Annotated in this window: 62 protein-coding genes and 1 pseudogene (1 of these 63 only partly in view); 45 read left to right on the forward strand and 18 right to left on the reverse strand. The window is 40.2% G+C overall.

Going from position 1 to position 56,214, the window contains the following annotated elements:
• Positions 1-70: 70 nt before the first annotated feature.
• The 4 genes and pseudogenes from I6E85_RS16890 to I6E85_RS16905 all read left to right on the forward strand — a co-directional run.
• A pseudogene (locus I6E85_RS16890) lies at positions 71-2,146 on the forward strand (methyl-accepting chemotaxis protein); the annotation flags it as partial.
• Positions 2,147-2,225: 79 nt separating this feature from the next.
• Positions 2,226-3,056 (forward strand): protein-glutamate O-methyltransferase CheR, encoded by an 831-nt coding sequence (locus I6E85_RS16895; protein ID WP_024608681.1) that lies wholly within the window; start codon positions 2,226-2,228, stop codon positions 3,054-3,056.
• Entirely contained in the window at positions 3,040-3,657 is a 618-nt protein-coding gene (gene cheD, locus I6E85_RS16900; RefSeq protein ID WP_039489124.1) for a chemoreceptor glutamine deamidase CheD, read from the forward strand. Before I6E85_RS16895 ends, cheD begins: the two co-directional genes overlap by 17 nt.
• An 8-nt stretch (positions 3,658-3,665) precedes the next feature.
• The gene (locus I6E85_RS16905) at positions 3,666-4,697 is read left to right on the forward strand and encodes a chemotaxis response regulator protein-glutamate methylesterase (RefSeq protein WP_101216093.1); all 1,032 of its coding nucleotides are present in this window, start codon (positions 3,666-3,668) and stop codon (positions 4,695-4,697) included.
• Here I6E85_RS16905 and I6E85_RS16910 read toward each other — a convergent pair.
• The gene (locus tag I6E85_RS16910) at positions 4,687-5,724 is read right to left on the reverse strand and encodes a polysaccharide deacetylase family protein (RefSeq protein ID WP_101216103.1); all 1,038 of its coding nucleotides are present in this window, start codon (positions 5,722-5,724) and stop codon (positions 4,687-4,689) included. The two genes, I6E85_RS16905 and I6E85_RS16910, sit on opposite strands and share 11 nt — an antisense overlap.
• On the opposite strand from I6E85_RS16910, the gene I6E85_RS16915 reads away from it, so the two are divergent.
• Complete coding sequence (locus tag I6E85_RS16915) at positions 5,704-7,038, forward strand: MATE family efflux transporter (RefSeq protein WP_269435604.1); 1,335 nt, start codon at positions 5,704-5,706, stop codon at positions 7,036-7,038. The genes I6E85_RS16910 and I6E85_RS16915 overlap by 21 nt on opposite strands.
• 14 nt (positions 7,039-7,052) lie before the next feature.
• On the opposite strand, the gene I6E85_RS16920 is transcribed toward I6E85_RS16915, so the two are convergent.
• Positions 7,053-7,322 carry a hypothetical protein gene (locus I6E85_RS16920; RefSeq protein ID WP_197237174.1) on the reverse strand — a complete coding sequence of 90 codons (270 nt, stop codon included), beginning with the start codon at positions 7,320-7,322 and terminating at the stop codon, positions 7,053-7,055.
• 9 nt (positions 7,323-7,331) lie between these two features.
• A complete protein-coding gene (gene nfuA, locus I6E85_RS16925; protein WP_007584966.1) occupies positions 7,332-7,907 on the reverse strand; it encodes a Fe-S biogenesis protein NfuA in 576 nt (191 codons plus the stop codon).
• Positions 7,908-8,053: 146 nt separating this feature from the next.
• Here nfuA and I6E85_RS16930 point away from each other — a divergent pair, with 146 nt between their 5' ends.
• Positions 8,054-10,603: a M14 family zinc carboxypeptidase gene (locus I6E85_RS16930; protein ID WP_197237175.1), complete on the forward strand. Its 2,550-nt coding sequence runs from the start codon at positions 8,054-8,056 to the stop codon at positions 10,601-10,603.
• 223 nt (positions 10,604-10,826) lie between these two features.
• Here I6E85_RS16930 and I6E85_RS16935 read toward each other — a convergent pair whose 3' ends face one another.
• Positions 10,827-11,504, reverse strand: a complete 678-nt coding sequence (locus I6E85_RS16935) for a ComF family protein (protein WP_010554946.1) — start codon at positions 11,502-11,504, stop codon at positions 10,827-10,829.
• 74 nt (positions 11,505-11,578) lie between these two features.
• Between I6E85_RS16935 and bioH the strand changes: the two genes are divergently transcribed.
• The 3 genes from bioH (at position 11,579) to I6E85_RS16950 (ending at position 13,574) form a co-directional block, all read left to right on the forward strand.
• Positions 11,579-12,316 carry a pimeloyl-ACP methyl ester esterase BioH gene (gene bioH / locus I6E85_RS16940; RefSeq protein ID WP_010554945.1) on the forward strand — a complete coding sequence of 246 codons (738 nt, stop codon included), beginning with the start codon at positions 11,579-11,581 and terminating at the stop codon, positions 12,314-12,316.
• A 90-nt stretch (positions 12,317-12,406) separates the two neighbouring features.
• On the forward strand, positions 12,407-12,715 hold the full coding sequence (locus I6E85_RS16945; protein WP_007584971.1) for a hypothetical protein: 309 nt from the start codon (positions 12,407-12,409) through the stop codon (positions 12,713-12,715).
• A gap of 4 nt (positions 12,716-12,719) precedes the next feature.
• Positions 12,720-13,574 (forward strand): putative metalloprotease CJM1_0395 family protein, encoded by an 855-nt coding sequence (locus tag I6E85_RS16950; protein ID WP_024591681.1) that lies wholly within the window; start codon positions 12,720-12,722, stop codon positions 13,572-13,574.
• Positions 13,575-13,646: 72 nt separating this feature from the next.
• Here I6E85_RS16950 and I6E85_RS16955 read toward each other — a convergent pair whose 3' ends face one another.
• From I6E85_RS16955 to greB, 4 genes are all read right to left on the reverse strand, one after another.
• Positions 13,647-15,974: a Tex family protein gene (locus I6E85_RS16955; RefSeq protein WP_024591680.1), complete on the reverse strand. Its 2,328-nt coding sequence runs from the start codon at positions 15,972-15,974 to the stop codon at positions 13,647-13,649.
• 168 nt (positions 15,975-16,142) lie between these two features.
• Positions 16,143-16,724: a CBS domain-containing protein gene (locus I6E85_RS16960; protein ID WP_007584976.1), complete on the reverse strand. Its 582-nt coding sequence runs from the start codon at positions 16,722-16,724 to the stop codon at positions 16,143-16,145.
• Between the two features lie 50 nt (positions 16,725-16,774).
• Positions 16,775-17,086 carry a hypothetical protein gene (locus tag I6E85_RS16965; protein WP_007584977.1) on the reverse strand — a complete coding sequence of 104 codons (312 nt, stop codon included), beginning with the start codon at positions 17,084-17,086 and terminating at the stop codon, positions 16,775-16,777.
• 116 nt (positions 17,087-17,202) lie between these two features.
• Entirely contained in the window at positions 17,203-17,682 is a 480-nt protein-coding gene (gene greB / locus I6E85_RS16970) for a transcription elongation factor GreB (protein WP_007584978.1), read from the reverse strand.
• Positions 17,683-17,877: 195 nt separating this feature from the next.
• Here greB and ompR point away from each other — a divergent pair, with 195 nt between their 5' ends.
• Both ompR and envZ read left to right on the forward strand, forming a co-directional pair.
• The gene (gene ompR, locus I6E85_RS16975) at positions 17,878-18,597 is read left to right on the forward strand and encodes a two-component system response regulator OmpR (protein ID WP_002959552.1); all 720 of its coding nucleotides are present in this window, start codon (positions 17,878-17,880) and stop codon (positions 18,595-18,597) included.
• A 5-nt stretch (positions 18,598-18,602) separates the two neighbouring features.
• Positions 18,603-19,916, forward strand: a complete 1,314-nt coding sequence (envZ, locus tag I6E85_RS16980; RefSeq protein ID WP_007584979.1) for a two-component system sensor histidine kinase EnvZ — start codon at positions 18,603-18,605, stop codon at positions 19,914-19,916.
• A 22-nt stretch (positions 19,917-19,938) separates the two neighbouring features.
• Here the strand turns inward: envZ and I6E85_RS16985 are convergent, their stop codons facing one another.
• Positions 19,939-21,981, reverse strand: a complete 2,043-nt coding sequence (locus I6E85_RS16985) for a glycoside hydrolase family 97 protein (protein ID WP_024591382.1) — start codon at positions 21,979-21,981, stop codon at positions 19,939-19,941.
• Between the two features lie 158 nt (positions 21,982-22,139).
• Here I6E85_RS16985 and I6E85_RS16990 point away from each other — a divergent pair, with 158 nt between their 5' ends.
• Complete coding sequence (locus I6E85_RS16990) at positions 22,140-22,763, forward strand: plastocyanin (protein WP_024591381.1); 624 nt, start codon at positions 22,140-22,142, stop codon at positions 22,761-22,763.
• Positions 22,753-23,985, forward strand: coding sequence for a hypothetical protein (locus I6E85_RS16995; RefSeq protein WP_024591380.1), 1,233 nt, complete (start codon positions 22,753-22,755; stop codon positions 23,983-23,985). The genes I6E85_RS16990 and I6E85_RS16995 overlap by 11 nt, the downstream gene beginning before the upstream one ends.
• A gap of 221 nt (positions 23,986-24,206) precedes the next feature.
• Here I6E85_RS16995 and speE read toward each other — a convergent pair whose 3' ends face one another.
• Complete coding sequence (gene speE, locus I6E85_RS17000; protein WP_197237176.1) at positions 24,207-25,070, reverse strand: polyamine aminopropyltransferase; 864 nt, start codon at positions 25,068-25,070, stop codon at positions 24,207-24,209.
• Positions 25,071-25,268: 198 nt separating this feature from the next.
• On the opposite strand from speE, the gene speA reads away from it, so the two are divergent.
• The 4 genes from speA to I6E85_RS17020 are packed head-to-tail and all read left to right on the forward strand — an operon-like array spanning position 25,269 to position 30,290.
• Entirely contained in the window at positions 25,269-27,149 is a 1,881-nt protein-coding gene (gene speA / locus I6E85_RS17005; RefSeq protein ID WP_024591379.1) for a biosynthetic arginine decarboxylase, read from the forward strand.
• A gap of 60 nt (positions 27,150-27,209) precedes the next feature.
• Positions 27,210-28,088, forward strand: a complete 879-nt coding sequence (locus I6E85_RS17010) for an acyltransferase (protein WP_197237180.1) — start codon at positions 27,210-27,212, stop codon at positions 28,086-28,088.
• A gap of 25 nt (positions 28,089-28,113) precedes the next feature.
• Positions 28,114-29,034 (forward strand): acetyltransferase, encoded by a 921-nt coding sequence (locus tag I6E85_RS17015; RefSeq protein WP_197103292.1) that lies wholly within the window; start codon positions 28,114-28,116, stop codon positions 29,032-29,034.
• On the forward strand, positions 29,031-30,290 hold the full coding sequence (locus I6E85_RS17020) for a mechanosensitive ion channel family protein (protein WP_007584595.1): 1,260 nt from the start codon (positions 29,031-29,033) through the stop codon (positions 30,288-30,290). Before I6E85_RS17015 ends, I6E85_RS17020 begins: the two co-directional genes overlap by 4 nt.
• Here the strand turns inward: I6E85_RS17020 and chrA are convergent.
• The gene (gene chrA / locus I6E85_RS17025; protein WP_024591376.1) at positions 30,247-31,401 is read right to left on the reverse strand and encodes a chromate efflux transporter; all 1,155 of its coding nucleotides are present in this window, start codon (positions 31,399-31,401) and stop codon (positions 30,247-30,249) included. The two genes, I6E85_RS17020 and chrA, sit on opposite strands and share 44 nt — an antisense overlap.
• A 190-nt stretch (positions 31,402-31,591) precedes the next feature.
• On the opposite strand from chrA, the gene I6E85_RS17030 reads away from it, so the two are divergent.
• On the forward strand, positions 31,592-32,224 hold the full coding sequence (locus I6E85_RS17030; RefSeq protein WP_007584604.1) for an OmpA family protein: 633 nt from the start codon (positions 31,592-31,594) through the stop codon (positions 32,222-32,224).
• Here the strand turns inward: I6E85_RS17030 and I6E85_RS17035 are convergent.
• The gene (locus tag I6E85_RS17035; protein ID WP_024591375.1) at positions 32,221-33,999 is read right to left on the reverse strand and encodes an ABC transporter transmembrane domain-containing protein; all 1,779 of its coding nucleotides are present in this window, start codon (positions 33,997-33,999) and stop codon (positions 32,221-32,223) included. The genes I6E85_RS17030 and I6E85_RS17035 overlap by 4 nt on opposite strands.
• 88 nt (positions 34,000-34,087) lie before the next feature.
• Here I6E85_RS17035 and I6E85_RS17040 point away from each other — a divergent pair, with 88 nt between their 5' ends.
• From I6E85_RS17040 to I6E85_RS17060, 5 genes are all read left to right on the forward strand, one after another.
• The gene (locus I6E85_RS17040) at positions 34,088-34,486 is read left to right on the forward strand and encodes a DUF3224 domain-containing protein (RefSeq protein ID WP_024591374.1); all 399 of its coding nucleotides are present in this window, start codon (positions 34,088-34,090) and stop codon (positions 34,484-34,486) included.
• A 15-nt stretch (positions 34,487-34,501) separates the two neighbouring features.
• Positions 34,502-34,687 carry a hypothetical protein gene (locus I6E85_RS17045; RefSeq protein WP_024591373.1) on the forward strand — a complete coding sequence of 62 codons (186 nt, stop codon included), beginning with the start codon at positions 34,502-34,504 and terminating at the stop codon, positions 34,685-34,687.
• Between the two features lie 8 nt (positions 34,688-34,695).
• Complete coding sequence (locus I6E85_RS17050) at positions 34,696-35,313, forward strand: LysE family translocator (protein WP_024591372.1); 618 nt, start codon at positions 34,696-34,698, stop codon at positions 35,311-35,313.
• A 66-nt stretch (positions 35,314-35,379) separates the two neighbouring features.
• Positions 35,380-35,925 (forward strand): PH domain-containing protein, encoded by a 546-nt coding sequence (locus I6E85_RS17055; RefSeq protein ID WP_007584611.1) that lies wholly within the window; start codon positions 35,380-35,382, stop codon positions 35,923-35,925.
• Between the two features lie 37 nt (positions 35,926-35,962).
• Positions 35,963-36,358, forward strand: coding sequence for a DUF1801 domain-containing protein (locus I6E85_RS17060; RefSeq protein ID WP_024591371.1), 396 nt, complete (start codon positions 35,963-35,965; stop codon positions 36,356-36,358).
• A gap of 21 nt (positions 36,359-36,379) precedes the next feature.
• Here the strand turns inward: I6E85_RS17060 and I6E85_RS17065 are convergent, their stop codons facing one another.
• Entirely contained in the window at positions 36,380-36,724 is a 345-nt protein-coding gene (locus I6E85_RS17065; protein ID WP_024591370.1) for a rhodanese-like domain-containing protein, read from the reverse strand.
• Positions 36,725-37,009: 285 nt separating this feature from the next.
• Here I6E85_RS17065 and I6E85_RS17070 point away from each other — a divergent pair, with 285 nt between their 5' ends.
• Positions 37,010-37,318 (forward strand): helix-turn-helix transcriptional regulator, encoded by a 309-nt coding sequence (locus I6E85_RS17070; protein WP_010554926.1) that lies wholly within the window; start codon positions 37,010-37,012, stop codon positions 37,316-37,318.
• Here the strand turns inward: I6E85_RS17070 and I6E85_RS17075 are convergent.
• On the reverse strand, positions 37,311-37,988 hold the full coding sequence (locus I6E85_RS17075) for a nitroreductase family protein (RefSeq protein WP_024591369.1): 678 nt from the start codon (positions 37,986-37,988) through the stop codon (positions 37,311-37,313). The genes I6E85_RS17070 and I6E85_RS17075 overlap by 8 nt on opposite strands.
• A gap of 187 nt (positions 37,989-38,175) precedes the next feature.
• Between I6E85_RS17075 and I6E85_RS17080 the strand changes: the two genes are divergently transcribed.
• The 4 genes from I6E85_RS17080 (at position 38,176) to I6E85_RS17095 (ending at position 43,472) form a co-directional block, all read left to right on the forward strand.
• A complete protein-coding gene (locus tag I6E85_RS17080) occupies positions 38,176-39,057 on the forward strand; it encodes an ABC transporter ATP-binding protein (protein WP_024591368.1) in 882 nt (293 codons plus the stop codon).
• A gap of 9 nt (positions 39,058-39,066) precedes the next feature.
• Positions 39,067-42,645: a M1 family aminopeptidase gene (locus tag I6E85_RS17085; RefSeq protein ID WP_197237177.1), complete on the forward strand. Its 3,579-nt coding sequence runs from the start codon at positions 39,067-39,069 to the stop codon at positions 42,643-42,645.
• A gap of 183 nt (positions 42,646-42,828) precedes the next feature.
• Entirely contained in the window at positions 42,829-43,140 is a 312-nt protein-coding gene (locus I6E85_RS17090; RefSeq protein ID WP_024591365.1) for a Bor family protein, read from the forward strand.
• Entirely contained in the window at positions 43,137-43,472 is a 336-nt protein-coding gene (locus tag I6E85_RS17095; RefSeq protein ID WP_024591364.1) for a hypothetical protein, read from the forward strand. Before I6E85_RS17090 ends, I6E85_RS17095 begins: the two co-directional genes overlap by 4 nt.
• Positions 43,473-43,526: 54 nt before the next feature.
• Here I6E85_RS17095 and I6E85_RS17100 read toward each other — a convergent pair whose 3' ends face one another.
• The 4 genes from I6E85_RS17100 to I6E85_RS17115 form a co-directional block, all read right to left on the reverse strand.
• The gene (locus I6E85_RS17100; protein ID WP_024591363.1) at positions 43,527-44,213 is read right to left on the reverse strand and encodes a TorF family putative porin; all 687 of its coding nucleotides are present in this window, start codon (positions 44,211-44,213) and stop codon (positions 43,527-43,529) included.
• A 277-nt stretch (positions 44,214-44,490) separates the two neighbouring features.
• Positions 44,491-45,654, reverse strand: a complete 1,164-nt coding sequence (locus tag I6E85_RS17105) for a hypothetical protein (protein WP_024591362.1) — start codon at positions 45,652-45,654, stop codon at positions 44,491-44,493.
• Positions 45,655-45,809: 155 nt separating this feature from the next.
• The gene (locus tag I6E85_RS17110; RefSeq protein WP_024591361.1) at positions 45,810-46,010 is read right to left on the reverse strand and encodes a helix-turn-helix transcriptional regulator; all 201 of its coding nucleotides are present in this window, start codon (positions 46,008-46,010) and stop codon (positions 45,810-45,812) included.
• 8 nt (positions 46,011-46,018) lie between these two features.
• The gene (locus I6E85_RS17115) at positions 46,019-46,444 is read right to left on the reverse strand and encodes a hypothetical protein (protein WP_024608095.1); all 426 of its coding nucleotides are present in this window, start codon (positions 46,442-46,444) and stop codon (positions 46,019-46,021) included.
• Positions 46,445-46,677: 233 nt separating this feature from the next.
• On the opposite strand from I6E85_RS17115, the gene I6E85_RS17120 reads away from it, so the two are divergent.
• From I6E85_RS17120 to rpoA, 17 genes are all read left to right on the forward strand, one after another.
• Complete coding sequence (locus tag I6E85_RS17120) at positions 46,678-48,648, forward strand: AsmA family protein (RefSeq protein ID WP_197237178.1); 1,971 nt, start codon at positions 46,678-46,680, stop codon at positions 48,646-48,648.
• Between the two features lie 273 nt (positions 48,649-48,921).
• Entirely contained in the window at positions 48,922-49,290 is a 369-nt protein-coding gene (gene rplN / locus I6E85_RS17125) for a 50S ribosomal protein L14 (RefSeq protein ID WP_002959498.1), read from the forward strand.
• A 10-nt stretch (positions 49,291-49,300) separates the two neighbouring features.
• Positions 49,301-49,615: a 50S ribosomal protein L24 gene (rplX, locus tag I6E85_RS17130; protein WP_002959496.1), complete on the forward strand. Its 315-nt coding sequence runs from the start codon at positions 49,301-49,303 to the stop codon at positions 49,613-49,615.
• 16 nt (positions 49,616-49,631) lie between these two features.
• Positions 49,632-50,171 carry a 50S ribosomal protein L5 gene (gene rplE / locus I6E85_RS17135; protein WP_010554915.1) on the forward strand — a complete coding sequence of 180 codons (540 nt, stop codon included), beginning with the start codon at positions 49,632-49,634 and terminating at the stop codon, positions 50,169-50,171.
• A gap of 10 nt (positions 50,172-50,181) precedes the next feature.
• A complete protein-coding gene (gene rpsN, locus I6E85_RS17140) occupies positions 50,182-50,487 on the forward strand; it encodes a 30S ribosomal protein S14 (RefSeq protein WP_010554914.1) in 306 nt (101 codons plus the stop codon).
• A gap of 21 nt (positions 50,488-50,508) precedes the next feature.
• Positions 50,509-50,901, forward strand: a complete 393-nt coding sequence (rpsH, locus tag I6E85_RS17145; RefSeq protein WP_007584660.1) for a 30S ribosomal protein S8 — start codon at positions 50,509-50,511, stop codon at positions 50,899-50,901.
• Positions 50,902-50,914: 13 nt separating this feature from the next.
• On the forward strand, positions 50,915-51,448 hold the full coding sequence (gene rplF / locus I6E85_RS17150) for a 50S ribosomal protein L6 (RefSeq protein ID WP_002959488.1): 534 nt from the start codon (positions 50,915-50,917) through the stop codon (positions 51,446-51,448).
• A gap of 9 nt (positions 51,449-51,457) precedes the next feature.
• A complete protein-coding gene (gene rplR / locus I6E85_RS17155; RefSeq protein WP_002959486.1) occupies positions 51,458-51,808 on the forward strand; it encodes a 50S ribosomal protein L18 in 351 nt (116 codons plus the stop codon).
• 9 nt (positions 51,809-51,817) lie between these two features.
• On the forward strand, positions 51,818-52,324 hold the full coding sequence (rpsE, locus tag I6E85_RS17160) for a 30S ribosomal protein S5 (protein ID WP_002959485.1): 507 nt from the start codon (positions 51,818-51,820) through the stop codon (positions 52,322-52,324).
• Between the two features lie 2 nt (positions 52,325-52,326).
• Entirely contained in the window at positions 52,327-52,509 is a 183-nt protein-coding gene (gene rpmD / locus I6E85_RS17165) for a 50S ribosomal protein L30 (RefSeq protein ID WP_002959482.1), read from the forward strand.
• Between the two features lie 4 nt (positions 52,510-52,513).
• Complete coding sequence (rplO, locus tag I6E85_RS17170) at positions 52,514-52,948, forward strand: 50S ribosomal protein L15 (protein ID WP_002959480.1); 435 nt, start codon at positions 52,514-52,516, stop codon at positions 52,946-52,948.
• A 10-nt stretch (positions 52,949-52,958) separates the two neighbouring features.
• Entirely contained in the window at positions 52,959-54,287 is a 1,329-nt protein-coding gene (gene secY, locus I6E85_RS17175) for a preprotein translocase subunit SecY (RefSeq protein ID WP_007584663.1), read from the forward strand.
• A gap of 22 nt (positions 54,288-54,309) precedes the next feature.
• A complete protein-coding gene (rpmJ, locus tag I6E85_RS17180) occupies positions 54,310-54,423 on the forward strand; it encodes a 50S ribosomal protein L36 (protein ID WP_002959476.1) in 114 nt (37 codons plus the stop codon).
• A gap of 124 nt (positions 54,424-54,547) precedes the next feature.
• Positions 54,548-54,904, forward strand: a complete 357-nt coding sequence (rpsM, locus tag I6E85_RS17185) for a 30S ribosomal protein S13 (RefSeq protein WP_007584664.1) — start codon at positions 54,548-54,550, stop codon at positions 54,902-54,904.
• Positions 54,905-54,916: 12 nt separating this feature from the next.
• On the forward strand, positions 54,917-55,303 hold the full coding sequence (gene rpsK / locus I6E85_RS17190) for a 30S ribosomal protein S11 (protein WP_002959471.1): 387 nt from the start codon (positions 54,917-54,919) through the stop codon (positions 55,301-55,303).
• A gap of 21 nt (positions 55,304-55,324) precedes the next feature.
• The gene (gene rpsD, locus I6E85_RS17195) at positions 55,325-55,945 is read left to right on the forward strand and encodes a 30S ribosomal protein S4 (protein ID WP_002959461.1); all 621 of its coding nucleotides are present in this window, start codon (positions 55,325-55,327) and stop codon (positions 55,943-55,945) included.
• 24 nt (positions 55,946-55,969) lie between these two features.
• On the forward strand, positions 55,970-56,214 hold the 5' portion of the coding sequence (gene rpoA / locus I6E85_RS17200; protein ID WP_002959452.1) for a DNA-directed RNA polymerase subunit alpha. Its footprint extends 742 nt past the window's final position; 245 of the gene's 987 nt are visible here — the first part of the coding sequence; it begins with the start codon at positions 55,970-55,972; its stop codon lies beyond the right edge, outside the window.

The raw sequence follows: 56,214 nt of genomic DNA on the forward strand, positions 1-56,214 counted from the left end.
GGTTCAAGGTTAAAAAGCAATCAATTTGAAATAGTAGAATACGTTCCTAAAAAGAGTAATTCTACAACCTCAACGCCTGCGTAATGGCGAGTTTATCTCAGATGAGTTTAAGCGTAATGCAAAAGGTGGAGCTGAGGTATGGATCCAAGCAACTTATAACCCAATTGTTGATGAGCAAGGGCAAGTATTAAAAGTAGTTAAGTTTGCCACCGACGTGACCGAGCAAAAGTTAATAGCAGCAGAAGCTTCAGGGCAAATTAGTGCTATAAGTAAATCTCAAGCGGTTATCGAGTTTAATTTAGATGGCACTATTATTGATGCGAATGATAACTTTTTAAATGCACTTGGTTATCAACTTAGCGAGATCAAAGGTCAGCACCATAGGCTTTTTATTGAACCCGAACATGCAAATAGTATCGAATATAAAGAGTTTTGGGCCAAACTAGGTCGCGGTGAATTTGATTCAGGGGAATATTTAAGAATAGGGAAGCAGGGTCAGGAGGTTTGGATTCAAGCATCTTATAACCCAATTTATGATATGAACGGCAAGCCGTTTAAAGTGATTAAATACGCATCTGATATTACTGAACAAAAAGAGCTTGAAAAAGCATCTCGCAAAGCAGCCGATTTAGCAAATGCGCTTAAAGTTTGCCAAGCGAACGTAATGATTGCTGATGAAGACCTTAATATAGTATTTGTGAACGATCGTGTTCAGCAAATGCTAAAAGTCCGTGAAAAAGAATTACAAACTGTATTACCAAGCTTTTCTGTTGATAATTTAATTGGCACCTGTGTTGATGATTTTCATAAGCACCCTAATCATCAGCGCGATTTATTAAAAAATCTCGATAAGCCTCATAAAGCCGAATTACTTTTAGCAGGTGTCACTTTTACCTTGATTGCTTCACCTTGGATTAGCCAAGATGGAAAGCATTTAGGCACCATTGTTGAGTGGGAAGATAGGACCAATGAGGTTGCGCTTGAAAAAGAAATAGCCGAACTTATTAGCGCTGCAGGTAATGGCGAATTAGATACAAGAGTCGCGGAAGAAGGCAAGGAAGGATTCTTTTTACGTTTGGCTCAAGGTCTAAATAGCTTAGTTAAAATAGTTGATGATGCAGTTGCTGACACTGGCAGTATGCTCGATGCGATGGCAAATGGTGATTTATCAAAACGAGTTGAAAAAGAATATAGAGGCTCATTTGATAAACTCAAACGCGATGCTAATGCTACGGCAGATAAGTTAACGGAAGTGATTAATCGCATTAATTCATCGGCAACGCTTGTAGCCAGTGGTGCAGAGGAAATCTCTCAAGGTAATGCTGATTTAAGCCAACGTACAGAAGAGCAAGCTTCGTCACTTGAAGAAACAGCGTCGAGCATGGAAGAGATGACTAGCACCGTTCGCCAAAATGCTGATAACGCAAAAGTGGCAAACGATTTAGCAGAAGAAACATGCGAAAAGGCGATTCAAGGTGGTGAGGTTGTAAATAGAGCAGTTACGAGCATGTCGGCAATTAATGAGTCGAGCAAGAAAATTGCAGATATTATTGGTGTCATTGACGAAATAGCATTTCAAACTAACTTATTAGCGCTTAATGCTGCAGTAGAGGCTGCAAGGGCTGGTGAACAAGGTCGAGGCTTTGCGGTTGTTGCAGGTGAAGTTCGTAATTTAGCACAGCGCTCTGCAGGCGCAGCGAAAGAAATTAAAGAGTTAATAAGAGATAGTGTAGGCAAAGTAGCTGATGGCTCTCAATTAGTTAATGAGTCGGGCGCTACACTTAAAGAGATTGTTGTGTCGGTGCAAAGAGTGACGCAAATGATTTCTGATATTACAGAGGCATCTGAAGAACAAAGTGCGGGTATTGAACAAGTTAATACCGCAATCTCACAAATGGACGAAATGACGCAACAAAATGCCGCCTTAGTAGAGCAAGCCTCTGCCGCTGGCGAGTCTATGGCTGAGCAAGCTAATGAGATGCGCCAACTACTCAACTTTTTCTCAATAGGTCAGCAAGAGATGGCGATGATTTCGCCGACTATGCGCACACCTAAATTATCTCATAAGTCGCAAAGCAGTTTTGTAAGTAATAAACCCAGAGGTGATAACTTTGTAGACTCTGCTGATGAATGGGAAGAATTTTAACAACCAATCTTCTTATATACCTCGCTGAATACATAATCACAGCGAGGTATTATTTGGCAGGCTAAATTGAGAGCGAACAATGAAAGAGTTTTTGTGTACCGACCGCGACTTTAAAGAAATTGCCAGTTTAGTTTATAGCGCATGTGGAATTGTATTAGGTGAGCATAAGCGAGAGATGGTTTATTCACGCTTAGCAAGACGTATTAGAGAGCGAAAACTAACTGACTTTAAAGCCTATTTAGAGTATTTAAATAGCCATAAAGATCAGGAGTTTGATGCCTTTATTAATGCAATAACAACTAACTTAACGTCTTTTTTTCGTGAAATACACCACTTTGAATTTATAAAATCTGAGCTTGTACCTGCTCTCTTAAAGGCAAATAAAAATAGTAAGCGAGTAAGAATCTGGTCTGCAGGTTGCTCAACAGGAGAAGAGCCTTACAGTTTGGCGATGACTTTAAATAATGCATTTCCAAGCAATTGGGATGTAAAAATACTAGCAACCGATTTAGATTCTAATGTATTGGCAAAAGCACAAAAGGGTATTTACACCGCAGCGAATGTTAACGGCTTAGATGACGTGCAACTTAAGCGTTGGTTTTTAAAAAGTAAAGACGGTGAAAACTATAAAGTTAAAGATAGACTAAAAGAGTCTATTTCATTCAAGCGTTTAAACTTATTGCAAGATTGGCCAATGAAAGGATCATTTGATCTTATTTTATGTCGTAATGTTGTTATTTACTTTGATAAAGAAACAAAAGATCAGCTTTTTAAACGTTACGCCAATATATTAAATGAACAAGGTTATTTGTTTTTAGGTCACTCAGAAAGTATGGGAAAAGAGCATGCGCAATTTAAAAATTTAGGGAAAACTATGTACGAAAAGGGACAAAATGCACGCAGAGTTTAGGCCGGTATTACCTAACTTTGAACATATTAAACGATATTGGGACTCGGGCCGAGGTAGCGTTGTTGCTAAAGTGCTTCCGGGTGAGTTTTATGTTTCTAAAAATAATGAGCTGATCTCTACAGTTCTGGGTTCGTGTATTGCGGCTTGTGTTTACGATGAAGTACTAGGGATTGGGGGCATGAATCACTTTATGTTACCAATTCAAAAGGGAGTAGAACTTAAGAATGCGCATAGTTTAAGTTGTCGGTACGGTAATTGGGCTATGGAGTATCTTATAAACGAAGTTTTAAAAAATGGTGCGTCTCGCTGTAACCTAAAAGTAAAACTTTTTGGTGGGGGTAAAATTATTAGTGCGATGACTGATATAGGGCTGGGTAATATTAGTTTTGCAGCGGCGTATATTAAAGAAGAGGCATTAAATCTAGTTGCCCACGATATGGGTGGACCATGGCCACGAAAAATATTTTTTCATCCGAACACCGGTAAAGTTCATATGAAAAAACTTAAAAACCTACATAATAATACGATTGAAAAACGCGAAGTCCGTTACTTACAAAACCTTAAAAAGCAAGAAGTAGTAACTGATATAGAGCTGTTTTAGGAGTATGCATGATTAAAGTATTAATAATTGACGACTCCCCCTTAATTAGGCGTTTACTCACTGAAATATTACAGCAAGCTAAAGATATTACGGTAGTGGGGAGCGCTGAGGATCCCTACGAAGCTCGCGAAATGATAAAAAAGTTAAATCCTGATGTATTAACGCTCGACGTAGAAATGCCAAAAATGGATGGCATTAGTTTTTTAAAAAACTTAATGCGATTAAGACCAATGCCAGTAGTGATGATTTCAACACTGACCCAAAAAGGCTCTCCTATTACACTCGAGGCACTCGAATTAGGGGCTATTGATTTTATAGCTAAGCCTACTAACAACGTAGGAGAGCAATTGAGTCAATATGCATCACTTGTTCAACAAAAGGTGCGAATAGCTGCTGGAGCAAGAGTAAGAAGCTATAAAAAAACGGTCGTCACAAATGAGCCTATTAATACCCATTCTCAATTTTTACTTAATAAAGTAATTGCGATAGGTGCTTCAACGGGTGGTACTGAGGCTATCAAAGAAGTACTTATTAAAATGCCACAAAATTGCCCGCCCATTGTAATTACTCAGCATATTCCTCCTGTGTTTAGCGCCTCATTTGCAGAGCGAATGAATCGTACATGCACGATAAATGTGAAAGAGGCTGAACATGGCGATAAGCTTAGCACTGGCTGGGCTTATATAGCACCAGGTGGTTTTCATTTAAGTATTAAAAAGCGAGGTGTTAGCTTGTATTGCCAGCTTGATGATGGCGAGCCGGTCAACAGACATAAACCTGCGGTAGATGTGCTGTTTAACTCATTAGTTGAGACAGGAGCTAAAAACGTAGTTGCAGCCATACTAACAGGGATGGGGAGTGATGGCGCAAAAGGGTTACTTGCACTAAAACAAAACGGTGCGTATACCTTGGCTCAAGATGAGTACTCATCGGTGGTATGGGGTATGCCTAAGGCTGCCGCTGAGTTAAATGCAGCGGACGAGATAGTTGCGCTGGATAAAATAACCCAGCGACTATTACATCAGGCAGTTAAGGTTTAGGCGCTTCAATTACCCAAGGCTGCGAAAACCAAAAGTAATCACCAGGGCTTGAAATAGAAGGGGCCGTGCAATTAAAACGAGAACGCCCTTTATTAAGCACCTTTGGTGAGGTTATTTCGACTGTATTTTTATTTACCCATTTTAAATCTGCTTGGCCTACGCTTGATACGTAACAGGCAAATTGGCTTTTATGAAAATCACCCATTTTAAATTCAATTGTGAGCGTGGGTGGATTTTGTTGTGTAACGCTATCTTGATAAGTTAAATTGGTGATATTAAACGCGCGTGAGTTAAGCTTAGTAATAAGAGTTTCTAGTTTGCTGTAAAAGCCTGATGCAGGAAAACGCGGTAAGCGGCTAAAATTAGAGTCTTTATTTACAGCGCCGGAGTGCTGACCAATACCCACAAAACCAAGCTCTGTCACAAGTGCTTGCAGCTCGTTATTAAACTCACCATACGGGTATGCTAAGTATTTATAGTCGTGGCCTATTTCTTCTTTTATACGCTTTTGAGAGCTAAGAATATCTTGCTTAATACGTGATTGCCATTGTGCATCGGTTTCGTTTTCAAGCTTAAGGTGTAAGTAATCATGTTGTCCGCTATGATTGGCTATTAATGCCCCTTTTTTAGATAATTCTTTGAGCTTATCCCACCCCATTACGTAGCTCATGCCCTCGTCTATTAATTTAGGATTTACAAAGATAGTGTACGGGTAGCCAAACTTTTCTAAAATAGGCGCCGCTTGTTCATAGTTATTGTTATAACCATCATCAAAGGTGATGGCGACAGTTTTATCAGGTAAGGTTTCACCTTGCTGAAGTGCGCTTATTAAGTCATTAAGAGGAATAACGTTAAAGTTGTGCTCTTTTAAATAGCTCAAATGTTTAGTGAATGTATTGGCGCTAACGCTCGTTACAGCGGGTAGGGTTTCACTAACATGATGATACTGTAAAATAACGGCTGCTTGAGCCCGCACAGATACACTAATGAGGATAAATAATACTAAATGAAACAATTTCTTATACATAATAAGGCACACCATAAAAGCTTGCTGTTGTTAGCGGGTCCGATGATACTATCAAATATCACAGTGCCGTTGTTAGGAATTGTTGATACCGCTGTAATTGGGCACTTAGGAAGCGCTCATTACTTAGCGGGTATTGCCCTTGGCTCTGCAGTTATATCTATTTTATTTTGGCTTGCTGGTTTTTTAAGAATGAGTACCACGGGGCTCGTGGCACAAGCATACGGAAAAAAGGATTTAACCCAACTTGCCGCTTTACTTAAACGAAGCCTATTGCTTGCAAGCGCAGTGGCCGTGCTATTAATTGTGTTATCCCCATTAATAAAGCACGCTATTGCTTATCTCTCCGCCGCCAATAGCGATGTACTTATCCAAGCGTATCAGTATTTTAGCATTCGTATTTTTAGTGCTCCAGCAGCATTGTGTAATTTAGTGTTACTGGGTTGGATGCTTGGTGTACATTATGGTCGAGGCCCATTTTATTTATTACTCGTCACTAATATCGTTAATATAGTACTCGATATTTATTTTGTTGTTTATTTAGATTGGGCAGTTGCAGGCGCTGCGTGGGCTTCACTTATTGCTGATTATACGGCTTTAGTATTTGCACTGTTTTTAGTGGTTAAACTAGCTAAAAAACAAGACATTGATCTAAATGTACCGAATTGGTTGAGTATTAGCAAAATGGCTGAATTATTGAGTTTGAATAGAGATATATTTATTCGCTCTTTAATACTGCAATTATGCTTTAGTTTTATGACGTTTTACGCAGCGCGTATAGGCGAAACCACATTAGCTGCTAATGCTGTTTTACTTAACTTTCTAATGTTGGTGAGTTTTGCTCTTGATGGCGTTGCTTACGCGTCTGAGGCAAAAGTAGGGCAAGCTAAAGGCCAAGGAAGCGTTAAAAATATAGAGCTTTGGGTTAAAATAAGTGTATTTTGGGGCATGCTTTTTGGCGTCTTATATAGCGCTTTTTTTGCATTATTTGGCAGCGGTATAATCAAGCTTTTAACCAATGTGCCAGAGGTTATTCAAGAGGCAACACACTATTTACCATGGCTAATAGTGTTGCCTATTTTGGCCATGAGTTGCTTTTTGTTTGATGGTGTTTTTGTAGGGCTTACGCGAGCAAAGAACATGCGTAACAGTATGATACTTTCAGCTGGAGTTGGCTTTTTTGGTGTGTTTTGGGTGTTTATAGACTTGCAAAATAACGGGTTATGGCTGGCTATGAGCTGTTTTATGTTAATGCGCGGGGTTACATTAATAATTAAATATCACCACTTAAAAATAAATAATCAGCTATTAGATTAAACTAAATAAATGGTTTATTTCCAGAGATCGGGGTCGTGGTGTTTAGGGCCCATATCTTTTAAAACTTGTGAAAAACGATTAGCAAAAATACCGCAGTAGCCCCAACCGGTAAAAAATAATGCGGGGAGTAAAATTATAACGCCAATTATTTGTAAGCTGTAGTGAGTGTAATACCCAATAGATATGAATATCACGGCTAGCACAAACAGTGCTAAGCCGCGAAAAAAGCGCTTTAAGCTCAGCTTAGGGTTGCTCCCTAAGCGATAAATAAGCTGCTTTAGCATTTACAAGGCCTAATAGTAAGAGTGATCGCCCGCTTCGTGCTCTGTTATATCAGCAACACCGGTGATTTCTTCAAACTTAGCTATCATTTCTTTTTCAATGCCTTCTTTTAGCGTTACATCGATCATAGAACAACCGTTACAACCACCACCAAACTGAAGTATAGCTATACCTGCAGCTGTAATTTCAACAAGGCTTACTTGACCACCGTGGTTAGCAAGTTGTGGATTTACTTCGGTTTCTAGCATGTGCTGTACACGTTCGTTTAACGATGCATCGTTACCTATTTTACGTGCCTTTGCATTTGGTGCTTTTAGCGTTAACTGAGTACCCATTTTGTCGGTAACAAAATCAATTTCAGCTTCTTCTAAAAATGGAGCACTTTCTGCATCTACAACGGCATCAAAACCGTTAAAGTTTAGGCGAATATCGCTCGCTTCTACAGCGTCTTCTGGACAATAAGACACACCACATTCCGCTTGTGATGAACCAGGGTTTACAACAAACACACGAATATTGGTTTGTTGTGATTGATCTGCTAATAGTTTAGCAAAATGCGCTTGCGCTGTTTCGGAAATAGAAATCATAAAACCATCTATACTTGACTAAATTACTCGGATACTGCGTATCATACTCCGCTCATCGTGTTGCGGCTAGTGTTGAGCGTAAAAAGTTGGCATCTATTTTAAGCAATGGTAGCGTGCAAACAACGAACATTTTTTGAGTGATTTATATGCGTTTGGTATTAACATTAATGGTGGTGTTGCTTAGCTTTTCAAGTGTAGCTAAGCCACTTTCGTATTATTTTGAACAAGATGTAAAATTTGACCCTTCAATTCCTACTCCTGAGCAAGTACTCGGTTACGAAGTAGGAGAGTGGCACGTGAGACACGATCAGCTCGTACGTTATATGGAAATACTTGCTGATAAAAGCGACCGTATAAATTTTGAGGTGATTGGCCGCACGCATGAACAACGCCCGTTAGTAATGCTAACAATTACTGCTGCTGATAAGCTATCAAGCATAGAGCAGACACGCCAAGCTCACTTAGCACGCTTAAGTAATAACAGTAGTAAAGCACAAGACGACCCTGCTGTTGTATGGATGGGATACAGTGTGCATGGTAATGAGTCATCAGGTAGTAACTCATCTTTGCTGGTGGCATATTACTTAGCTGCTGCACAAGGTACTGAAATAGATGAGCTATTAAATAACACGGTTATTTTACTCGACCCTTCACTTAATCCTGACGGGCTTGCTCGTTTTGCTAATTGGGCAAACAGTAACCGAGGCATGAACTTATCAAGTGACCCTAAAACCCGTGAACATGTTGAAAACTGGCCAAGTAGTCGTACCAATCATTACTGGTTTGATTTAAATCGTGACTGGTTATTACTACAGCATCCTGAATCGCGTGCGCGTATTGCCAAATTTCATCAGTGGAAACCAAATATTTTAACTGACTTTCATGAAATGGGACCAAACAGCAGTTACTTTTTTCAGCCAGGTGTTCCAAGCCGTAAACACCCAATAACACCTGATGAAAATGTAACGTTAACTAAAGCGATTGCTAACTATCACGCAAAAACGTTAGATAAAAACAACGCACTTTATTTTACTGAAGAAAGCTTTGATGACTTCTATTACGGTAAAGGTTCAACCTATCCCGATGTAAATGGCGGCATAGGCATTTTATTTGAGCAAGCAAGTTCTCGTGGACATATTCAAGACACTATAAATGGACCTTTGAGCTTTCCTTTCACTATTAAAAATCAACTGTTAACGAGTTTATCTACCTTTAAGGCAGCAGTTGATAACCGCCAAGCATTACTTGATTACCAGGCTAAATTTTATAATCAGGCTACTGATTTAGCCAGCGATGAAAGCTTTGAAGGGTATGTTGTTGAAGGTGCAAGCGACAACACCCGTATTATGCACTTTTTAGAATTGTTAAAGCAGCACCAAATTAACGCTTACCCACTTACTAAATCATTAAAAGCAGATGGTAAGAATTTCAGTACACATAGCTATTTTGTACCATTAGCACAACCACAATATCGTTTGGTAAAAGCGATTTTTAGTGAGCAAAAAAACTTTGCCGATAATACTTTTTACGATGTATCTGGCTGGACATTAGCGCATGCGTTTAATTTGCCATTTTCTAAAGTTAAAAGTAGTTGGGGATTAAAAGTTGCTGATAAAGCATGGGAAAAAGTAGCAACCCCATCATTTTCTTCACTCACCGAAGGTTACGCATTTGGTTTTTCGTGGGATGATTATTTAGCACCTAAAATGTTAAATAGCTTATTACAGCAAGGTATAAAAGCACGTGTAGCGCTAAAAGCATTAACGGCTAAATCAACATCAGGAGAAATTAATTTTAAACCTGGAAGTATTATTATACCGGCTGGACTACAAACAAATACAGATTGGATTACCTTGCTAAATAAAGCACAAAATGAGTTTGGTATTGCAATCAAACCTATTACATCAGGCTTAACAAGCAAAGGAGCCGATTTAGGGTCGCGATCAATGGCGGTTGTTAGTGCTCCAAAAGTACTGCTTATTGGCGGGCAAGGCGCAAGCCAGTACGAAGTCGGCGAAGTGTGGTATTACCTAGATCGCTTTGTAGGTGTTGCACCAACAATTGTTGAAATGAACCGCTTTAGTTCACTCGAGTTAAGTGACTACAGTCATATTGTGCTTGCTCATGGCAATTACAATAGCTTATCTGATGCCGACAAAGTGGCTATTAAAAGCTGGGTAAGGAAAGGCGGCGTTATTTGGGGTCACAAAGGCGGCGCTAAATTTTTAGCTGATCAGCAATTACTCAAAGCAAGCTATCTATCACGACAAGATGTAGCAAGTGCATTTAAAACGACAGGTTTAAGTTATGGCGATAAAGATCATTTAGCAGGACGTCAACGCATTGCAGGTGCTATTTTTAATACTAATGTAGATTTAACTCATCCGCTTACATTTTCACTTAAGCGTAATACATTGCCCGTATTCAAAAACAGTACTTGGTTGCTAGAAGCTTCTGATGCTCCGTTCGTAAATGTACTTACCTACACTAAAAATCCATTATTGGCAGGCTTTACCGATGCCGTTAATGTTGAGCAAGTTGCTGGCGGCGCAGGATTAATTGCTCACTCATACGGACGAGGTACAGTGATAGGCATGACCGACGACCCTGTATTTAGAGGTTACTGGTATGGGACTAGTCGACTACTAAGCAACGCTTTATTTTTTGGTCATACGTTTCGTGCAAATGGCGAATAATACCAATTCGCTTAATTAAGTGATCTATTTTGAGGATGGAAAAACGTGTTGATAGCTAGGCAAAAAATTCGCTATTTAGTTGTTCTCGGCAATTGCTCCTGCATTGCTCTACCTTCTGCATCCATGCAGTCGTAAATGAGAATTTTTTAACACAGGCAGCGACACGTTTAGCCCCGCAAAATGATCAAGTATTATTGCGGATTGGTATAATAATTTTTAATAATTAAATAGGCGTTAAGCAAGTTGTAAAAGCCCACACTTGTTTAGCGCCTGCTTGTTTTAGTGCACTAGTAGCTGCGTTTAATGTTGCCCCTGTCGTCATCACATCATCAACAATAGCGACTGTCTTACCGCCCATATCCTCTGTACAAATAAAGGCATTTTTTAAGTTTTTAATACGCTTTGCTTTAGATAGCTCCGACTGGGCTTGTGTTTTTTTATTGCGAATAAGTACGTTACTCACTGATGCGTAATTAGCTAAACATGGTTGCCAAACTTGGCTTACCTGATTAAACCCGCGAGTAATGAATCGGCTTTTATGAAGAGGTAAAATAATAAAGGTATCTGGCAAAGTAGGGCTTTGCTCAAAAAACTGCGTTAATTGTTTTTGTATAACTTGCTGCAATGCCTTTTTATAATGAATTTGATTATTAAATTTTAGCCTTTTAAGCCAATGTTCAAAGGGAGGTTGATAAAAAGCACAGGCAAATAATTTATCAAACTCGCAATTAGGAAACATCTCAACAATATCGGGTCGATGCAGTAAATTCTTATGCTTACTAAAATCAAACAATGGTAAATCTTCAAGGCAATAATCACAAAGCCCTAAAGAGGTCGTAATCGTATTTTGACATTGCACGCAATAAGAGGGAAATAACCAATTTAAAATGGCTTGTTTCACTGACTCGCTCCTTGCATTGCAATCGCCTTTTTAAACGTTATGATGAGCCTAAGTTTGGTAAAGGTTAGGCAAATATGCAAAATGAGTTAGTGTTATTACATGGTTGGGGAATGAATCAGGGCGTATGGCAGTTAGTACAGCCAGAACTTGAGTTTTTATATTCAGGAAGTGTACGTAGCCTTGACCTACCTGGGTTTGGCAATAGCCATGTTTGCCCAAGCCCTTATACTTTGCATGATGCAGCAGAAACTTTAAGTAAGCAGTTAAAGCCGAAGACCATTTTAATGGGGTGGTCGTTAGGTGGATTATTTGCACTTTATATTGCTAAGCATTGGCCTGAAAAAGTATCAAAAGTTATTTTAATTGCATCGACTCCTTTTTTTGCGGAGGCAGATAATTGGCCCGGAATAAAAGCGAATGTATTGGCGCAGTTTAAAGAGCAGTTAGTTAATCATCGAGAAAAAACAATAGAGCGCTTCTTAGCTATTCAAGCGATGGGTAGCGAGTCGGCGCGTGATGATATAAAGCTGCTTAAACAATTACTAAATCAGTACAGCGCACCACAAAGCGACGCCCTGAGTGCTGGTTTAGATATTTTACAAAACGACGATTTACGTGATTTATTTGCTCATTGCCCAGTACCTATCAAAGGAGTATTTGGCCGACTTGATGCCTTAGTGCCTTATAAAGCAATTAGTGAAATGTCAGTACTAAATACTGAGTTTGAATACGAGGTGCTAGATAAAGCGTCGCACGCGCCATTTATTTCTCATAAAAGTGAGTTTTTATCTGTCGTTAAATCAATGCTTTAAAATAGAGCTAAGAATAGCGCTGTTTAAAGCTTTATTTTGAGCAGAACCTGAGCGATAATTAAACAATGTTTATTTGGTGGAGGTTTTAATATGCCAATAGGATCTGTATTTAATAGTGGTGTAGAAGGGTTTAATCGAGCTAGCCAAGGTATTGAAAAGGCCAGTGCTGAGATTAACCGTGCCAGTATAGAACAGCAAGATGACGCGCAATTAGCGCAGCAACGTCAGCTTACAGCAGCACGCCCTGAAGAAGCTATTACTGCACCTGTAGCACAGCCTGCTCGTGTTGATGAAGCGCTTGTTAACTTAAAAGTTGAAGAGTTTAATGCCAAGGCAAATACGCAATCAATTCAAACGGCCGATGATGTACTTGGCACGTTAATCGATATTAAAGTTTAGTATTATGAATATTGTCACGCCATTTCCGTCTATCAATATAAACACTGCAAATGTTTATACGGAAACTGCACGGCGTGACAACCAACTACGCGAAGTTATTCCTGCTCCCGCATCTAGTAGCGCAAGCAATACAGAAACCAAAGCGCAAAGTGATTCTGAAAAAGCAAAATTACCAGGCAGTAGCGATGATGCGACGTATAACGCAACGGGAAAAATAGCAGACGAAAAGTCAGTTCAGCAGCGCGATGGAAACTCAGAAAACCCTGAGGGCTCTGAGGAAGAAAGTGAAGCAATCGAGAAAAAAGAATCTGAGCAAGAAGAGCTGCAATTAGAACAAGAACAACAACAAATTACAGAGCTAAAAGCACGAGATACTGAAGTACGAATACACGAGCAAGCGCACGCTTCTGTAGGTGGGCAACATGCTGGCTCGCCAAGCTATGAGTATCAACGTGGCCCAGATGGTACTAACTACGCAGTTGGCGGAGAAGTACAAATAGATGTGTCAGAAATTCCGGGTGACCCGCAAGCGACTATAGACAAAATGCAAACGGTACGCGCTGCCGCATTAGCGCCTGCAGAGCCTTCGGGAGCTGATCGCTCTATTGCTGCAGATGCTACGCAAAAGCTAGCAGCGGCTCAGGCTGAGCTTGCACAACCTGAAAAAGAAGACGACGAAGACGCAAAAAGTAAACTTGAAGCGTCATTCTCTAGCGATGAAAGCAGCGATACAAAAACAGCTAAAAGTGACGAGCAAACACGTGATGCCGATGTTGAGGCACGGGCGGGGCGTATTGCTAACTTTTATCAAATGGCTACATCGCCAGCGAGCCAAAGTAGTTTTTCAGCGTTAAGTTAATAATTTAGTAAAACGTAACCACAAAAAAACCGCTTACGCGGTTTTTTTCGTTTTAGCTTAGCTGTACAAGTATTATTTTTTCACTTTAGCATTAGCGAACGCATCGGCAAATGCATTACCCATTAACGCATTGCCATTGTCACGTTTAGGCTTTGCAGCGCGAGGTTGCGAATTATTAGCACGTGTTTGTGGCTTTTGCGTAGCTGGCGCTGCTGACTTATTACTTGTGTCAATGTCGTCATCTAAGCGCATAGTAAAGCTTATGCGCTTACGTGCAGCGTCTACTTCAACAACTTTAACCTTTACAATATCACCAGCTTTAACAACTTCACGCGGATCTGATATAAACTTATTCGTGATTGCTGAAATATGCACTAAACCATCTTGGTGTACACCTACATCAACAAACGCACCAAAGTTAGCAACGTTTGAAACCACGCCTTCTAAAATCATACCTGGTTTTAGGTCACTAATTTTTTCAACACCGGCTTTAAACTCAGCTGTTTTAAATTCAGGGCGAGGATCTCGACCTGGTTTATCAAGCTCAGTAATAATGTCGGTAACGGTTGGTAAGCCAAACTTTTCGTCAGTGTAATCATTAGCAGCAAGTTTAGTTAAAAAGTCGCTGTTACCAATTAGGTTACTGACATCTACGCTATTGCGTTCACAAATACGTTTAACAACAGGGTAAGCTTCAGGGTGAACTGATGAGTTATCTAGTGGATCGCTACCATTGTTAATACGTAAAAAACCAGCCGCTTGTTCAAATGCTTTTGGCCCTAAACGCTCAACCTTTTTAAGCTCACTACGTTTAGTAAATGTGCCGTTAGCATCGCGATAATTAACGATATTTTGCGCTAATGTTTTGTTCAAACCAGATACGCGTGTAAGTAGCGGTACCGATGCCATGTTTAAATCTACGCCTACTGAGTTTACACAGTCTTCAACTACTGAAATAAGGCTTTGGCCTAATTGGCTTTGCGATACATCGTGTTGGTATTGGCCAACACCAATTGATTTTGGCTCAATTTTAACAAGTTCAGCAAGAGGATCTTGAAGGCGGCGCGCAATAGAGACAGCCCCTCGTATAGAAACATCTAAATCTGGGAATTCATTAGCTGCAAATTCAGAAGCTGAGTAAACCGATGCACCCGCTTCGCTAACCATAATTTTACTAAGCTTAAGTTCGCTGTTTGCTTTCATAAGCTCAGCAACCAACTTATCTGATTCGCGTGATGCAGTACCGTTACCAATCGCAATTAGCTCAACTTTATGCTGACGACAAAGTTGCTCTAACGTACGCACTGATTTATCCCAATGATTTTGTGGTGCATGAGGGAAAATAGTTTGTGTAGCTAGTAATTTACCTGTGCTATCAACAACGGCAATCTTACAGCCAGTACGAAGGCCTGGATCAAGACCTAAAGTAGTACGGGGGCCTGCAGGTGCTGCCATTAATAAATCTTTTAAGTTTTTAGCAAATACGTCGATTGCACCAGCTTCTGCTTTTTCGCGCATTGCTGCAAAAAATTCATTCTCTAGGTGTAATCCTAACTTAATTTTCCACGCCCATTGCACAACGTTTAATAACCAAGGACTTGCCGCTTTATATTTAATATCTAAACGGTAATGGTCAGCAATCATGTTGGCACATAGTTGCGCTGAATTTTCAGCGCTAGGCTCTGGATTAACATTTAACTGAAGTACACCTTCATTTCGGGCTCTAAGCATAGCAAGCGCACGGTGAGAAGGTACTTTTTTGAGAAGTTCTTGATGCTCGAAGTAGTCACGGTATTTTGCACCCGCTTGCTCTTGACCTTTAATTACAGTGCTTTCAATTGCGCCGTTTTGACTAATGTGGCTTCTAAATTTAGCAAGTAATTTTGCGTCTTCAGCAAAGCGCTCCATCAAGATAAATTTAGCGCCTTCGAGTACCGCTTTTGTATCTGCAAAGCCTTTTTCAGCACTTACAAACTGCTCTGCTTGTTGCTCTGGGTCAAGGTTAGCATCTTTAAATAGTGCATCTGCAAGTGGCTCTAAACCAGCTTCAATTGCTATTTGGCCTTTAGTACGGCGCTTAGCTTTATAAGGTAGGTATAAATCTTCAAGTTCAGTTTTACTTTGTGCATTAGTTATATCGGCACTTAGCTCTGGCGTTAATTTATTTTGCGATTCGATGGTCGATAAAATAAAACTACGGCGCTCTTCTAGTTCACGTAAATACGATAAACGCTGCTCTAAAAGGCGTAATTGGGTGTCGTCTAGGCCGCCGGTAACTTCTTTTCTGTAGCGGGCAATAAAAGGAACAGTTGCGCCTTCATCAAGTAATTTTGTAGCTGCAACAACCTGTTGCTGCTGTGCGTTTAACTCACCGGCTAAACGTGCAGAGATATCGCTCATGCAAAAACCTTTTTATACAATAAAATAAGACCAGAAGCGTGTTACTGGCGCCGTTAATTGCTTGAATAATATCACAGGAGGTAGTAATAAAAAGCTCTTAAAGCAAGCTATTTCACTTGCTTTAAGATGGTTGGGAAGGGAGTAAATCAATTCAACTAAAAGAGCGCCCTAGTGAGGATGCTCAATGTTTTCTAATACTTCACTGAAAGAGTGAGCAATAGGGCTAATATGTAGTGGAATATGTAATGTTTTAGCTATTTGGCGAGCTGAAATTAAACCACAAATTTCGCTACTTGCTGTTGTTACTAATAAAAACATTACACCTTGATGCTCCATTGTTTGCAGCGCATCACCAATACATGCATAGCTTAAACTTTGCATGCTTACACCTGTAAGTCGGCTAATTGGCGTCATAATATCGCGCAAGCTTACTTCACTTCGTGGGGTATTTAAACGCTCTGCAATAATAGTAATTTTAGAGCTTTGTAAATCGGCGCTAGAAACAAGACCAATCAATTTTTGGTTCTCGTCGGTTACTAAAACAAAATCAGATTGTTGTGCACTAACTTGTTTAAGTGCATCTGTAATCGTTGTTGTATGCTCTGCACGAATAGGCGTTTTTTGAGTAAAGTTATTTACCATTTTTAGCGCTGGAGATGATAAATCAATCAATGGTTGGTCATCTGCAAATGTGCTTGCAATAACGCCGTGAGAAACATTTAGAGTACGTAATTCTTTAAAGTTAGACATAGTAGTCACCTTAGTAGTTATAAAATTTAATTAAGTTGTAAAATAATGAATTAAATTAAATAGCTAGGTGGTCCGCGTTGGTACGCAGTGCTAAAAGGTCTGTTTAGATTGGTGCTCTTATAAAAAGAATCTACGACATTAGGAAGTGGTTGAGGCGACCTAAAGGTAATAGTATTAACGTGAGAGTCTACGTCAAAATCGAGGTTTGCTTGGTCAGGAATGTCACAAGCAATAAAGTGATTAGATAGTTTAGCGTTATCAAGGTTTACTTCAGTGTTACTGGCATGCAGCGTCAAACTTACACTCATTAAAAGTGCAAACAATACGGCATTATTTAATATGCGCTGTACTATGTTTGACATAATCACGACCTTAATTAACTGCTTTCAAATTAAACAAATCAACTTGAATAATTCAGTTATAGCTTATTGCTTTAATTTACACAATCAAAAGTTAACATGATCTGAATCAAAACTTTTTATTTCTTTTTTTGGTAATCGATACTGTTTACATACCACTGCTTTTTACCCTGAGGAGTAGGTACTTCAAAATCGTCATCTACTTGTTTTTTAATCAGCGCCCGCGCCATAGGTGAGTCTATTGATATGTAATCTTTTCGGTCGTAAATTTCATCAGGTCCGACAATTCTGAATTTTTTAGTTTCACCTTCTTCGTTTTCAATTTCGACCCATGCACCAAAAAACACTTTTCCATCTTGAACGGGAGAGTAGTCGATGATTTTTAAATCAGGTATGCGTTTGCGTAAATAGCGTACACGACGGTCAATTTGGCGTAGCAAACGCTTGTTATATTGATAGTCTGCGTTCTCAGAGCGATCTCCGAGGCTGGCTGCCCAACTAACTATTTTTGTTACTTCTGGGCGTTTAACGTTCCATAGTTGGTCGTGTTCTTGTTGTAATTGTAAGTAACCTTCGCGGGTAACTAAATTTGTTTTCATGGTGAATTCTTTATTAGCTCTAATGGTGTGCACGTTATTAAATTTGCCAAAACTTGTCGAGCGTAAAATGTAATAAAGTACGAGTAAGTAAGCTTTGAAATGTTCAGTAACAATCTAAGCAAGTAATTAGTTTTTGATTATTAAGTTTTTCATTTATATTAACTAGTAATTGGATATAAAAATAAGAAAGAGATTATGGGACACGAAACCACAAAAGTATTAGTTGTTGATGACGATATGCGCTTACGCAGTTTGCTTGAACGTTATTTAGTAGAGCAAGGCTTTATTGTTAGAACCGCAGGAAACTCGGAGCAAATGGATAGACTCCTAGAGCGAGAAAACTTTCACTTAATGGTTCTCGATTTAATGCTCCCAGGCGAAGATGGCTTATCTATTTGCCGCCGTTTACGCCAAAAAGAAAATGAAATTCCTATTGTTATGCTTACTGCAAAGGGCGACGAAGTAGATCGCATTATTGGTCTTGAACTTGGCGCTGACGATTACATTCCAAAACCATTTAACCCACGTGAGCTACTTGCTCGCATAAAAGCAATTTTACGTCGCCGAGCAAAAGAAGTGCCAGGCGCACCTGCTGCTGAAGAAAACTTAATCGCTTTTGGTAAATTTACGCTTAATTTAGCAACGCGCGAAATGAGTGAAGGGGATAAAACAATATCGCTTACCAGTGGTGAGTTTGCAGTGCTTAAAGCGCTTGTTTCGCATCCACGTGAGCCACTTAGCCGCGATAAGCTAATGAACTTAGCGCGTGGCCGCGATTACAGTGCGCTTGAGCGAAGCATTGATGTGCAAGTGTCGAGACTTCGCCGCATGATTGAAGTAGATGCTGCCAATCCGCGATATATTCAAACCGTTTGGGGTTTGGGGTATGTGTTTGTTCCCGACGGTGAAAAGTAATATTTATGGGCATGTTTCCGCGCAGTGCTTTTGGACAAACTGTTTTTTTAGTGGCGGCTCTGCTGCTCATAAATCAAATAGTGTCTTATGTTACGGTTAGTTTTTATGTTGTAAAACCAACCATTGAGCAAGTTAACTTGATGCTTGCTAAGCAAATTAAAACAGTATTTATTGACTGGGAAGATGGCGTTGAAATAAACGACGAAGTATCTGCAAAGTTTTTTGAAATTACCGGCATTGAAGTCATGACGCAGCGCGAAGCAATGCGCCAAGGGCTTGGGCAAAGCCGCGAATATTCTATGCTATCGCGTAGCATGACTGAGCAACTTGGTGGTTATTCTCGTGTACGTATTAGCCAAACTGATCCGTTGATTTATTGGGTTGAAGCACCGCAAGCGCCAGGTTATTGGGTAAAAGTACCGCTTAAAGGCTTTAAAGAGAACAACTTAGAGTTTTTAACTTTTTACTTATCAAGTATTGGCTTTTTAAGTGTGCTGGGTGGGTGGTTGTTTGCAAGGCACCTTAATAGACCATTAAAAGCACTGCAACAAGCTGCAGTGAAAGTGGGTAAAGGCGACTTTTCTACCAAGTTAGAAGAACAAGGCTCAACAGAAGTAATAGAAGTAACGCGCGCGTTTAACCAAATGTCGCGCGGAATTGCCGCACTTGAAAACGACCGCCGTTTACTAATGGCCGGTGTATCTCATGATTTACGTACGCCGCTTACGCGTATTCGTTTAGCTACCGAAATGATGGTTGATGAAGACGACTATCTCCGTGAAGGTATTATTTACGATATAGAAGACATGAACGGGATTATTGATCAGTTTATTGAGTATCTACGCCACCATAAACGTGAAGAACTAAGTTGCGAAGATATCAATGCTTTAGTTGCCGAGGTTGTCAATTCTGAGCTTCAGCATCAACGTACTATTACGTTTAAAAGTAATCCAAATATAGGCAATATACCGTTAAGCTCTGTGGCTATTAAACGTGTAATTACCAACATGATTGGTAATGCGCTGCGTTATTCTGAGGGCGATATTGAAGTACTTAGCTACTTTAATTCAAACAAAAAGTATGTAGTTATCGCTGTAAACGATAATGGCCCCGGCATTCCTGAAAACGAACTAGAGTCTGTTTTTGAGCCTTTTAAACAAGGCGATGCTGCACGAGGAAGTGAAGGCAGTGGTTTAGGCCTTGCTATTATTAAACGCATTGTTGATATGCACGACGGTAAAGTAAAGCTAGAAAACCGCCCAGAAGGCGGTTTAAGTGCACAAGTATATTTGCCAATAAAGGTATCAACCCCTGCATAGTAAATGCAGGGGGCCCATTATATTAAAGTGCTTTAAAACGAATAGCTGTACCGCCACTAGTGGCTAATTTAAGCGTTAGTTTATCGCTTGCAGTTACAACACGTTTTTCGATAGCTAGATCGTACGGATTGTTTTTCCACTCTGCGCTTTTACCATCTTTATAAATTTGTGCTTCAAACTTTTTGCCTTGCTCTAAAAAGTCGAGTTTTACCTCAATTGTTCTGGCTTTTTCGTCAGTAACAGCACCTAAGTACCAATCATTTCCTGAGTATTTAGTGCTTTTACGTTCTTTACGAGCGAATACAATAAAGTCGCCTACTTCACCATCAATAGCAATACTTTGCTGCCAATCTGTTGGTACGTCTTGAATGAATTGAAACGCATCGGGCTTAGCCAAATAGTTTTTAGGTAAGTCGGCAGCCATTTGAATTGGGCTATACAAAACAACATAAAGTGCAAGTTGTTTGGCAAGTGTAGTTTGTGGACGGTTTGTATCGCCTCCTAAACCATTAAAGCTCATATCAAAAATACCTGGCGTAAAGTCCATTGGTCCTGCAAGCATGCGGGTAAAAGCAAGCATTGGTACATGCTCTGGTGGGTTAGGTGGTGAACCCCATGCATTATACTCTTGTCCGCGTGCACCTTCGCGCGCAATCCAGTTTGGATAAGTACGGCGCAGGCCTGTATCTTTAATTGGCTCGTGAGTATTAATGCTAATTTTATGCTTAGCCGCAAGTTTTACGTTATAAAGGTATTCGTTAACCATAAACTGGCCGTCATGCCATTCGTGGCGAGCAATACCGTTTTTGTCTATACGTTTTATATTTCCGCCATCGGCTACATAACCTGTTTTTACTTGGCTTACGTTTGATTTTTCGTAAAGGGCAAAAGCATCTTCCATTTGGTCACGGTAGTTGCTTACATTGCCTGATGTTTCATGGTGGCCAATGAGCTGTACGCCTTTTTCTTTGCCGTATTGAGTCAGTGCTGCTATATCAAAGTCGTCGTACGGTTTGGTAAAGTTAAATACATCGCCATTAAAATACCAATCGCCATCCCAACCAATATTCCAGCCTTCAACGAGTACGCCATCAAAACCATACTGCGCTGCAAAATCCATATAGTATTTTGTGGTTTGCGTAGTGGCGCCGTGTTTTTTACCACTACCCCAAGTTTGCGTGTTTATATGCATACCCCACCAAATACCCACGTATTTGCCAGGCTTAACCCACGACACGTCACCGAGTTTATTAGGCTCGTTTAGGTTTAGTATTATATCTGAATTAACTAAGCCAACAGCGCTGTCGGCTATTTGAATGGTGCGCCATGGTGTTTTAAAAGCACCTTGTTTTTTAACTGCAACACCATCTGACCACGGTGTTAAATCGGCAGTGAACGTACCAGAGCGGCGTTGATTAAGCACCATGCCTGCGTAATCAACAAGTGCGGCTTCATGAATACTAATATGAGTACCGTCACTTGTTTTAAACGTAAATGGTGTGTGAGCTAGTGGAGCTTCGTTAAGTGGGGTAGTGTTGTAAACATATTCGTAGCGGTTCCAGCCACGAGCAGGTATCCACCATGCTGTTGCATCATGGCTATTGTTTATTGCAAATTCAGTTAACTCTTTGGTTATTTCTGTATGTTCGAACCCGGCTTGTTGTGGTACTTCGTATCGAAAACCTACACCACTATCAAATGCTTTAAATCGAATAGTGTAGGTACCTTTATTTGGCTCGTTTTTTGTAAAGGTAACGGCTACTTCGTTATATTCGTCAACAACGTTTTGGCGTTCGCCCCAGGGTTGTTGCCACTGCGAGTTAACGCTTTGTTGTTCAATGCTTTTAATTTTAAAGCCGTCGCTAAAAGCTGCTTGTGTTTTAAATTCAAACCCCAGTAAAGATTTGTTTATAACCGCTTTGTTTTTAAATTTTATTGCGTAGCTTGGCGTGTTGTTTTCGTCAGAGATGCTTACTGTTATTTGTGTGTCTGGCGATTTTAGCTCTACGGTTTGTCCGTAGCTATTACTAGCAAAGGCTAAAAGCACAAGTGCTGGTATTCTCATGGTGTGTCCTTAGATGAGTCGGTGGTGACATCTAAGGATAATGACTGTTGATGATTAATACGACTGCTTACATACGTATTCAATGTTTTAAAAAATAGAAAGAATTTGGTGGCTTAATCGGTCTATAATGTAAACAAATTGATAATAGCGACAAGAAAATGATAAAAAGCTTACTTTGTGTATTTTTACTAAGTGTTAGTACTGGAGTTTTTGCAGCAAATATTACAATTAAAAATGCTAATAATGACCCATTACCTAATGCTGTTGTATGGCTAACTGCAGGAGACCCCTCTAGCGTTATTCCTCCAGAAGCACCTTATGCGATGACCCAGCAAAATCGAGAATTTAAGCCGCGTATTTTAGTTGTCCCGCAAAATGCAAAGGTAGAGTTTCCGAATGCGGACTCAATCATGCATCATGTTTATTCATTTTCTAAAGCCAAAACGTTCGAATTAAAGCTATATAAGGAGCACCCAAAAGCGCCCATTACTTTTGATCAAACGGGTGTTGTTGAGCTTGGCTGTAATATTCATGATTGGATGTTAGGTTATATTGTGGTGGTAGATAGTACTATTTTTGCAATCACTGATGAAAACGGGAATGTTGATTTAAATGCCAATGCAGGCGAATACACGTTAAGTGTTTGGCATTCTGGATTTAGTGATATTAGTAAGGTTGAATCTCAAACTATTACTGTGGCTACTAACCCGATCACTTATAAAGTAAAGCAGGAAATTGCGGAGCAAATTGATTTTGCTACGGATGAATTTGATGACTATTAATCGCTTAATAAGGCTGGCATTTTTAGCCGGTGCTTTATGTTTTAGTAATGCATTGTATGCACAAGTAAAAGGCTTGATACAAATTAGAGCCGTGCAGGGGGACGATATACGTAGCTTCCAAGAGGGCGGTCTTGGGCTATATCGGCACGATACTAAAAGCGACGAACTTATTTTATCCCAAGGTATTTTAGATTTTAATGTTGATTTAGCATCTAGTTGGTCGGCTCATGGGGTGTTAAATGCGAATCAAGATCCTGACGTTGGCCTTGGTTTTACGCAGGCTTATATAAAGTATCAGCCGCTATCTAACAGCAACTATAAATGGCACATGCGCGTGGGGGGCTTTTACCCACTTATGTCGCTTGAAAATCCTGATATAGGGTGGACTTCTCCTTATAACTATACAAACTCAGCTATTAATAGCTGGATAGGCGAGGAAGTACGCACTGTTGGCGCAGAGGTAACTATTAAGCGCCCAGCAAAACGTTTTAACAGCGCTCATAGCTTTAGTTTTGTAGGTGCTACATTTAAAGGCAATGATCCTGCCGGTACTTTACTTGCGTGGCGTGGTTTTGCATTACACGATAGACAAACTACATTTAACGAAAGTATTAAATTTGCGCCTATAGCGGCATTAAATGCATACGAATTACGTTGGCAGGCTAATCAGGTTTTACCGTTTGAAGAGGTAGACGGGCGTTTTGGCTATTACGCTGGCGTACATTGGGATTACTTAAAAAAATCACAATTTCGAATTTATTATTACAACAATAACGGTGACCCAACCACACTCAATATTAGTACAGGGCAGTATGCTTGGGATACTCGCTTTACAAGCGCTGCTTGGCTTTATAAGTTTAATAGTAAAACACGTTTAATAGCACAGGTACTTAATGGTAAAACTGAAATGGGCAGTAACGCATTAATTGATAATGCTTTTTATAGCCATTATTTAATGCTGAGCCATAAAGAAGGCAAACATCGAGTTTCAGTACGTTATGATTATTTTAAAGTTACTGACAACGACACAACCGCGTTTGACCCTAATGCCAGCAATGGGGAAGGCTTAACAGCAACATGGCGCTACCAGCTCACTAATAAACTACAAATAGGGGTTGAAGGTTCTGCACTTAAAAGTGTTGCAAAAAATAGAGAGCCAATTGGATTTAATGAACGAATCTCGCAGCAGCAAATAATGCTAAATGCGCAATGGCGTTTTTAAAAGTATAAAAAAGGGAGCATTTAAATGCTCCCTTTTTAGTTTAATAAAATTGGTATAGATTATACCAACCTGCATAAATCTTTGATCAATTTAACGAATTAAATTGCACTATAACGTCGTTAAAAATTTTTTATTTAGAACAACTAGATACAAAAATTTCTGCCTAGTTCTAGCGTAATTTTCTTAACGTTAAATAGACCCCATATATAAGCAGATTGGTATTATTTTTTATCGAATGCGCGTTTCATGTAGTTAGGTGTAGCGAGTGCACCATGGTGAATACCGTTGTTATAGTACTCGCTGTGCTGTGCAATATTTGCAGCTGCATCTTCTCTAAAACCGTCAAATGCTTGTGATTTACGTGCAAGTGTTACTGACCATAAACCGCTTGGGTAAATTGGTTGTGGAAATGGTAATGTTTGTAAATCGTTAAAGCCTACGCTTAACATTGCTTCGCGCATTTCAACTAATAATGGCATGTGCATAAGTGGTGATTCGCTTTGTTGTACTAAAATACCACCTGGGCGCAGTGCATCTAAACAGCTTGTGTAAAACGCATGATTAAATAAACCCTCACCTGGACCTACCGGATCTGTGCCATCAACAATCACTACGTCGATAGATTCGCCAGCGGCTTCGCGCATGTATTTAATACCGTCGTCAAACATAACAGTTGCACGGGCGTCGTTATTAGATTCACAAAGCTCTGGGAAGTATTTTAACGACATTTTCGTTACTACTTCGTCGATATCTATTTGCGTTACAGTTTCTACGCCTGGGTGTTTTAATACTTCGCGTAAAGTACCGCAGTCGCCGCCGCCAATAATAACGACGTTTTTAGGGTTTGGATGCGCTAAAAGTGCAGGGTGGCTGATCATCTCATGATAAAAGAAGTTTTCGCGGGTTGTTACCATAGTACACCCGTCGATGATCATTAAATTACCAAAGTCTGTGGTTTCAAACATTTCTACCTTTTGAAAAGGAGACTGTTTTTCATCTAACTTTTTATTAATACGTAATGAAAATGCGCTGCCATCGCGGTCGCTAATTTCAGTAAACCACTTACTTTGATCTAAATTTGCCATAGTTACTATTACACTTTTTAGGTTGAGTATGAAAAAGGGGCAATTCTGCCAGTGCTTGGCGTTTTGCTCAATGACATTTTAACTGATTTGACGAATAAAGTTAGTTAGGAGTGAGTGAAAGTTCAATTTTTGTTAGCCTAGTGGATAGTGACGTATTAAAATGCGCCTTTATACCTAATTGACTAAAGAAGAGTTGCCATGACCTGGGGTTTAGAAACAGCACGCGCCACTTATAACGTTGCTCATTGGAGTGATGGTTATTTTGATATTAACGCACAAGGCGAACTGGTGGCTTACCCAGATGGCGACCAAACAAAACCGGCCATTTCTTTAACGCAATTAACTGAGCAGTTTAAGCAACAAGGTTTAACGCTGCCGGTTTTAGTACGCTTTACCGATATTTTAAAAAATCGTGTAGACACCCTTACTAACGCGTTTACGCAAGCGCGAGCAAATCGTGAATATAACGGAAAATACACCTGTGTTTACCCAATTAAAGTAAATCAGCAACGTTCTGTAGTAAGTAAACTATTAGCGCATCCAAGCGGGCTTGTTGGCCTAGAAGCAGGCTCAAAGCCAGAACTTATGGCTATTTTGGGTGTAGCAAAAGAGCCAATCACAATAGTGTGTAACGGCTATAAAGACAGTGAGTTTTTACGCCTAGCGTGTATTGGTCAAGCAATGGGCCACAGCGTAAAAATTGTGGTAGAAAAGCTTTCAGAACTGACCACACTACTTGAAGAAATAGACAACCTAGGCATTGAACCGGCTATTGGTATTCGCATTCGCCTAAACTCAGTAGGCAAAGGCAAGTGGCAAAACACGGGCGGCGAAAAAGGCAAGTTTGGTTTAACAGCAGGCCAAGTACTAAGTGCTGTTGAAGTGCTTAAAAAGCATAATAAGCTGCACTTAATGCAAATGGTGCATTTTCATATTGGTTCTCAAATTGCCAATATTCGTGATATTCACCGTGCTTTACGTGAATGTGCACGCCACTTTGCTGAGCTTACACAATTAAACGTACCGTTAAATACCGTTGATGTGGGCGGCGGCTTAGGTGTTGATTACGAGGGCTCTGGCTCGCGTAGTGCATGTTCAATGAATTACACCGTAGAAGAGTATGCGCGTAACGTAGTGAATGCATTTGCAGAAGTGTGCGATCAGCATAACCTTACGCATCCGGCCATTATCACCGAGTCGGGGCGTGCTTTAACTGCTCACCATGCGGTATTAATTACCGATGTAATTGACGTAGAAAAAGCGCCTAATCATTTAAATCCAGAGCCACCGCTTGAAAATAGCGCATTAGTGCTTGATGAAATGTGGCAGTGTTTACAGCGTTTAAACCCGCGTATGGCATTAGAGATCTATCACGACGCTATGCACTTATTTAGCGAAGCGCACGATCAGTACGTGCATGGCTTAGTAAGCATGCTAGAGTGGGCGAAAATAGAGCAGCTTTACTTTACTATTTTACATCGTGTGCGGGCATCGCTTAGTAATAACGCGCGCGCGCACCGTGAAGTACTCGACGATTTAAACGAAAAGCTTGCTGATAAACTCTTTGTTAACTTTTCATTATTTCAGTCGTTGCCTGATGTATGGGGTATTCAGCAGTTGTTTCCTGTTATGCCAATCGAAAACTTAACTCAGCCACTGACTCAGCGCGCGATTATTCAAGATATTACCTGCGATTCTGACGGGCAGATTCGTGAATACGTTGAAGGCGCTGGTATCGAAACCAGCCTACCAATACCAGAATATAAGCATGGCGAGCAATACCACATTGCTATGTTTATGGTAGGCGCGTATCAAGAGATTTTAGGTGATTTACATAACCTATTTGGTGACACTGATTCGGTGCACGTAGAGCTTAACGACGAAGGTTATGTGTTAACCAATGCTATAAAAGGTGATAGCGTTAAGGATGTATTAAAGTTTGTTGACTATGATAGCGCCATTTTAGCTGACAACTTTGCGTACCAAGTTAATAAACTTGATGTATCGACGCAGTGTAAAGAAGGTTATTTAGCTGAGCTTAATGCAGGCCTTGAAGGCTATACCTATTTTGAAGATTAATTTGTAAGCAACTGAAAGCGCAGTATTAGTGGCTGCGCAATGTTTAAAGGAATGGAAGTAATGTCAGTTATTCGCAGTGTATTTAGTATTATTTTTTACACAATAAACACACTTTTTTGGTTTGTGCCTATTTTTGTTTGTGGGCTTATAAAGCTTATCCCTATTAAGCCTCTACAAAAGCTTATGAGCTGGGCAGCTAAGCAATTTGCAACTATTTGGGTTGCCTTTAATAGCTTAAATCAAGCGTTATTCACGCCAACTAAACTTAATGTAACTGGCCTTGAAGACCTTAAACTAAAAGATTGGTATCTAGTAATTGCAAATCACCAAAGCTGGGTCGATATTTTAGTATTACAGCGTGTGTTTAATCGTAAAATTCCATTTTTAAACTTCTTTTTGAAAAAAGAGCTTATTTACGTGCCTATTTTAGGTTTGTGTTGGTGGGCGCTTGATTTTCCGTTTATGACTCGCACGAGTAAAAGCCAATTAAAAAAGAATCCAAAGCTGCGTGGCAAAGATTTAGAAACCACACGTAAAGCCTGCGAAAAATTTAAAGAGATGCCAGTAAGTGTGGTTAACTTTGTAGAAGGCACTCGTTTTACTACGCAAAAGCATGAGCGCCAGAATAGCCCGTTCCCACATTTATTAAAACCAAAAGCGGGCGGTATTGCTTTTGTAATGCAAGCAATGGGCGAGCAAATTACTAAAGTGGTTAACGTCACCATTCAGTACCCAGATGGTATTCCTACTTTTATGGATTTTGCTGGTGGTAAGGTAAAAAATATCAACGTACACGTGGAAGTAAGGCCAGTAAGCGCAGAGCTTATTGGTGACTACACAGGTGATTCTGAATTTAGAGTTCGCTTTCAAAGCGAGTTAAACCGCTTATGGGAAAACAAAGAGCAAACACTGCAATCGCTCGAAAAAACCCATAAGTAAAAGGTAAAAATATGAGCTTACAGTTATGCTAAAAAAGTGGTTACCAAATTGGCTTAACGGCTTAATTGTAGGCTGCGTATTGTTTTCTAACATGATACTTTTTGGCTCGCTAGTATTTGTACTAGGGCTTATTAAGTTATTACTGCCTTTGCCTGTGGTTAACTCTATATTACACAGCGCTTACCGAGGTTGGTGTAACGGCAACCGTTTAGGGCTTTGGTTAGGTTGCCCTAACATTGTGGTTGATATAAGTGGCGACTTAAACTCAAAAAGTTGGTATTTACTTATTTGTAACCACGCGAGTTGGTTAGATATAACTGTACTTAGCTCATTACATGCATTGCCTGCCCCTAAGTTCTTTTTAAAAGACGGGTTAAAATACATGCCTTTTATTGGCACTGGTGCGTGGGCTATGGGTATGCCGTTTATGAAACGGGTAAGCAAAGCGCAACTAGCTAAAAATCCAAAGTTGAAAGGGTTGGATGTAGAGCGCACGAAGCGTAGCTGTCGTAATTTTCGTCATCACCCTACTACCATCATTAATTTTGTTGAAGGTACACGCTATACGCCAGCCAAACATAAACTGCAACAAAGTCCTTTTAAGTATTTATTAAAGCCTAAAGCTGGCGGCATTGCTTTTGCGCTTGAAGTATTAGCCGATCAATTTGATGCCATGCTTAATACAAGTTTAGTATATAGCGGTAAGACAGATCACGTTTGTCGTAACTTGCTAAAAGGTGAGCTAGATTCTATTTATGTTTCAATAGACGTAACGCCCATTAATGACAATATGCAGGGCAGCTATCAAAGCGATGACGTATTTAAAGTTAATTTTCAACATTATGTGAATGAGCTATGGGTTGCTAAAGATCAGCAGCTTGCCGACATTTATGCTCAACAAGATTTACCTGAACCACAAATCAGTAAGGAAATTGAAACACTATGACCAACACCCATCTTCAGGAATTAATTGCTCCTTGGTTTGAAAAAGTACCCGACGCGGATTTTCTTAGCTCAATTACCGCAGTCTCAATAGGGATATTTTCTTTATTGATTGTTTACTTATTTACTCGTAGATTAATGTTACCTGGCATTCAAAAAATAGTGACGAGGCTTTCTCCTGAGCGAATTGGTGCGCTTTCTCCTATGCTTAATAAGCTAAATAAGCGTATTGCCGGAATGCTGTGCTGCGTATTGTTTTTAGCTACGTTTGATAGCGTATACCCAGTTAATGAAATTGCAGGAGAAATACTAAAAACGATAGGACAAGCTTTGCTTATTATTTATGCTGGTTTTATTTTTAGCAGTATTGTGAGCATTGCGGGTACTATTTATAACCAGTTAGAGTTTGCCCGCGAGGTCCCTATTCAGGGCTTAATTCAGGTTGTTAAGCTAATAACCTTTATTGTGTGTGCAATTTTAATTGTGAGCATTTTTCTTGAGAAGTCACCTACTTATATTCTCTCTGGCTTTGGTGCTATTGCTGCCGTTACGTTATTAGTATTTAAAGACACTATTTTAGGCTTTGTAGCCAGTATTCAAATAGCAGCAAATCGCCTAGTAACCTATGGTGATTGGATTCAAGTAGAAAATTACGGCGCCGATGGCGAAGTAATTGATTTGGGTTTAAATACTGTAAAGGTACGTAATTGGGATAACACCATAACAACTATTCCAACTTATATGCTAGTTGCGGGTTCATTTAAAAACTGGCGCGGGATGCAAGAGTCGGGCGGTAGACGTATTAAACGCTCACTCAATATTGATATGCACAGCATTTGTTTAGTGGGTGATGAGTTTAGAAAACAAATTGATGCGGCTATTCCGCTGCACGACTATATTCGAGTGACGACATTACCTGCTCAGGTTTCTAATTTAGGGTTATTTCGTCGCTATGCTGAAGGCTATTTAAAGCAGCACAGTAAAATTAATACGTCGCTTACGTTAATGGTACGAGAGCTACAACCACTAAACCATGGTTTACCTATTGAGTTTTATTGCTTTAGTGAAGACAAACGCTGGATTTCGTACGAGCATTTACAAGCCGAAATAATGGACCATTTACTTGCGGTATTACCCGTGTTTGGGCTTAGGGCATATCAAAGTGTTAGTGGGCAATTAAGCCCACCGAGTGAGCAACAAACAGATAAGCCAACATTTAGAGTGATGGCAAATAGTGTTGTAAAAGACCCACAGCAATAAATAAAGCTAAGAGCCACCAAATAGGTGGCTTTTTAAATCGCAGCCATGCAAATGTAATTATTACTAACGCAACTTGCCAAAGGTTATGCACCGCTGATGTCCAAATTGGCGAATACAGTGCAGCCGCTAAAAAACCGACTACCGCGGCATTAAGCGCTGCTATTGAGCTTGCAAAGCGTGGCTTACTTGCCAAGTTAATCCAGCTCTTCTGAAATGCCAAAATAAGTAAAAAACCAGGCATAAATATAAGCAGTGTAGCTATAAGAGCACCCACTAAAGGTTGTTCTGTAGTAAGTTGTGCGCCTAAGTAAGTAGCAATAGTAAACATAGGCCCAGGCACTGCTTGTGCACTCGCGTAAGCACTTAAAAACTGATCATCACTTAATGCTGGTACGCCAGCTTGAAGTACCGGCAGTACTACGTGTCCGCCGCCGAACACCATTGCACCTGCCTGGTAAAAAGGGGCAAACAAAGCGAACTCATGCCCTAGTGGAATAAAGCTCACACCAAGTAAGAGCGCAAATAATCCCAGTGCAATCCAATTAATATTACTTTTTGTACTGCTAACATTTTCTGTGGCTGTACCAAGTTTTAATAAAGGCCATATAGCACCCATTGTTGCAGCGGTTATTAAAATAGCGATTTGAGTACCCATCATTGGAAATAACACCAAAGCAAGTGTACTCATTACAGCAAGTAACTTAAGCGCAGCACTTGTACAAAAGCTTTTAGCCATACTAAGTGTGGCATCAGCAACTATAACAACGGCAAATAACTTTAAGCCCGCAATAATAGCAAAGTAAACAGCGTCAAACTGATGAGCACTAACCGCAAGTAGCACCATTATTAAAAACGAAGGCAGAGTAAAACCTACAAAAGCAGATATACCGCCCAGTACTCCAGCACGCTCAACACCAATAGCAAAACTAACTTGGCTAGAGCCCGGCCCAGGCAGTGCTTGGCTTAAACTAATAAGTTGTGCGTAACGCGTGTTAGTTAACCAATTTAACGAGTCTACAAAGTGGCGTTTAAAATAACCTAAATGCGCAGCAGGGCCGCCAAAGCTCATACACCCTAGTAAAAAAAACTGTCTAAAAATAGCAATTAACATTGCGCCAATATCCTTTGTAAAATTCATTAAATTGTCACAGCGTAGTATGACATTTTTATTAAAATGGCACATTAGTTTGAGGTCTGTTTAACAATCAAGCAAGATGCGTTGCTTTTAACACTCTCTTCATAGTTTGTTCATACATGTATTTGCATACTCTTGCTAAATTCTTAATGAATAGGGTATCACCATGACTTTAACTAAATCACTTTTAAGCGTAACCGTAGTAGCTGTATTACTTTCTGGTTGTGAAATGAATAACACAGGTAAAGGAGCCGCTATAGGCGCCGCAGCCGGAGGTGTATTAGGTAAGGCTACGGGTAATCATAAAGATAAACGTATTTTTATTGGTGCAGCTATTGGTGCACTGGCGGGCGCTGCTGTTGGCGACTACATGGATAAGCAAGAAGAAGCATTTCGTGATGAGTTAGCGGGTTCAGGTGTTGAAGTAGTGCGTGAAGGCGATAACTTACGTTTAGTAATGCCATCAAACATTACGTTTGCGACTGCTCAGTCTTATATTTCATCAGGCTTTAACGATACGTTAGATGCGATTGCTAAAGTGATGAACAAATACGAAAAAACCTACCTTAGTGTGCAAGGGCATACTGACAGTACGGGTAAAGATAGCTTCAACATGAACCTATCGCGTGAACGCGCACAAAGTGTGAAAGACTACTTAGTGAACCAACAAATTATGGCTACACGTGTTAGCACTATGGGCTATGGCGAAACACGCCCAATTGCAACTAATGATAGTGCAAATGGCCGTGCTCAAAACCGTCGCGTAGAAATTCAGATAGTGCCAAATACCGAAGGTTAATCCTTATTAAACTGTAATTCACACAGTTTTTGATACAACGGGTTACTTGCTAACAACTCTTGGTGAGTACCCGTTGCTATGATTTCCCCATTTTCCATCACTACAATTACATCGGCATGTTTTACCGTTGCCAGCCTATGGGCAATTATTAACGTTGTTCTGTTTTGCATTAAATGCTCAAGTGCAGCTTGTACATGGTGTTCGCTTTGCGCATCCAGCGCGCTGGTGGCTTCATCAAGAAGAAGTATTTCAGGGTCTTTTAATATGGCACGTGCAAGCACAATACGCTGCTTTTGCCCACCCGATAACCTCACACCCTGCTCACCTAAAAAGCTGTTATAACCTTGCGGTAACTGTTTGATAAATTCATCGGCATGCGCATACTTTGCTGCGGCATATACTTGCTCATCGGTTGCACTTGGGTTGCCGTAGCGGATGTTATGCATTACGTCGGAGCTAAATAAAATAGGGTTTTGCGCTACCATGCCCATTTTATTACGCAGAGTATTAAGCGATAAATCTTTAATGTTTACATCTTTAAACTTAATAGCTCCGCTAGCCGGATCGTAAAAACGTTGTAGCAATTCAAATAACGTTGTTTTACCTGCGCCAGAAGGGCCAACAATTGCCACGGTTTGGCCTTGATTTATATTTAGGCTTATTTTATTAAGCGCGCTTACGTCTGGGCGAGAAGGATAGTTAAAGCTTATATTTTCAAGCGTAATAGCAGGGCTACTACTATCTTTCAGTAAGCTGTCGTCTTGTGGATCTAGTGGGTTTTCTATCTCACTTTTAACAGCAAGTAACTCAAGTAACCTTGCCGCCGCGCCTGCTGCACGTTGTAGTTCGCCATATACTTCAGCAACGGTTGCCACCGACATTGCCACCATAATAGCGTAAAACACAAACGCACCTAGCTCACCACCTGTCATGGTACCTGCAAGTACATCGTTGCCACCTACCCATAGCATAGCGCTAATGGCACTAAAGGTTAAAAAAATCACTACAGCTATTAAAAATGAACGTTGCTTAATACGTTTTTTAGCCACGTTAAAGGCTTTTTCGGTCTCAAGCGCAAAGGCATGCTGCTCTTGTGCTTCGTGGCTATAGCTTTGCACTACTTTAATATTTTGTATGATTTCTCCGGCATAGGTACTTATGTCGGCAATGGCATCTTGGCTAGAGCTTGCTAGTTTACGTACCTTGCGACCAAATATCATCATAGGAACAAGTACCAGCGGTACACAGGCTACAACCACTAAAGTAAGTTTTAAATTAGTAAACAACAGCATAGCTAAGCCACCAATCAACATAAGTACACTGCGCAGTGCCATAGAAAATGATGAGCCGATAATTGATTGCAGTAATGTGGTGTCGGTGGTTAAACGCGACATAAGTTCGCCACTGCGGTTTTCTTCAAAGTAGCTAGGGTGTAGCGTTACAATGCGATTAAACACTGCTTTTCTAATATCGTTACTGACTCGTTCGCCAATCCACGACATTAAATAAAAACGGCTAAAGGTACCGATCGCTAATAAGCTGATTAAGCCAATGAGTACCAGTACAGCTTGCTGTAATTGATCTTTGGAGCCTGCAATAAACCCATGATCAATAACAAACTTAACCCCCTGACCTAGTGATAAGTTAACACCCGCAGTGACCAATAGCGCGGCTAGCGCAGCTACTACCATCCATTTGTAAGGTTTTATAAAAGCAAAAACAGGTAATAAGCTGCTAAAAGCGGCTTTTTCGGATGCAGAGGTGTTTTTTGACATAGTGGATTCTTTTTAAAGGTTAAGGTATAGATATGGCATCATCGGATTAAAAATCAATAGTATTAAATATCATCAATAAGGAATTGTTATGACAACAAAAATAATAAGCGGTGAATTTACAGTGGCTTTAGCGCCTATTGAAGGTTATGCCAAAGGGCAGCAAGGTATTAACTTAGGACGTATGTCGATCGATAAAACATTTAAAGGTGACTTAAATGCTACAAGCCAAGGCGAGATGCTTAGCGCAATGACGTCTACCCAAGGCAGTGCAGGTTACGTGGCAATAGAGCAAGTGATAGGTGAGCTTGAAGGTAAGCAGGGCAGTTTTGTACTGCAACACTTTGGCACTATGAATAAAGGACAAGACAGTCTTATTTTAAATGTTATTCCTGATTCAGGCACAAATGAGCTAAAAGGATTAACTGGCAGTATGAAAATACGCATTGAGCAGGGCATTCACTATTACGACTTTGACTACCGCTTATAAAATGGATAACAAACAATGCAAAAAATAGTAGAATTTAAAAAGCGTGGTTTTTTTAGTAACGGCATTGATGTAGATGCTTTGAATGAGCGCATATACCACTTAAATCAAGAAGGTTGGAAAGTAATAAGTATAAATACTGCGACTGCTTTTCAAGGCCAAATAACGGCCTATATATTATTAATAGAAAACGATGAACTATAAGGATAAGAATGACATTAGCAGCGTGGTTTAGTTTAGTAGTTGTATGCATGATGGGTGCAATGTCGCCAGGCCCAAGCCTTGCAATTGTACTAAAGCATACAATGAGTGGCGGAATGAAAAACGGTATGCTTGCTGCACTTAGCCATGGCGTGGGTGTTGGGCTTTATGCGGCAGCTTCGTTACTTGGTTTGGGGACATTGATGGCTCAGTTTCCAACGGTATACCAAGTACTTGTATATTTAGGCGCTGGGTATTTAGCCTATTTAGGTTTAAAAATACTATTAGCAAAACCCAATAATGACGAACTGCAAGTACAAAAAAGTGAGATAAGCGCAGTTAAAGCATTACAAGATGGCTTTGCCATTGCTTTTTTGAACCCCAAGCTCGCTATTTTCTTTTTAGCCTTGTTCTCACAGTTTATTGACCCGCAAAATCTCACTTTAAGCATTGGCATTATTATGTGCTTAACCGTGTTTGTAATTGATACAGGTTGGTATTTACTAGTTGCAGTACTTACTGAGGTTTCAAAAAATCGCTTTGGTTTTACTAAGCAGAACCCATGGCTTGATAAAATACTGGGGGTTGTGTTTATTGCTCTTGCTATAAAAGTCGTTATTAGTTTGTAAGATTGAGTAGAGATTATTGAAGTTTGCAGAGTGTATTTGTAGTTATATAGATAAAGGATTAAAACAATGACAAAACATATTTTAAAAAGTGCATCTTTCGACCCGAAGGTTCAGCAATACTGGATGCTAATGGCCGCTTTTTTTAGTGTACTAGCGCTGGTGACTATTCCGTTGTTACCCATTGTTTTAGCGATTGTATGGCTGGTGGGCGGGCGAATACTCGCAGCTATGTCGGCTGACTTATTACCACAAAAATTGGTAGTTAAACGTGGCATATTATTTAAAGAAGAAAAATCTATTCCGCTTGAAAAAATAACAGATGTAGGGTTAAGCCAAGGGCCGCTCATGCGAATTTTTGGATTATATCGTTTAAGCTTTGAAACGGCAGGGCAGTCAGGAAATGGTGCTTTAGTGTCTTTGCTTGGTGTGGTTAATGCGAGTGAGTTTAGAGAGGCGATACTTGAGCAAAAAGATGTATTGGCTAATCAAGGTAAAACGTCGCAGCAGGCAACAGAGCAAAGTGAGAAAGAGCTACTGAGAGCACTTACTTATAGTGTTAAAAATATTGAGCAGATGCTACTTGTTTTAGTTGATGAAAGGCAGCAAAAGTAACCTGTTTTAAACTTGTAATACTTATAAGGATGTTTTTATGAATACGGATATAAAAAATATATTTAATAATCATCCTGAGGCAGCTAAAAGTACGCTTATACAATTACGAGAGCTAATTTATACCGTAGCACAAGAGCAAAACTTAGGAGCTGTTGAAGAGTCTTTAAAGTGGGGAGAGCCAAGTTATAACACAATAAATGGTAGCCCCATTCGCGTAGGCTTTAAGGGCTCATCGTGTTATTTGTTTTTTCATTGCCAATCTAAGCTAGTAAGCACATTTAGAGAGTTGTACTCTCATAATCTTATCTTTGAAGGAAATAGAGCAATAGTGTTAAATAGTGAAAAGCCATTACCAGAACACCCAGTTAAAGAGTGTATTAAATTAGCACTGACTTATCACAGCGTTAAACACCTACCTTTGTTAGGCGCATAATTATAAGTACTTAGTAGATACTTAAAATACGCTACATATTTGGTTTGCGTCACAGGTAATAACAGTCACGTTTTCATAACCCACACGCGTTAATGCTTCTGCTCCCAACGTTGCGCGTGCACCACTTGCGCAGTGCACGTAAATAGGGCGAGCTGCGTCTTTTTCTATTTCCATTAGTTTCATCTCGAGTAATCCACGCGGAATATTTATAGCGCCGGCAGCCGATTTTGTCGCGTGCTCTGCAGGTTCTCGCACATCAATAAGTAAACCTTTATTTTGTTCAAGCTCGAGTTTTGCTTGCGCTGCGTCAATACGGCGTTGGTTAGGTGTGATAATTTTTAGTAAGTCAGGGATTGATGTAAGCATTAGTTTGTAAATCCTCTTTTTCTTAAAAAAGACATTAATAGGTGCTACTTGGTATAAGTAGGTTGAATTGAGTTAATACTTATAAATAACGTTAAAAACTGAAAGTTACTTTATATAAAGTAACTTAATAGTGCGGATACTGCTACAGCACTTCCGCCGATTAATAAAATGGCATCGCTAGTTTCATGGCCATCTTAATATTAGTAAAACCTAATGTTAATTATATTAGAACTTACTAATGTAAAAGTCTATACTTAAAAAGGTATCAAAAAGAGAAATAATAAAATGAATATTGAACAACTAGCTGTCAACGCAGAGCAAGCCGAACAGTTTTTAAAATTAATGGCTAACAAAAATCGCTTAATGATTTTATGTAGTTTATTACAAGGTGAGCAAAGTGTAGGTGAGCTAAATAAAAATGTACCTTTAGCACAGTCAGCGTTATCTCAGCATTTAGCAAGTTTACGCAAGGCAGATATGGTTGCTACTCGCAGAGAAGGGCACACTATTTATTACTCATTGACCGATCCAAAAGTTGAGTCGATCATTGCTTTGCTATATGAGTGGTTTTGCCGACAAGAAAATACTAAATAAACGTAGCTATTTCATCGATAGATTTTTTATCCAGTGCATGAGCCGGTATTGTTGCATCATCACTTGGGTAACCTGCAATAAGTAGCATGTATGGGCGTTCGTTATCTTTATCGCGATTACATATGTCGGTTAAAAAGCTCATTGGTTTTGGAGTATGAGTAAGGGTTGCCAAACCAGCACGATGCAAAGCTTGAATTAAAAAGCCGGTAGCTAAACCAACAGACTCATGCACATAATAATTCGTATTTTTATCATCGGTGCTTACGCCCCCCTTTTTTTGACTAAATACAGCTATAAGCCAAGGTGCATGCTCTAAATAAGGCTTATTAGCATCGGTACCTAACGGTTTTAGCGCATCTAACCATTCTTCACCTGCTCTGCCTTCGTAAAAAGAACGCTCTAATTTTTCGGCGGCTTCTCTTATTTGTTTTTTTACATCACTGCTGTTTATAGCCACAAAATGCCAAGGCTGATGATTCGCTCCACTTGGTGCTGTGCCAGCTGCTTTTATACATGCTTCAATAATATTTTTTGGTACTGGGCGATCGCTAAAGCTGCGAATGCTATGGCGGCGTTGGCTGGTTTGTAAAAACTCGTTAGCACGATTTAGCATTTCGTCGTGTGGGTATTCTATAAAGTCGTTTAATGGTTGACTTTGGTGATCTTGCATGGCTTTTCGCTTCTTATAAAAAGTATATGTGGTTTTTATACCGAGTGAATACAGTGCAGGCAAGTGTTATGAGTTTAAATTATGTTTATTTGTTGTTACAAATTTAACTAACAAGTAACTTATGTTCCTGTTTTGCTTGTGATATAAAACATTATAAAAATAATTACTCATATTCAAGGAAGTAAAAATGCTATCAATAACAGGGTTATCTAAAACCTACGATAATGGCGTACATGCACTACAAGGTGTTGATTTATCTATCGGCAAAGGGATGTTTGGATTACTTGGGCCAAATGGCGCAGGTAAATCATCGCTAATGCGTACCATTGCAACACTGCAGTCGGCTGATTCAGGTTCAATTACTTTTGATGGCATTGATGTATTTAAAGACCCACAGGGTCTGCGCCAACGTTTAGGCTACCTCCCGCAAGATTTTGGTGTTTACCCACGCGTTAGTGCTTACGACTTGCTAGATCATATGGCTGTTTTAAAGGGTATTCATAATAAAGCAGAGCGTAAAGAGTCGGTTGAAGGATTACTTGCGCACACTAATTTATATCAACATCGCTCTAAAGCCGTAAGTGGCTTTTCGGGCGGTATGCGCCAGCGTTTTGGTATTGCTCAAGCGTTATTAGGCGACCCTGATTTACTAATCGTTGATGAACCAACAGCAGGGTTAGACCCAGAGGAACGTAATCGATTTCATAACTTGTTAGTAAGCTTAGGTGAGCAAAAAGTCGTTATATTATCGACTCACATTGTTGAAGATGTAGCAGAGCTTTGCCCAAACATGGCCGTACTGGCCGGCGGCAAAATACTATTAGAGGGCAACCCACTTGCCCTTACCGATAAACTCCAAGGGCAAATCTGGCGCAAAGCCATGAGCCAAGAGGAAGCGCTAGAGCTTGAACCGCAACTGCCTGTTATTTCTAAGCGCTTATTTGCAGGGAAAACCATATTACATGTATTAGCCGATCAAGCCCCTGAAGGTTTTGAGCTCAGCAGTGCAAACCTAGAAGATGTGTATTTTTCTACGTTGCTTAATCATCGTAACAGCCAAGTAGCATAAGGGGGCGCTATGTTTTTTAATATGCTCGCGTTTGAGCTGCGCTATTTTGTGCGTCAGCCTTCGTTTTATGTGACCTCATTAATATTCTTTTTTATGGCGTTTTTTATAAGCTCCAGTAGTAAGTTTCCGTTAGGTGGGGCGAATGTTCATATGAACTCGCCTTTCTCTATTATGCTTTTAACCGTTACATTTTGTACACTCGCTATGTTTTTAGTGGTTAACTTTGTTGCCAGCTCTGCTATTCGCAACAGTGAAAGCAAAATGGATGGGCTGGTTTTTAGTAAGCCCGTTAATCCTCTTGCTTATCAATCAGGACGTTTTTTTGGTGCTTACTTGGTTGTGCTAGTTGTTTTTTTAACTGTGCCATTAGGCGTGTTTTTGGGATCTCAATTTGGCTTGTTGGTTGGCTGGCTTGATAGTGAGCTAGTAGGCCCTAATAAGTTTATATATTACGCAGCGCCTTTTTTATATTTAGCAATACCCAGCTTACTGGTACTCAGTGCTATTTTTAATAGTGTGGCGGTCTATTTTAAAACCATGATGGCGGTATATGTAACGGCCGTAGTGATTTATATAACCTACCAATTGGCGAGTATCTATTTTGATGATTTAGCGTTTAGGAATATTGTTGTTTACGCAGATCCATTCGGCCTCGGTTCGTTAATTGACTTAACCCGTTACTGGACTGTAAGTGATAAAAATACCGAAGTGTTAACGCTCTCGGGCGATTTTTTAATTAACCGTATTTTATGGGTAGCAATAAGTTTAGCGATGTTTTTTGGCCTCGGAAAGTTAGGTAATCGCGTAGTAAGTAAAAAACAGAAAAAGCAATTTGCTGTCTCAACGTTTGTAAAAAATAAACAAGCAGCACTTATTAGCAGCGCTAAAAATTACAAGTCAAAAGGGGGGAATACGCAATCGCAATTAGTAATGCGCAGCTTATTTGAACTTAAGCAGGTTATATTAAGTGCCCCTTTTATGATTTTAGCGGGTGTCAGTATTACTATGTTACTCGCACCACTCTTTGCGCCTATTGGCGCGTATGGCACAACAGATTGGCCGCTTACACAAAACATGGTGGGCATTATTCAAAACTCCTCCGCTTTGTTTATGTTTATCATTATTGCTTATTACAGCGCAGAGCTGGTTTGGCGAGAACGCCACAGTGGTATGGGTGATATTGTTGACAGTTTCCCGGTGCATAACAGTGTGTTTTGGGTATCTAAAATTATTGCGTTAATCACTGCAGTTTGTGGTCTTTATTTAGTAGGCATGATGTTTACCATTGCAGTGCAACTGTTTAAGGGGCAATTTAACCTAGAGCTTGGCCAGTACTTATTTAGGTTGGGTTACCTTACATTACTGCCTTTTATTATGATGGCTATATTGGCGTTCTTTTTACAAATAATTAGCCCTAATAAATACATAGGTATGGGTTTATTTATTCTGTATTACATTGCTCAAATGGTAATGGGTGCTTACGGGTTTGAGCATCATATGTATCATTTTTCTCAAAGCAGTAGCGTACCTTATTCAGATATAAACGGTTATGGACATTTTTTACAAGGCGCGCATTGGTATACCCTATATTGGGGGGCATTGAGTGTGTTTTTAGCTATTGTAGGGTTTGCTTTATGGCATCGCGGCCCGTCGCAAACATTGCGTACTCGTTTATCTTTAGTACGTTACAACATGTCTTTAAAAGGCCAGATTGCAGCCGTTATAAGTTTATTGGTATTTGTGGGCGCGGGTTATAACATTTATTACAACACCCGTGTAATCAACGAGTTTGTAACAAGTGATGATAACGAAGCGCTACAAGTAAGGTATGAGCAAGAGTTTTCACAATACAAAGACTTGCCACTGCCTATAATAACTGATGTTGATTTAAACATTGATATTTATCCTAAAAAGCGTGCTTTAAATGCCGTGGCTAAAATTAAGTTTACCAATACCGCAAACGAGCCAATAACCCGTGTGTTAATTAATGAGCCTAGCCAATCTAAAAGCTGGGATGTAAAAATGGCGGGCGGAAAAATAGTAGAGCGTTTAACCGATTTTGGCATGGTATGGTTTGAGTTTGAACAACCGCTAATGCCTAATGAAGTACGCGAAGGTGAGCTTTTAGTTTCTCGTGAACACGACGGTTTTGTTGATAGAAGATCTGATACTCAACTCGTGCACAACGGTACATTTGTAAATAATGGAGAATTATTACCAAATTTTGGTTATCAAAAGTATTTTCAAATTGCCGATAAGTATGAGCGCCGCAAGCACGATTTACCTGAACTTGAGCGCGCACATAAACTAGAAGACAGCCGCTATTATACGCAAAATGAGTTTGGGCCTGCTAATGGCTTTATAAACTATAAGGCAACGGTAACCACCGATGAGTCACAATTTGCTATTACACCAGGTTACTTAAAAAGTGAGAGTGTAAAAGACGGGCGCCGTACTTTTGTTTATGAAATGGATGCTCCAATTATAAATTTTTACTCTGTGCTTTCGGCAGAGCTTGAAAGTAAAAAAGTTGAGCATAACGGTGTAAATATTGAGGTGTACTACCACAAAGATCATGCATGGAATGTTGACCGCATGATTGAGTCAGTTCAAGACTCAATAGATTACTACACACAAGCCTTTGGCCCGTATCAGCATAAGCAGTTACGTATTATTGAGTTTCCTAAGTATCGCTCGTTTGCGCAAAGTTTTGCCAATACGGTGCCTTACTCTGAAAGTATTGGTTTTATTACAGACTTAAGAGATGAGAATAAAGTTGACCTACCTTACTATGTAACCGCACATGAAGTTGCGCACCAATGGTGGGGGCATCAAGTTTCGGGGGCTAATGTAGAGGGCAGTGCTGTTATTTCTGAAACACTTTCGCAATACAGTGCGCTAATGGTGCTAAGAAAACGCTTTGGCGCCGAGAAGCTTCGTAAATTCTTAAAGTACGAGCTAGATAAATACTTAATGGGCCGTACAGGTGAAGCCTTTGAAGAAATGCCGCTATATAAAACGCAGGGTCAGCTGTATCTTCACTATAATAAAGGCTCAGTTGCGATGATGGCTTTGTATGACCGCTTAGGCGAAAAACGCTTAAATGCCGCACTTAAAGCATTTTTGAATGAGTTTAAATACCAATCAACGCCATACCCAACCACACTTGATTTACTCAGTTATTTAAAGCGAGATGCAACACAAGCTGAACAACGTTTTATTGATGATCAGTTTAAATATATAACGCTTTATGAGCTTGAAATGAAAGAAGTGTCGGTTACAGATGATGTTGATAGCGAAGGTTTTTATACGGTAACACTGAGCGTTGAAGCAACTAAGCAGCATGCCGATGGACAAGGTGAAGAAACCGAGCAGCCGCTCGATGAGCTAATTGATATTGCATTATTTAGCGACGACCCTGAAAACTTACTAGCTGAAGACTTTGTTATTTACTCGCAAAAGCATCAAATAGTGTCTGGTACCAATACTATTGAGCTAAAAGTAAAAGAAAAACCATTATTTGCGGGGGTAGATCCTTACATTAAGCTGGTCGACAAAGACAGTAAAAATAATTTAGCTAAATTCTGACGTCTATTTATTTACTAACCACTTAAGTTTACTACTTTAAGGGCCGCATTTATGCGGCCTTTATGTGTAATAAACTGTATAAAACTTCATAGCGTTTCTACATATTCCCCACAGCTTTTTACGCTAATATTTTATGTTCTCTTATAAAGTTACCTTACTGGTATTTAGTTTATAAGGAAGAGTATGAAACCATTAATTATAGGGGCGATAGCATTAAGCCTCAGTGCTTGTTCTGCGGTAACCATTCAGCCACAGGCAACAGCAAAAATAACGAGCCAAGCTAATTTCGAAGATAGCCGCCCATTTTATTTATGGGGGGTAGTGGGTGAGCAGCGGGTAGACGTAAAACAAATATGTTCAAATACACCGGTTATTCAAATGCAGTCACAACAAACGTTTAGCGATGGAGCGCTGAGTTTAATTACGCTTGGAATATACTCGCCCCATACCATTAAAGTGTGGTGCCAAGAGCAAATACTAGGGGAGACATTATGAGCATCAAGCTATTTGCAGCCGGTTGCACACTGATTATTTTAACGGGGTGTACAAATATTTACTTTGATAACGGTATACAGAGCAAAGTAAGCAATAAAACGCTAAAAAGCTCACAGTGGCATCATAATTTTGCACTTGCGTTGTACGAGGGATCAGAGCCGTTAGATTTAACAACACATTGCCCACAAGGGGAGTGGCAAAGCGTTCATACGTATAAATCGTTTACTAATGGTTTAGCTGAGGTGGTTGTGAATCAAATCGGCCCAGCTTGGTACCCTAAAACAGTAGAAGTACAATGTAATAAGGTACCATTTAAAGCAAAACAGCTATAAAACGAGAAAAGGGCCAAAAGGCCCTTCGTGTCGCAGCAAGTAACACATTCTTTCTTATAAATTAAAGTCTACAGAATAAGCAACGTAAGCTTTAATATCTGAATCATCCATATCTGTATCAGATAAACCAAAAGTGAAACCATCTTTCGAAATTGATACACCGTAATCTAGAATATTGTCATCACCAATAAAGTCACCAGAGTAATGGCCTAAGTGAAGTGCCATTTCAGTGCCGTTACTGCCAACAGCAAAACCGTAGTCAGCTGTGAGGTAAAGTGAATCACCAAAGTCTGTACCATCACCACTTGCAGCTGATGTTGCAAGTACTGAAGCACCAAAGGTAAAGCCTTCAACACTGATGCTACCGTAAATTTCAGAGAAATCTGCGTCTGCTTCAGAAGCTGCGTCTGGGTAAGCGTAATAAATATAACCAACATCGTAGCTAACACTTTCGTTAATATCGCCACCAAAGCCTGCATATAAGTCAAGCTCATAGGTCATTTCATCGGCCCACGATGCGTTTGAAGCCCAAGTACCTGCATAAAAGCCCGATTCATTGGCGTAATCAATACCGCCTGAAATAGCTGCATCGCCCCCAGTTTGCTCTTGACCACGCCATAAGTAGTTTGATGTTGCCGCTGCATTAGCAGTTACTTCAGCATGTACGGCTGTTGACGTTAAAGATGTTGCGCCCATTAATGCTATAGCACTTATAGCGATGGTTTTTTTTAGTTTTAGCATGTCCATTTCCCGTTATATGATTTTTGCTCGCCAAGGTTTTTATTATGTAATCGGAACCTTTAGGCTGACGGCTTTTTATTGTTTAACTAACGGGATAATTGCACTGTATGTGCCAGCTTCATTATTTTTTATTAAAAATTATTTTTTATTTATTAAAAACATGAGCTTGAATTTTATGAATAGGGTGGGGATATAACATGAAGGAAGATGTTGCGCACACTGCTGGTGCATAAATTAACCTAGCCGCACCATAAAAGTACGGCTAAATTAGAAGGTTTTAGCCGAATATAGTGCGCATAAGGCTAATTGTTTCGTTTACGCTGCGACCTTTTTGTACTTCACTCACAATTGAATCACGTTTACTGCGAATGTGTTCAGGAATATCGTCAGCAGCAAGAGCACGGTCTACTAAAATTTCTGCAGACTCTTTACCTCTACGCTGAGTTTTACCTGTTGTAGTTGTAGTACGTTTAGGCTTGGTTAGCAGTTTAATGTAGTTAGAGTTATCTGGTGTTTTAGCATCAGCGTAGTGAAAGAAACATGGAATTAATGCTTTAATAGCAACCAATTGTTCTTCTAACTCGTTACTAGGTTTAGCCATTTTGTACCATGACATAGCTTGAATACCTTTTACGATATCTTGCCAGTAACGTTCAAAATCACTATTTTTAAGTTTAGAAACACCAAGGGCACCACATAATGCATCTAATCGATTATTTGTAATCGGAGTAAATAAATCAGGGCGACGCATTGCAAGCAGTCGTGTTGCAGGCGCAAGTGTTGGTTTTTCGTTGTTGTCGGTAAATATTTTTGAATAAGCAGCAACAAATTGTTGATACTCATATTGAGTAATATCACCTTCAAGTGGAATATTCACTAGTGCATCGTCAAAAGCACCTGGTAAATCACCAAGCATTTGATGGAAGCTCTTTGCACTTTTTGTAGATGCAAACCATTCAACGTCAAAGTTGTATGTGCTTGGATCAAGTGATGCCATGTGCTTACCGCTAAACGCAAGTAAGTCTTCAGGAATCATATCTTTAAGAGACTGTTCACGAATGCTTTTAATGTAGTCTACCAAACGAAGCTGTTCATCAAGTGCAATAACGTCTTTGTGTTGTTCTACAAATACACTTACAACAGGCCACGGAGCAATACGTAAAGTTTTAACCTGTAAAAAGCTGATAGCTGAAATAAGCTGATCGTGTAGCTTCTTAAGTACTGGTAACTGCTGTGGCTCTAGCAAATCGTAGTTCATACGATCTCTGCTTGCACTTAGCAATTCGTAACACCAAGGTAAAAAATCATCAGGGTGGTTTTCTACTTTCACGGCCATAAGGTTAAGGCTTAACTCTGAAGATTGCTTCAGAATGTTCTGATAGATTTGATTTTCTTGTTCGCCTAGCGTCATTTTTGACGGTGAAATTAGCAGTTTTTTCATGCCTTGTAGAATCTCCGGTTTAGATATATATTTTTTTGCTGGTCTATTTTAGCGCAATTACGCTAATAACAACAGCGCTGTCCTCCATACGTTGTAATTGAAGTGACTAAATCGGTATTTTTGCTAATAAAATGAGACTAATGCTTTAACATGTATCAATCATTTTCATCCAGTACAAAGAGGCTTTCGACTGAGGTATTAAAATGCTTTGCTATTTTTAGAGCAATTATTACCGACGGCGTAAACCGGTTTGTTTCTACGGTACTTATTGTTTTGCGCGACACGTTAATAGCATCAGCAAGTTCTTGCTGTGAAAGCCCAGCTTCTTTTCGATACTTTGCTATGTTATTTTGCATTTCCTCTCCTAATCACGATTTTGCCAAAGCAATGAAGCGCCATATACCAAGAGCATGATACCTAGGTAGAATATTGCCATAGTTGCATGCGAGACCTCGCTAGCTATTTCATCGCCATTATAAAAAACTCCAAGAAGGCAAAATACAAATGCAAAACTTAAATGTTTATAGGCATTAGTATCAATGGTGTTTAGAAACTCATCTTTATAAGCGTATTGAAAATACATTTTTAACGGAAAGCCCCCTTTAATGAGGTAAATAATCACTATAACTACATAAAAAGAAACGCCCAATCCAACAAATAATAACCCTTCGTTATCGTGCTTTATTAGTGAGTAAACACTGAGAAGTAAACAAACCATGGCTGTGCTTATACTAAGCCATATATTTTGACTCATAAACTTTTCTTCAGTTTTAATATCCTGTTGTTTCATAATATTCATCCTGTAATAGTATTTGATATTTTGTAACCTCTGGGTATCAATGTAATCTTGGGGTATCACCGGGTCAATATTTATTTGTAACCTAAAGGTATCAAAATGTTTCAGGAAAGATTCATATAGAACAGGTAAAATGGTTTTAGTGGCTTTTTTACATCAACTACAATGATTTTAAGGCTAACACTCGCTATGATAAGAGCATTATTTGCACGTTTGAAAGGACGATCATGAAAACCTTACTTAAAATTGTAGGTGTAATACTTTTACTATGTATAGCACTAATTGTTGCCGCACCGTTTTTAATTCCTACTGATACTATTTTTAATAAAGTGTCGCAGCAGGTAGAACAAACAACTGGGCGCACTCTTACTATTAAAGGTGATAAAACACTTAGCGTATTCCCTGCATTAAAGTTAGAACTTAACGACGTGCATTTTGCAAATATGGAATCAGGTTCGCGCGCCGATATGGCGAGTATGAAACAGCTTGCTGTACACATACCTTGGTTTTCATTATTTGGTGGTGAGTTTAAATTAGATAAGTTTGTTATAAATGAACCAAATATCCTATTAGAAACTGACAAAAATGGTAAAGCTAATTGGCAGTTGTTTGATGCAGTTGCAGAGCAACCTAAAGAGCAAAGCCAATCAGGTGAAGCGATAAAGCTTCCAGATAACTTTGATATTGAGTTAGGTGAGGTTGCTATTTATGGCGGCACATTTACTTATCTAGATGGTCTAACAGGTGCTAAGCAACAAATTAGTGATTTAGAACTCGCTATTTTACTTCCATCACTTCGTAAAACATTAGAAGTAAAAGGGGGTATTACTTATATGCAGGAGCGTTTTGAGCTTGATATAAAATTAGATACTCCTGCTAAAGCAATTGAAGGTGCTACTTTTAATGTTAAACAAACCTTAGATTCTCGTTTAGTTGATCTAACGTTCGAAGGGAGCATCGCTGGGCAAGGCCAAGATATTAAAGGTCAGTTATCACTAAGCGGTGAGTCAGTTAAAAGTATTGCGAAATGGCAAGGTGTAGAGTTAGACGCTAAAGACAATGCTTTTAACGCATTTAGTGTAAACGGTAAAATGCACCTAGCAGGTGAGAAATTTAATTTAGAAGATTTAGTTGCGACGTTAGACGCATTGGAAATAAAAGGTAAGAGCGAGCTTAACCTAGGTAAGCGTTTAGCTGTAAATGCTGATATTGATTTAGGTATGCTTGATTTAAACCCGTACCTACCTGAAGCAGTAGCAAAACAAGAAGAGCCAGTAGAGCAAAATGATAAACCTGCAGAGCCAATAGTATGGGATGACACTAAAATTGATCTAAGTGCGTTAAATTCACTAGATGCGAATGTAGTTATTCGTTCAAGTGGATTAAAAGCTAACGATATTAAGTTGGGCGCCAATCAATTTACTGTTGCTTTAAAAAATAGCGTTGCAAAACTAAGCCTAGATAGCTTTTCTGCTTATGAAGGGTCAGGTAAAGGCGTTATTAATGTAAACGCACAACAAGTGCCTTATAAAATATCAACTAACTTTGACTTAGCTGGTATAGATGCACAGCCTTTATTAACTGATGCGGCAGGTTTTGACAAGCTAATGGGTAAGGGTTCTTTAAATTGGAACCTAAACACAACTGGCCAAAGTCAAAAGTCGTTTATTGGTGCGCTTAACGGAAAACTTGGATTTGAGTTTGCTGATGGAGCTGTAAAAGGTGCGAATATAGCTGAGATGGTTCGTAAAGGTAAGGAACTCATTTCAGGAAACTTTGGTGCTGCGTCTGAAGGGCTGGATACCGGGTTTGAAGAATCAGAGCAAACAGATTTCTCTGCACTAACGGGAAGTTTTAACTTTACTAATGGTGTTGGTAAAAATACTGATTTATCACTTATTAGCCCACTCGTTAGAATATCAGGTGAAGGCGATGTTGATTTACTGCAAACAACAGTTAATTACCGTTTGGTTACAGGCATAGTTGGATCAATCGAAGGACAGGGGACCACTGATGACAGCACTGGTTTTAAAATACCACTACGTATAAAAGGGCCTTTCCACGATGTTGGTATAAAGCTTGATGTAGGCAATGCGCTTAAAGATGAAGCTAAGCAGAAGGTTGATGAGGCAAAAGAAAAAGCCAAAGACAAAGCAAAGGATAAGATTAAAGATAAATTAAAAGGTTTATTCGGTTAATCATCTATAGTCAAAACAAACAAGGCACTTATATAGTGCCTTGTTTGTTTTGTAACCACCTGTAAAATAGCTACATAGCCGTAATTACTCAACTTTAATAACCGTACGCTCTAAATTAATTAAAAAATAACCTATCACTACCCCCTCAATGCTGGTACAATTGCCCGCCCTTAAGAGACAACTCGTTTGTTTTTTGATTGGGATTTAATCGAAATGTCTGATTTTTAAACGAATTTTAGACACGTTGTAATTACTACACCGGAGGTCATTAACATGATCCAAATGCAAACTCAGCTGGAAGTTGCTGATAACAGCGGCGCTCGCAAAGTGCAGTGTATAAAAGTCCTTGGTGGTTCACACCGTCGCTACGCAGCGATTGGCGACATCATTAAAGTTTCTGTAAAAGAAGCTATTCCTCGCGGTAAAGTGAAGAAAGGTGATGTTAAAAACGCGGTAGTTGTGCGTACCAGAAAAGGTGTTCGCCGTCCAGATGGTTCTTTGATCCGTTTTGACAGCAACGCGGCTGTTATCTTAAATGATAACTTGCAGCCAATTGGTACACGTATTTTCGGCCCTGTGACTCGCGAACTTCGTAATGATAAGTTCATGAAAATCGTTTCACTAGCCCCAGAAGTACTGTAAGGAGCCAATCATGGCAGCAAAAATACGTCGTGATGACGAAGTAATCGTACTAGCAGGTAAAGACAAAGGTAAGCGCGGAAAAGTGCTTTCAGTTGTTACTGAATCTGGTCGAATCTTTGTCGAAGGCATAAACTTGATCAAGAAACACCAAAAGCCGGTTCCACAATTGAACCAAGCTGGCGGCATTGTTGAGAAAGAAGCATCTATGGATGCATCAAACGTTGCGATCTTCAACTCGGAAACGAGTAAAGCTGATCGTGTAGGTTTCAAGATTGAAGATGGTAAGAAATTACGTATCTTTAAATCTACTGGTAAAACTATCTAATAGTTGGAGTAGAATGATGGCGAAACTGCATGAAGTATATAAAGACAAAGTAGTTGCGGAACTTCAAGAGAAGTTTGGTTTCAGCTCTGTCATGCAAGTCCCTCAGATCGAAAAGATCACATTGAATATGGGCGTGGGCGAAGCCCTAGCTGACAAGAAGATTTTAGATAACGCAGTAGCGGATCTAGCAGCAATCTCTGGTCAGAAACCTCTAATCACTAAAGCACGCAAATCTGTTGCTGGCTTCAAAGTGCGTGAAGGTTACCCGATTGGTTGTAAAGTAACCCTACGCGGCGAGCGTATGTGGGACTTTTTTGAGCGTTTGGTATCAATCGCTATCCCACGTATTCGTGACTTCCGTGGCGTAAGTGCTAAGTCTTTTGATGGACGTGGCAACTACAGCATGGGCGTACGTGAACAAATCATCTTCCCAGAAATCGATTACGATAAAGTAGACCGTGTACGCGGTATGGATATTACTATCACTACTTCTGCGAAATCTGATGAGGAAGGCCGTGCGTTGTTAGAAGCGTTTAACTTCCCATTTAAGAAATAAGGGTAGGGTTATGGCAAAGAATTCTATGAAAGCGCGCGAAGCAAAGCGCACAAAACTAGTTGCTCAGTTCGCTGAAAAGCGCGCGGCACTAAAAGCTATCATCAGTGATGTTAATACATCTGAAGATGATCGTTGGGACGCGGTACTTAAGCTACAAGCTTTACCTCGTGATTCTAGCCCTGCACGTCAACGTAATCGTTGTAACATTACGGGCCGCCCACATGGTTTCCTTCGCAAATTCGGCATGAGCCGTATTAAAGTTCGCGAAGCAGCTATGCGCGGTGAAATTCCTGGCCTTAAAAAGGCTAGCTGGTAATAGAATCATGGGAGTAAGACTATGAGCTTGCAAGATCCTATCGCGGATTTGTTTACACGAATTCGTAACGGTCAATCAGCGAAGAAAGTATCTGTAACGATGCCAACTTCAAAGCTGAAAGTAGCATTAGCTAAAGTACTAAAAGACGAAGGTTATATCGTAGATTTCGCCGTTAACGGTGAAACTAAACCTGAGCTTTCTATCGAGTTGAAGTACTTCGAAGGCAAAGCTGTAATTGAAAATATCCAGCGTGTAAGTCGCCCTGGTCTACGTATCTATAAGAAACGTGACCAATTACCTAAGGTAATGGGTGGTCTTGGTATCGCTATCGTATCAACTTCTAAAGGCCTAATGACAGACCGCACAGCACGTAGTGCTGGTGTTGGTGGTGAAATCATTGGTTTTGTAGCTTAATCGGAGGGGAACTATGTCTCGCATAGCAAAGGCACCAATTACTGTTCCTGCCGGTGTAGAAGTTACATTAAAAGGCCAGGAAATCACAGTTAAAGGCAAAAACGGTGAACTTACTCGTACTATCAACAACGCTGTTGAAGTACAAGTTAATGACAACGTTATTACTACTTTACCTCGTGATGGCGTAGCTAATGCATGGGCTCAAGCAGGTACTGCTCGCGCTCTAATCAACAACATGGTTGTTGGTACGCATGAAGGTTACGAGAAGAAACTTCAGTTAGTAGGCGTGGGTTACCGTGCTGCAGCTAAGGGTAAAACATTAGATTTAACTCTTGGCTTCTCACACCCAGTTAATTTCGCAGTTCCTGAAGGAATTACGATTGAAACTCCAAGCCAAACAGAAGTTCTAGTTAAGGGCGTAGATAAGCAGTTAGTTGGTCAAACAGCTGCTAACATTCGTGCATACCGTAAACCTGAGCCTTATAAAGGTAAGGGTGTTCGTTATTCAGATGAGAATGTACGCCGTAAAGAGGCTAAGAAGAAGTAAGGTAAGACGATGGATAAAAAAACAGCTCGTCTACGTCGTGCTAAACGCACTCGTAGAAATTATATTGAACAAGGCACAACGCGTCTTGTTATCCACCGCACGCCACGTCACATATACGCTCAAGTAGTAAATGCTGAGGGTAATGTACTGGCTGCTGCTTCTACTGTTGAAAAGGCTATTAGCGAAACAGTTAAAGGCACCGGTAACGTTGAAGCTGCGCAAGCAGTTGGCAAAGCGGTTGCTGAACGTGCGGCTGACAAAGGCATCGAAAAGATTGCTTTTGATCGCAGTGGCTTTAAATATCACGGCCGTGTGAAGGCGCTAGCTGATGCTGCGCGTGAAGCCGGTTTGCAATTCTAGGAGTAGACTATGGCTAACGTAGAAGCAAAGCAACAACAGCCTGATCTAGCTGAAAAGCTAATCGCGGTGAACCGTGTGTCTAAAGTAGTTAAAGGTGGTCGTATCTTTAGCTTTACTGCACTAACTGTAGTTGGTGATGGCGCAGGTAAAGTAGGTTTCGGTTATGGTAAAGCACGTGAAGTTCCAGCTGCTATTCAAAAAGCAATGGAAAAAGCACGTCGTAACATGATCAACGTAGACCTAAATGGCAACACATTACAGCATCCTGTTAAGGGACGTCATGCTGGCTCACTAGTGTTCATGAAACCAGCATCTGAAGGTACTGGTATCATTGCAGGTGGTGCTATGCGTGCAGTACTAGAAGTTACTGGTGTGCAGAACGTACTTTCTAAATGTTACGGTTCTACTAACCCGATCAACGTGGTACGTGCAACGATTTCGGCTCTTGAGAATATGAATTCTCCACAGTCAATCGCTGCTAAACGTGGCCTTCGCGTAGACGAAATACTGGGGTAACCATGGCAAATCAAACTGTAAAAGTAACACAAGTAAAAAGCTCTATCGGTCGTTTACCGAAACATAAAGCTACATTACGCGGTCTTGGTTTACGTCGTATCAACCACACTGTTGAGTTAGAAGACACAGCATGTGTACGTGGTATGATAAACAAGGTTTCTTACATGGTTAAGGTAGAGGGTTAATTCGATGCATTTGAATACACTTTCACCTGCTGCAGGTTCAAAAACTGCTCCAAAACGTGTTGGTCGTGGTATCGGTTCTGGTCTAGGTAAGACTGGCGGCCGTGGTCACAAAGGTCAAAAATCACGTTCTGGCGGCAAAGTACGCGTTGGTTTTGAAGGCGGTCAAATGCCTATGCAACGTCGTCTACCTAAATTTGGTTTTACTTCTCGCAAATCTTTAGTATCTGCAGAAATAAACCTTTTTGAAATCGCTAAAGTAGAAGGCGATGTGGTAGACCTAAGCGCGTTACAAGCAGCTGGTCTAGTTAAAAAGAACGTTCTTTTCGTTAAAGTTGTTAAATCTGGCGAAGTTTCACGCGCTGTTACCGTTAAAGGCCTTAAAGCCTCTAAAGGTGCTCGCGAAGCTATTGAAGCTGCCGGAGGCAAGGTAGAAGACTAAGGAAGTACTAATGGCTAAACCAGGTCAAGATACAAAAAGTGCACAAGGTGGACTTTCGGAATTGAAGCGCCGATTACTCTTCGTATTGGGTGCTATCATAATTTACCGTCTAGGTTCATTTGTGCCGATCCCTGGGATTGACGCCGCTGTACTTGCCGATTTCTTCGAGCAACAAAAGGGCACCATTGTTGAGATGTTCAACATGTTCAGTGGTGGTGCACTTGAGCGAGCTTCAGTGTTAGCACTGGGTATTATGCCGTATATCTCGGCTTCGATTATTACGCAACTATTAACGCATATGTATCCTCCGTTTATAGAGCTTAAGAAAGAAGGTGAGCAAGGGCGTAAAAAAATTAGCCAGTACACACGCTATGGCACGCTTGTGCTAGCTACTATTCAATCAATCGGTATTGCTTCTAGCTTACCGGGCATGATGGAGGGGTTAGTTGTTAACCCTGGTATGGGTTTCTATTTCACCGCAGTGGTGAGTTTAGTAACTGGTACTATGTTCCTTATGTGGTTGGGTGAACAAATAACAGAGCGCGGTATCGGTAACGGTATCTCTGTTCTAATATTTGTTGGTATTGTAGCTAACTTGCCGTCTGCTATTGGTTCGACAGTCGAAATGGCGCGCCAAGGTGATTTGAATGTTTTTGTACTGTTGATGGTTGCGGTAATCGTATTCGCTGTTACTTATCTTGTAGTGTTTTTCGAACGTGGACAACGTCGTATTGTTGTTAACTACGCTAAACGCCAACAAGGTCGTCAAGTATTTGCTGCTCAAAGCACGCATTTACCACTAAAAGTAAATATGGCGGGTGTTATTCCACCAATCTTCGCTAGCAGTATAATTCTGTTCCCTGGTACAATTGCTAGCTGGTTCGGCCAAGGTGAAGGTCCAGTCGCTGATGTATTACAAGCTGTTGCTACTACGTTGACCCCAGGTCAACCGTTGTACTCACTTGTTTTAGCTGCGGCTATTATCTTCTTCTGCTTTTTCTACACAGCGTTGGTTTTTAACCCACGTGAAACAGCAGATAACCTTAAGAAATCTGGCGCATTTATCCCAGGTATTCGTCCAGGTGAGCAGACATCTAAATACATTGATAAAGTGATGACACGCCTGACATTGGCAGGTGCTTTGTATATAACCTTTATCTGTCTGGTGCCTGAATTCATGACGATGGCGTGGCAAACGCCATTCTACTTCGGCGGTACATCAGTTTTGATTATCGTTGTAGTGATCATGGACTTTATGGCACAAGTACAGACTCACCTGATGTCTCATCAGTATGATTCTGTGCTGAAAAAAGCGAACCTTAAAGGCTACGGTCGATAAGGTCAGTTTACGGAGTTGAGCAATGAAAGTACGTGCTTCCGTTAAGAAAATATGCCGTAACTGTAAAGTTATTAAACGTGCTGGTGTAGTACGCGTAATTTGCAGTGAGCCTAAGCATAAGCAAAGGCAAGGTTAAGTAAACAGCGTGCAGGCTGAGTTTTCTCGGCCTGTGTTTTTAGTAGTAATTTGGTCTTCGTTTGAGTATCCTTACGGGCTTTTCAAACAGATGATTACCAAATTCGAATATAGGAGATGTGTTAGTGGCCCGTATTGCTGGCATTAACGTCCCTGATCATAAACATGCAGTTATTGGTTTAACAGCTATTTATGGCATAGGTAAGACTCGCTCTAAGGCTATCTTAGTAGCGACTGGTATCGCCGAAACCACAAAAATCGGTGAACTTTCAGACGAAATTCTTGACGTACTGCGTGATGCAGTTGGCAAGTACACTGTTGAAGGTGATCTTCGTCGTGAAGTTACTTTAAATATCAAGCGCCTTATGGACCTTGGTTGTTATCGTGGCCTACGTCACCGTCGCTCTTTACCACTACGTGGTCAAAGAACTAAGACTAACGCGCGCACCCGCAAGGGTCCTCGTAAGCCTATTAAGCGATAAGGGGATAGTATTATGGCTAAGACACCAATTCGTCGTAAAAAGGTTAAAAAACAAGTTGCTGATGGTATGGCTCATGTTCATGCGTCTTTCAACAACACTATTGTAACGATTACCGACCGTCAAGGTAATGCACTATCATGGGCTACTGCCGGTGGTTCAGGTTTCCGTGGTTCACGTAAATCTACACCATTTGCTGCTCAAGTTGCTGCAGAGCGTGCAGGTACTGCTGCTCAAGAATACGGTTTAAAAAATCTAGAAGTTTTCATCAAAGGTCCAGGTCCAGGTCGTGAATCTGCTGTACGTGCTTTGAATGCTGCTGGTTACCGTATTACCAACATAACTGACGTGACGCCAATACCACATAATGGTTGTCGTCCACCGAAGAAACGTCGCGTTTAACAATAGGTTAGGAGAAATAACATGGCAAGATATTTGGGCCCTAAGCTCAAGCTGAGTCGTCGTGAAGGTACTGACCTGTTCCTTAAGAGCGGCGTAAGAGCTATCGACTCTAAGTGTAAACTTGAGACTGCACCTGGTCAGCACGGCGCTCGTAAAGGTCGCTTATCTGATTACGGTTTACAATTACGTGAAAAGCAAAAAGTACGTCGTATCTACGGTGTACTAGAAAAGCAATTCCGTAACTACTACAAAGAAGCTGCTCGCCTTAAAGGCAACACAGGTGAAAACTTGTTACAGCTTTTAGAGCAACGTTTAGACAATGTTGTATATCGCATGGGTTTTGCTAGCACACGTGCTGAAGCACGCCAGTTAGTAAGCCATAAAGCGATTCTAGTTAATGGTCGTGTTGTGAACATTCCTTCATACGTAATTACTCCAGAAGATACTGTTGTAATCCGTGAGAAGTCTAAGACACAAGCACGTATCATCGCTGCTCTAGAGTTGGCTGAGCAACGTGAAAAGCCGACTTGGGTTGAAGTTGACGGTAAGAAACTGGAAGGCAGCTTCAAGCGCCTACCTGAGCGTTCAGATTTGTCTGCGGACATTAATGAACAACTAATCGTCGAACTTTACTCTAAGTAAAGTTAAGAGTTAAGAGAGGATAACATGCAGGGTTCTGTTACAGAATTTCTAAAACCAAGGTTAGTCGACATCGACGCTATCAACCCAACGCGTTCTAAAATAGTTTTAGAACCATTAGAGCGTGGCTTTGGTCATACTCTGGGTAATGCTTTACGCCGTATATTACTTTCATCTATGCCTGGATGTGCAGTAACTGAAGTTGAAATCGACGGTGTTTTACATGAGTACAGCGCGAAAGAAGGCGTTCAAGAAGACATCATTGAAATACT

Origin of the sequence: Pseudoalteromonas sp. NZS71 (assembly GCF_015864715.1) — a bacterium.
Classification (GTDB): domain Bacteria; phylum Pseudomonadota; class Gammaproteobacteria; order Enterobacterales; family Alteromonadaceae; genus Pseudoalteromonas; species Pseudoalteromonas arctica.

Coding starts and splice junctions, on each gene's coding strand:
- I6E85_RS16905 (WP_101216093.1), top strand. CDS start 3,666: ATGATTAAAGTATTAATAATTGACGACTCCCCCTTAATTAGGCGTTTA.
- I6E85_RS17035 (WP_024591375.1), bottom strand. CDS start 33,999: ATGTCAAAAAACACCTCTGCATCCGAAAAAGCCGCTTTTAGCAGCTTA.
- rpsK (WP_002959471.1), top strand. CDS start 54,917: ATGGCTAAGACACCAATTCGTCGTAAAAAGGTTAAAAAACAAGTTGCT.
- I6E85_RS17085 (WP_197237177.1), top strand. CDS start 39,067: ATGTTTTTTAATATGCTCGCGTTTGAGCTGCGCTATTTTGTGCGTCAG.
- I6E85_RS17010 (WP_197237180.1), top strand. CDS start 27,210: ATGTCAGTTATTCGCAGTGTATTTAGTATTATTTTTTACACAATAAAC.
- speA (WP_024591379.1), top strand. CDS start 25,269: ATGACCTGGGGTTTAGAAACAGCACGCGCCACTTATAACGTTGCTCAT.
- I6E85_RS17015 (WP_197103292.1), top strand. CDS start 28,114: ATGCTAAAAAAGTGGTTACCAAATTGGCTTAACGGCTTAATTGTAGGC.
- I6E85_RS17040 (WP_024591374.1), top strand. CDS start 34,088: ATGACAACAAAAATAATAAGCGGTGAATTTACAGTGGCTTTAGCGCCT.
- I6E85_RS17110 (WP_024591361.1), bottom strand. CDS start 46,010: ATGCAAAATAACATAGCAAAGTATCGAAAAGAAGCTGGGCTTTCACAG.
- rplR (WP_002959486.1), top strand. CDS start 51,458: ATGGATAAAAAAACAGCTCGTCTACGTCGTGCTAAACGCACTCGTAGA.
- rplO (WP_002959480.1), top strand. CDS start 52,514: ATGCATTTGAATACACTTTCACCTGCTGCAGGTTCAAAAACTGCTCCA.
- rpmD (WP_002959482.1), top strand. CDS start 52,327: ATGGCAAATCAAACTGTAAAAGTAACACAAGTAAAAAGCTCTATCGGT.
- I6E85_RS16960 (WP_007584976.1), bottom strand. CDS start 16,724: ATGTCTAACTTTAAAGAATTACGTACTCTAAATGTTTCTCACGGCGTT.
- secY (WP_007584663.1), top strand. CDS start 52,959: ATGGCTAAACCAGGTCAAGATACAAAAAGTGCACAAGGTGGACTTTCG.
- I6E85_RS16955 (WP_024591680.1), bottom strand. CDS start 15,974: ATGAGCGATATCTCTGCACGTTTAGCCGGTGAGTTAAACGCACAGCAG.
- bioH (WP_010554945.1), top strand. CDS start 11,579: ATGCAAAATGAGTTAGTGTTATTACATGGTTGGGGAATGAATCAGGGC.
- rpmJ (WP_002959476.1), top strand. CDS start 54,310: ATGAAAGTACGTGCTTCCGTTAAGAAAATATGCCGTAACTGTAAAGTT.
- rpsN (WP_010554914.1), top strand. CDS start 50,182: ATGGCAAAGAATTCTATGAAAGCGCGCGAAGCAAAGCGCACAAAACTA.
- I6E85_RS16995 (WP_024591380.1), top strand. CDS start 22,753: ATGACTATTAATCGCTTAATAAGGCTGGCATTTTTAGCCGGTGCTTTA.
- I6E85_RS17030 (WP_007584604.1), top strand. CDS start 31,592: ATGACTTTAACTAAATCACTTTTAAGCGTAACCGTAGTAGCTGTATTA.
- I6E85_RS17100 (WP_024591363.1), bottom strand. CDS start 44,213: ATGCTAAAACTAAAAAAAACCATCGCTATAAGTGCTATAGCATTAATG.
- nfuA (WP_007584966.1), bottom strand. CDS start 7,907: ATGATTTCTATTTCCGAAACAGCGCAAGCGCATTTTGCTAAACTATTA.
- I6E85_RS17045 (WP_024591373.1), top strand. CDS start 34,502: ATGCAAAAAATAGTAGAATTTAAAAAGCGTGGTTTTTTTAGTAACGGC.
- I6E85_RS16965 (WP_007584977.1), bottom strand. CDS start 17,086: ATGTCAAACATAGTACAGCGCATATTAAATAATGCCGTATTGTTTGCA.
- I6E85_RS17055 (WP_007584611.1), top strand. CDS start 35,380: ATGACAAAACATATTTTAAAAAGTGCATCTTTCGACCCGAAGGTTCAG.
- I6E85_RS16910 (WP_101216103.1), bottom strand. CDS start 5,724: ATGTATAAGAAATTGTTTCATTTAGTATTATTTATCCTCATTAGTGTA.
- I6E85_RS16895 (WP_024608681.1), top strand. CDS start 2,226: ATGAAAGAGTTTTTGTGTACCGACCGCGACTTTAAAGAAATTGCCAGT.
- I6E85_RS17090 (WP_024591365.1), top strand. CDS start 42,829: ATGAAACCATTAATTATAGGGGCGATAGCATTAAGCCTCAGTGCTTGT.
- speE (WP_197237176.1), bottom strand. CDS start 25,070: ATGGCAAATTTAGATCAAAGTAAGTGGTTTACTGAAATTAGCGACCGC.
- chrA (WP_024591376.1), bottom strand. CDS start 31,401: ATGTTAATTGCTATTTTTAGACAGTTTTTTTTACTAGGGTGTATGAGC.
- I6E85_RS16920 (WP_197237174.1), bottom strand. CDS start 7,322: ATGCTAAAGCAGCTTATTTATCGCTTAGGGAGCAACCCTAAGCTGAGC.
- envZ (WP_007584979.1), top strand. CDS start 18,603: ATGGGCATGTTTCCGCGCAGTGCTTTTGGACAAACTGTTTTTTTAGTG.
- rplF (WP_002959488.1), top strand. CDS start 50,915: ATGTCTCGCATAGCAAAGGCACCAATTACTGTTCCTGCCGGTGTAGAA.
- I6E85_RS16930 (WP_197237175.1), top strand. CDS start 8,054: ATGCGTTTGGTATTAACATTAATGGTGGTGTTGCTTAGCTTTTCAAGT.
- I6E85_RS17070 (WP_010554926.1), top strand. CDS start 37,010: ATGAATATTGAACAACTAGCTGTCAACGCAGAGCAAGCCGAACAGTTT.
- rplN (WP_002959498.1), top strand. CDS start 48,922: ATGATCCAAATGCAAACTCAGCTGGAAGTTGCTGATAACAGCGGCGCT.
- ompR (WP_002959552.1), top strand. CDS start 17,878: ATGGGACACGAAACCACAAAAGTATTAGTTGTTGATGACGATATGCGC.
- rplE (WP_010554915.1), top strand. CDS start 49,632: ATGGCGAAACTGCATGAAGTATATAAAGACAAAGTAGTTGCGGAACTT.
- cheD (WP_039489124.1), top strand. CDS start 3,040: ATGCACGCAGAGTTTAGGCCGGTATTACCTAACTTTGAACATATTAAA.
- I6E85_RS17075 (WP_024591369.1), bottom strand. CDS start 37,988: ATGCAAGATCACCAAAGTCAACCATTAAACGACTTTATAGAATACCCA.
- I6E85_RS16990 (WP_024591381.1), top strand. CDS start 22,140: ATGATAAAAAGCTTACTTTGTGTATTTTTACTAAGTGTTAGTACTGGA.
- I6E85_RS17065 (WP_024591370.1), bottom strand. CDS start 36,724: ATGCTTACATCAATCCCTGACTTACTAAAAATTATCACACCTAACCAA.
- I6E85_RS17115 (WP_024608095.1), bottom strand. CDS start 46,444: ATGAAACAACAGGATATTAAAACTGAAGAAAAGTTTATGAGTCAAAAT.
- I6E85_RS17020 (WP_007584595.1), top strand. CDS start 29,031: ATGACCAACACCCATCTTCAGGAATTAATTGCTCCTTGGTTTGAAAAA.
- rpsD (WP_002959461.1), top strand. CDS start 55,325: ATGGCAAGATATTTGGGCCCTAAGCTCAAGCTGAGTCGTCGTGAAGGT.
- I6E85_RS17120 (WP_197237178.1), top strand. CDS start 46,678: ATGAAAACCTTACTTAAAATTGTAGGTGTAATACTTTTACTATGTATA.
- I6E85_RS16985 (WP_024591382.1), bottom strand. CDS start 21,981: ATGAGAATACCAGCACTTGTGCTTTTAGCCTTTGCTAGTAATAGCTAC.
- rpsH (WP_007584660.1), top strand. CDS start 50,509: ATGAGCTTGCAAGATCCTATCGCGGATTTGTTTACACGAATTCGTAAC.
- I6E85_RS17105 (WP_024591362.1), bottom strand. CDS start 45,654: ATGAAAAAACTGCTAATTTCACCGTCAAAAATGACGCTAGGCGAACAA.
- rpsE (WP_002959485.1), top strand. CDS start 51,818: ATGGCTAACGTAGAAGCAAAGCAACAACAGCCTGATCTAGCTGAAAAG.
- I6E85_RS16945 (WP_007584971.1), top strand. CDS start 12,407: ATGCCAATAGGATCTGTATTTAATAGTGGTGTAGAAGGGTTTAATCGA.
- I6E85_RS16950 (WP_024591681.1), top strand. CDS start 12,720: ATGAATATTGTCACGCCATTTCCGTCTATCAATATAAACACTGCAAAT.
- greB (WP_007584978.1), bottom strand. CDS start 17,682: ATGAAAACAAATTTAGTTACCCGCGAAGGTTACTTACAATTACAACAA.
- I6E85_RS16915 (WP_269435604.1), top strand. CDS start 5,704: ATGAAACAATTTCTTATACATAATAAGGCACACCATAAAAGCTTGCTG.
- I6E85_RS17080 (WP_024591368.1), top strand. CDS start 38,176: ATGCTATCAATAACAGGGTTATCTAAAACCTACGATAATGGCGTACAT.
- I6E85_RS17095 (WP_024591364.1), top strand. CDS start 43,137: ATGAGCATCAAGCTATTTGCAGCCGGTTGCACACTGATTATTTTAACG.
- I6E85_RS17050 (WP_024591372.1), top strand. CDS start 34,696: ATGACATTAGCAGCGTGGTTTAGTTTAGTAGTTGTATGCATGATGGGT.
- rplX (WP_002959496.1), top strand. CDS start 49,301: ATGGCAGCAAAAATACGTCGTGATGACGAAGTAATCGTACTAGCAGGT.
- I6E85_RS17060 (WP_024591371.1), top strand. CDS start 35,963: ATGAATACGGATATAAAAAATATATTTAATAATCATCCTGAGGCAGCT.